The organism is Acinetobacter sp. YH12140, assembly GCF_013418475.1.
Classification (GTDB): domain Bacteria; phylum Pseudomonadota; class Gammaproteobacteria; order Pseudomonadales; family Moraxellaceae; genus Acinetobacter; species Acinetobacter amyesii.
The window spans coordinates 1-57671 of the sequence record NZ_VPBZ01000005.1; the positions used below are offsets into that span (position 1 = coordinate 1).

General features: G+C 39.3%; 58 protein-coding genes, 2 pseudogenes and 1 riboswitch (1 of these 61 running past the window's edge). Of the genes and pseudogenes, 28 read left to right on the plus strand and 32 right to left on the minus strand.

Features of this window, described 5'->3' with window-relative positions:
* Positions 1-332 precede the first annotated feature (332 nt).
* A complete protein-coding gene (locus tag FTU75_RS07040) occupies positions 333-773 on the plus strand; it encodes a hypothetical protein (RefSeq protein ID WP_180115529.1) in 441 nt (146 codons plus the stop codon).
* Between the two features lie 11 nt (positions 774-784).
* Here FTU75_RS07040 and FTU75_RS07045 read toward each other — a convergent pair whose 3' ends face one another.
* The 10 genes from FTU75_RS07045 to FTU75_RS07090 form a co-directional block, all read right to left on the minus strand.
* A complete protein-coding gene (locus tag FTU75_RS07045; protein ID WP_180115530.1) occupies positions 785-1216 on the minus strand; it encodes a roadblock/LC7 domain-containing protein in 432 nt (143 codons plus the stop codon).
* Between the two features lie 10 nt (positions 1217-1226).
* Positions 1227-1763 (minus strand): ATP/GTP-binding protein, encoded by a 537-nt coding sequence (locus FTU75_RS07050; protein ID WP_078193879.1) that lies wholly within the window; start codon positions 1761-1763, stop codon positions 1227-1229.
* A 9-nt stretch (positions 1764-1772) separates the two neighbouring features.
* Entirely contained in the window at positions 1773-2732 is a 960-nt protein-coding gene (locus FTU75_RS07055; RefSeq protein ID WP_180115531.1) for a hypothetical protein, read from the minus strand.
* A 52-nt stretch (positions 2733-2784) separates the two neighbouring features.
* On the minus strand, positions 2785-3144 hold the full coding sequence (locus tag FTU75_RS07060; RefSeq protein ID WP_078193877.1) for a hypothetical protein: 360 nt from the start codon (positions 3142-3144) through the stop codon (positions 2785-2787).
* A gap of 481 nt (positions 3145-3625) precedes the next feature.
* Positions 3626-4210: a lytic transglycosylase domain-containing protein gene (locus FTU75_RS07065; protein ID WP_180023574.1), complete on the minus strand. Its 585-nt coding sequence runs from the start codon at positions 4208-4210 to the stop codon at positions 3626-3628.
* Positions 4211-4553: 343 nt separating this feature from the next.
* Positions 4554-5039 (minus strand): GNAT family N-acetyltransferase, encoded by a 486-nt coding sequence (locus tag FTU75_RS07070; RefSeq protein ID WP_180107229.1) that lies wholly within the window; start codon positions 5037-5039, stop codon positions 4554-4556.
* Positions 5040-5127: 88 nt separating this feature from the next.
* On the minus strand, positions 5128-6327 hold the full coding sequence (locus tag FTU75_RS07075) for an acyl-CoA dehydrogenase family protein (RefSeq protein WP_180115532.1): 1200 nt from the start codon (positions 6325-6327) through the stop codon (positions 5128-5130).
* A 30-nt stretch (positions 6328-6357) separates the two neighbouring features.
* Positions 6358-7644: an acyl-CoA dehydrogenase family protein gene (locus FTU75_RS07080; protein ID WP_180115807.1), complete on the minus strand. Its 1287-nt coding sequence runs from the start codon at positions 7642-7644 to the stop codon at positions 6358-6360.
* 241 nt (positions 7645-7885) lie between these two features.
* On the minus strand, positions 7886-9259 hold the full coding sequence (locus tag FTU75_RS07085) for an AarF/ABC1/UbiB kinase family protein (RefSeq protein WP_180115533.1): 1374 nt from the start codon (positions 9257-9259) through the stop codon (positions 7886-7888).
* Positions 9260-9416: 157 nt separating this feature from the next.
* Positions 9417-9722 (minus strand): hypothetical protein, encoded by a 306-nt coding sequence (locus FTU75_RS07090; RefSeq protein WP_078191029.1) that lies wholly within the window; start codon positions 9720-9722, stop codon positions 9417-9419.
* A 311-nt stretch (positions 9723-10033) separates the two neighbouring features.
* On the opposite strand from FTU75_RS07090, the gene prmB reads away from it, so the two are divergent.
* The 3 genes from prmB to FTU75_RS07105 all read left to right on the plus strand — a co-directional run bounded on the left by prmB (position 10034) and on the right by FTU75_RS07105 (position 12949).
* Entirely contained in the window at positions 10034-11044 is a 1011-nt protein-coding gene (prmB, locus tag FTU75_RS07095; protein ID WP_180023576.1) for a 50S ribosomal protein L3 N(5)-glutamine methyltransferase, read from the plus strand.
* Between the two features lie 13 nt (positions 11045-11057).
* Positions 11058-12152 carry a chorismate synthase gene (gene aroC, locus FTU75_RS07100; RefSeq protein ID WP_180041467.1) on the plus strand — a complete coding sequence of 365 codons (1095 nt, stop codon included), beginning with the start codon at positions 11058-11060 and terminating at the stop codon, positions 12150-12152.
* A gap of 281 nt (positions 12153-12433) precedes the next feature.
* Positions 12434-12949, plus strand: a complete 516-nt coding sequence (locus tag FTU75_RS07105) for an N-acetyltransferase (RefSeq protein ID WP_180115534.1) — start codon at positions 12434-12436, stop codon at positions 12947-12949.
* Positions 12950-13053: 104 nt separating this feature from the next.
* Here FTU75_RS07105 and FTU75_RS07110 read toward each other — a convergent pair whose 3' ends face one another.
* Entirely contained in the window at positions 13054-13581 is a 528-nt protein-coding gene (locus FTU75_RS07110) for a hypothetical protein (protein ID WP_180115535.1), read from the minus strand.
* Between the two features lie 174 nt (positions 13582-13755).
* Entirely contained in the window at positions 13756-14529 is a 774-nt protein-coding gene (locus tag FTU75_RS07115; RefSeq protein ID WP_180115536.1) for a hypothetical protein, read from the minus strand.
* A 230-nt stretch (positions 14530-14759) separates the two neighbouring features.
* Positions 14760-14850: riboswitch (glycine riboswitch) on the plus strand.
* 134 nt (positions 14851-14984) lie between these two features.
* Between FTU75_RS07115 and FTU75_RS07120 the strand changes: the two genes are divergently transcribed.
* Complete coding sequence (locus tag FTU75_RS07120) at positions 14985-16226, plus strand: D-amino acid dehydrogenase (RefSeq protein WP_180023581.1); 1242 nt, start codon at positions 14985-14987, stop codon at positions 16224-16226.
* A gap of 76 nt (positions 16227-16302) precedes the next feature.
* On the opposite strand, the gene FTU75_RS07125 is transcribed toward FTU75_RS07120, so the two are convergent.
* Positions 16303-16953, minus strand: a complete 651-nt coding sequence (locus FTU75_RS07125) for a hypothetical protein (protein ID WP_180101997.1) — start codon at positions 16951-16953, stop codon at positions 16303-16305.
* 100 nt (positions 16954-17053) lie between these two features.
* Here FTU75_RS07125 and ispF point away from each other — a divergent pair, with 100 nt between their 5' ends.
* Entirely contained in the window at positions 17054-17542 is a 489-nt protein-coding gene (ispF, locus tag FTU75_RS07130) for a 2-C-methyl-D-erythritol 2,4-cyclodiphosphate synthase (RefSeq protein ID WP_078193864.1), read from the plus strand.
* Here the strand turns inward: ispF and FTU75_RS07135 are convergent.
* The 4 genes and pseudogenes from FTU75_RS07135 to FTU75_RS07150 all read right to left on the minus strand — a co-directional run.
* A complete protein-coding gene (locus tag FTU75_RS07135; RefSeq protein ID WP_180115537.1) occupies positions 17530-18054 on the minus strand; it encodes a protein tyrosine phosphatase family protein in 525 nt (174 codons plus the stop codon). The genes ispF and FTU75_RS07135 overlap by 13 nt on opposite strands.
* A gap of 57 nt (positions 18055-18111) precedes the next feature.
* On the minus strand, positions 18112-19203 hold the full coding sequence (locus FTU75_RS07140; protein ID WP_143221612.1) for a 3-deoxy-7-phosphoheptulonate synthase: 1092 nt from the start codon (positions 19201-19203) through the stop codon (positions 18112-18114).
* A gap of 127 nt (positions 19204-19330) precedes the next feature.
* Entirely contained in the window at positions 19331-20227 is an 897-nt protein-coding gene (locus FTU75_RS07145; protein ID WP_078193863.1) for a sulfite exporter TauE/SafE family protein, read from the minus strand.
* Between the two features lie 374 nt (positions 20228-20601).
* Positions 20602-21062 (minus strand): annotated as a pseudogene (locus FTU75_RS07150) (MBL fold metallo-hydrolase); the annotation flags it as partial.
* An 8-nt stretch (positions 21063-21070) separates the two neighbouring features.
* Between FTU75_RS07150 and FTU75_RS07155 the strand changes: the two are divergent.
* Both FTU75_RS07155 and lpxB read left to right on the plus strand, forming a co-directional pair.
* Positions 21071-21754, plus strand: a pseudogene (locus FTU75_RS07155) (GlxA family transcriptional regulator); the annotation flags it as partial.
* Between the two features lie 106 nt (positions 21755-21860).
* Positions 21861-23033, plus strand: coding sequence for a lipid-A-disaccharide synthase (gene lpxB, locus FTU75_RS07160; RefSeq protein ID WP_180115539.1), 1173 nt, complete (start codon positions 21861-21863; stop codon positions 23031-23033).
* 370 nt (positions 23034-23403) lie between these two features.
* On the opposite strand, the gene FTU75_RS07165 is transcribed toward lpxB, so the two are convergent.
* Positions 23404-24354 (minus strand): AraC family transcriptional regulator, encoded by a 951-nt coding sequence (locus FTU75_RS07165; RefSeq protein WP_180115540.1) that lies wholly within the window; start codon positions 24352-24354, stop codon positions 23404-23406.
* Between the two features lie 181 nt (positions 24355-24535).
* Between FTU75_RS07165 and FTU75_RS07170 the strand changes: the two genes are divergently transcribed.
* On the plus strand, positions 24536-25741 hold the full coding sequence (locus FTU75_RS07170) for an alkane 1-monooxygenase (RefSeq protein ID WP_180115541.1): 1206 nt from the start codon (positions 24536-24538) through the stop codon (positions 25739-25741).
* A 461-nt stretch (positions 25742-26202) separates the two neighbouring features.
* Here the strand turns inward: FTU75_RS07170 and FTU75_RS07175 are convergent, their stop codons facing one another.
* From FTU75_RS07175 to FTU75_RS07205, 7 genes are all read right to left on the minus strand, one after another.
* Complete coding sequence (locus FTU75_RS07175) at positions 26203-27147, minus strand: phosphatidate cytidylyltransferase (RefSeq protein WP_180115542.1); 945 nt, start codon at positions 27145-27147, stop codon at positions 26203-26205.
* Positions 27147-27797 (minus strand): 1-acyl-sn-glycerol-3-phosphate acyltransferase, encoded by a 651-nt coding sequence (locus FTU75_RS07180; RefSeq protein WP_180115808.1) that lies wholly within the window; start codon positions 27795-27797, stop codon positions 27147-27149. Before FTU75_RS07180 ends, FTU75_RS07175 begins: the two co-directional genes overlap by 1 nt.
* A gap of 61 nt (positions 27798-27858) precedes the next feature.
* A complete protein-coding gene (locus FTU75_RS07185) occupies positions 27859-28287 on the minus strand; it encodes a hypothetical protein (RefSeq protein WP_180115543.1) in 429 nt (142 codons plus the stop codon).
* Positions 28284-29636, minus strand: coding sequence for a phosphatase PAP2/dual specificity phosphatase family protein (locus FTU75_RS07190; protein WP_373685850.1), 1353 nt, complete (start codon positions 29634-29636; stop codon positions 28284-28286). The genes FTU75_RS07185 and FTU75_RS07190 overlap by 4 nt, the downstream gene beginning before the upstream one ends.
* Before the next feature lie 18 nt (positions 29637-29654).
* Positions 29655-31409, minus strand: a complete 1755-nt coding sequence (locus FTU75_RS07195) for a bifunctional alpha/beta hydrolase/class I SAM-dependent methyltransferase (protein WP_180115545.1) — start codon at positions 31407-31409, stop codon at positions 29655-29657.
* A 47-nt stretch (positions 31410-31456) separates the two neighbouring features.
* On the minus strand, positions 31457-32092 hold the full coding sequence (locus FTU75_RS07200; RefSeq protein WP_180089935.1) for a CDP-alcohol phosphatidyltransferase family protein: 636 nt from the start codon (positions 32090-32092) through the stop codon (positions 31457-31459).
* Between the two features lie 90 nt (positions 32093-32182).
* Positions 32183-33076, minus strand: a complete 894-nt coding sequence (locus FTU75_RS07205) for an acyl-CoA thioesterase II (RefSeq protein WP_180115546.1) — start codon at positions 33074-33076, stop codon at positions 32183-32185.
* A 154-nt stretch (positions 33077-33230) separates the two neighbouring features.
* Between FTU75_RS07205 and ybaK the strand changes: the two genes are divergently transcribed.
* Positions 33231-33698: a Cys-tRNA(Pro) deacylase gene (ybaK, locus tag FTU75_RS07210; protein ID WP_180023982.1), complete on the plus strand. Its 468-nt coding sequence runs from the start codon at positions 33231-33233 to the stop codon at positions 33696-33698.
* A gap of 380 nt (positions 33699-34078) precedes the next feature.
* On the opposite strand, the gene FTU75_RS07215 is transcribed toward ybaK, so the two are convergent.
* Positions 34079-34315 carry a hypothetical protein gene (locus FTU75_RS07215; RefSeq protein WP_180115547.1) on the minus strand — a complete coding sequence of 79 codons (237 nt, stop codon included), beginning with the start codon at positions 34313-34315 and terminating at the stop codon, positions 34079-34081.
* Between the two features lie 356 nt (positions 34316-34671).
* Between FTU75_RS07215 and FTU75_RS07220 the strand changes: the two genes are divergently transcribed.
* From FTU75_RS07220 to FTU75_RS07290, 15 genes are all read left to right on the plus strand, one after another.
* Entirely contained in the window at positions 34672-34941 is a 270-nt protein-coding gene (locus FTU75_RS07220; protein WP_180115548.1) for a hypothetical protein, read from the plus strand.
* 591 nt (positions 34942-35532) lie between these two features.
* On the plus strand, positions 35533-37317 hold the full coding sequence (locus FTU75_RS07225; RefSeq protein WP_180115549.1) for an IucA/IucC family siderophore biosynthesis protein: 1785 nt from the start codon (positions 35533-35535) through the stop codon (positions 37315-37317).
* Positions 37310-38767: a lysine N(6)-hydroxylase/L-ornithine N(5)-oxygenase family protein gene (locus FTU75_RS07230; protein ID WP_180115550.1), complete on the plus strand. Its 1458-nt coding sequence runs from the start codon at positions 37310-37312 to the stop codon at positions 38765-38767. Before FTU75_RS07225 ends, FTU75_RS07230 begins: the two co-directional genes overlap by 8 nt.
* Complete coding sequence (locus tag FTU75_RS07235; protein WP_180115551.1) at positions 38767-40602, plus strand: IucA/IucC family siderophore biosynthesis protein; 1836 nt, start codon at positions 38767-38769, stop codon at positions 40600-40602. Before FTU75_RS07230 ends, FTU75_RS07235 begins: the two co-directional genes overlap by 1 nt.
* A gap of 54 nt (positions 40603-40656) precedes the next feature.
* Positions 40657-41289, plus strand: a complete 633-nt coding sequence (locus tag FTU75_RS07240) for a GNAT family N-acetyltransferase (protein WP_180115552.1) — start codon at positions 40657-40659, stop codon at positions 41287-41289.
* On the plus strand, positions 41286-41678 hold the full coding sequence (locus FTU75_RS07245) for a hypothetical protein (protein ID WP_078190999.1): 393 nt from the start codon (positions 41286-41288) through the stop codon (positions 41676-41678). Before FTU75_RS07240 ends, FTU75_RS07245 begins: the two co-directional genes overlap by 4 nt.
* Entirely contained in the window at positions 41654-42925 is a 1272-nt protein-coding gene (locus FTU75_RS07250) for an MFS transporter (protein ID WP_257223750.1), read from the plus strand. Before FTU75_RS07245 ends, FTU75_RS07250 begins: the two co-directional genes overlap by 25 nt.
* A 15-nt stretch (positions 42926-42940) precedes the next feature.
* Positions 42941-45208: a TonB-dependent receptor gene (locus tag FTU75_RS07255; protein WP_180115554.1), complete on the plus strand. Its 2268-nt coding sequence runs from the start codon at positions 42941-42943 to the stop codon at positions 45206-45208.
* A 111-nt stretch (positions 45209-45319) separates the two neighbouring features.
* Positions 45320-46540: an MFS transporter gene (locus FTU75_RS07260; RefSeq protein WP_180115555.1), complete on the plus strand. Its 1221-nt coding sequence runs from the start codon at positions 45320-45322 to the stop codon at positions 46538-46540.
* Positions 46541-46775: 235 nt separating this feature from the next.
* Entirely contained in the window at positions 46776-48938 is a 2163-nt protein-coding gene (gene mtlD, locus FTU75_RS07265; RefSeq protein ID WP_180115556.1) for a bifunctional mannitol-1-phosphate dehydrogenase/phosphatase, read from the plus strand.
* 190 nt (positions 48939-49128) lie between these two features.
* On the plus strand, positions 49129-49803 hold the full coding sequence (locus tag FTU75_RS07270) for a 2'-5' RNA ligase family protein (protein WP_373685851.1): 675 nt from the start codon (positions 49129-49131) through the stop codon (positions 49801-49803).
* Positions 49800-50321: a bifunctional adenosylcobinamide kinase/adenosylcobinamide-phosphate guanylyltransferase gene (cobU, locus tag FTU75_RS07275; protein ID WP_180115557.1), complete on the plus strand. Its 522-nt coding sequence runs from the start codon at positions 49800-49802 to the stop codon at positions 50319-50321. Before FTU75_RS07270 ends, cobU begins: the two co-directional genes overlap by 4 nt.
* A complete protein-coding gene (gene cobT / locus FTU75_RS07280) occupies positions 50318-51370 on the plus strand; it encodes a nicotinate-nucleotide--dimethylbenzimidazole phosphoribosyltransferase (RefSeq protein ID WP_180115558.1) in 1053 nt (350 codons plus the stop codon). Before cobU ends, cobT begins: the two co-directional genes overlap by 4 nt.
* Complete coding sequence (locus FTU75_RS07285) at positions 51371-51994, plus strand: histidine phosphatase family protein (protein ID WP_180115559.1); 624 nt, start codon at positions 51371-51373, stop codon at positions 51992-51994.
* Entirely contained in the window at positions 51991-52737 is a 747-nt protein-coding gene (locus FTU75_RS07290; protein WP_180115560.1) for an adenosylcobinamide-GDP ribazoletransferase, read from the plus strand. The genes FTU75_RS07285 and FTU75_RS07290 overlap by 4 nt, the downstream gene beginning before the upstream one ends.
* Before the next feature lie 64 nt (positions 52738-52801).
* Here the strand turns inward: FTU75_RS07290 and FTU75_RS07295 are convergent, their stop codons facing one another.
* Together FTU75_RS07295 and FTU75_RS07300 are read right to left on the minus strand one after the other, a co-directional pair.
* Positions 52802-53512 (minus strand): LrgB family protein, encoded by a 711-nt coding sequence (locus tag FTU75_RS07295; RefSeq protein WP_180115561.1) that lies wholly within the window; start codon positions 53510-53512, stop codon positions 52802-52804.
* Positions 53509-53961 (minus strand): CidA/LrgA family protein, encoded by a 453-nt coding sequence (locus FTU75_RS07300; RefSeq protein ID WP_180115562.1) that lies wholly within the window; start codon positions 53959-53961, stop codon positions 53509-53511. The genes FTU75_RS07295 and FTU75_RS07300 overlap by 4 nt, the downstream gene beginning before the upstream one ends.
* Before the next feature lie 97 nt (positions 53962-54058).
* Between FTU75_RS07300 and FTU75_RS07305 the strand changes: the two genes are divergently transcribed.
* Positions 54059-54958: a LysR family transcriptional regulator gene (locus FTU75_RS07305; protein WP_078193835.1), complete on the plus strand. Its 900-nt coding sequence runs from the start codon at positions 54059-54061 to the stop codon at positions 54956-54958.
* 149 nt (positions 54959-55107) lie between these two features.
* On the plus strand, positions 55108-55587 hold the full coding sequence (locus FTU75_RS07310) for a helix-turn-helix domain-containing protein (protein WP_078191046.1): 480 nt from the start codon (positions 55108-55110) through the stop codon (positions 55585-55587).
* Positions 55588-55669: 82 nt separating this feature from the next.
* On the opposite strand, the gene FTU75_RS07315 is transcribed toward FTU75_RS07310, so the two are convergent.
* Genes FTU75_RS07315 through tusD form a run of 4 tightly spaced genes read right to left on the minus strand, consistent with a single transcriptional unit; the run spans position 55670 to position 57094 of the window.
* Positions 55670-55981 carry a TusE/DsrC/DsvC family sulfur relay protein gene (locus tag FTU75_RS07315; protein WP_180115563.1) on the minus strand — a complete coding sequence of 104 codons (312 nt, stop codon included), beginning with the start codon at positions 55979-55981 and terminating at the stop codon, positions 55670-55672.
* Positions 55982-56029: 48 nt separating this feature from the next.
* Positions 56030-56317: a DsrH/TusB family sulfur metabolism protein gene (locus FTU75_RS07320; RefSeq protein WP_180115564.1), complete on the minus strand. Its 288-nt coding sequence runs from the start codon at positions 56315-56317 to the stop codon at positions 56030-56032.
* A 13-nt stretch (positions 56318-56330) separates the two neighbouring features.
* Positions 56331-56681 (minus strand): hypothetical protein, encoded by a 351-nt coding sequence (locus tag FTU75_RS07325; protein ID WP_111884337.1) that lies wholly within the window; start codon positions 56679-56681, stop codon positions 56331-56333.
* A gap of 44 nt (positions 56682-56725) precedes the next feature.
* Positions 56726-57094 (minus strand): sulfurtransferase complex subunit TusD, encoded by a 369-nt coding sequence (gene tusD / locus FTU75_RS07330; protein WP_180115565.1) that lies wholly within the window; start codon positions 57092-57094, stop codon positions 56726-56728.
* Positions 57095-57408: 314 nt separating this feature from the next.
* Between tusD and FTU75_RS07335 the strand changes: the two genes are divergently transcribed.
* Positions 57409-57671, plus strand: partial view of a phosphatase PAP2 family protein gene (locus tag FTU75_RS07335; RefSeq protein WP_111884339.1) — the beginning only. Its footprint extends 334 nt past the window's final position; 263 of the gene's 597 nt are visible here — the first part of the coding sequence; it begins with the start codon at positions 57409-57411; its stop codon lies beyond the right edge, outside the window.

Genomic DNA, 57671 nt, shown 5'->3' on the forward strand with positions numbered 1-57671 from the left:
TTCCCGAACTCAGAAGTGAAACCTCTTAGCGCTGATGGTAGTGTGGGGTTACCCATGTGAGAGTAAGTCATCGCCAGCTCATTATTCGAAACACCCCCTGATATCTCAGGGGGTGTTTTTTTATGTGTTCGGAAAAAGATAAAAGGAAACGAACGTTATAAAAGTAGAAAAAGCTAAAGCACAAAAATAGGAAAACGAGAGATATTTAAAGAAAATAAAACTAAAATGCTCAATCCATCTATATCATTTTAAAATCTTTTGCTAATGAAAATGTGTAATAAATCAATATAATAAAATCGTTTGTTTCATTAATAATATATAGGGTATTTAAGATGTTTTTAAAAAAATTATTAACTATAGTTTTATTTGCATTTGTTTCTTTAAATACTACAGCTGGTGTGTATCAGGATAAACTAAGTGAATGTTTGGTAAATAAAATTTCAGCAGAAGAGAGTCAGAACTTAACGGTTTGGATTTATTTGGCATTTTCAGCACATCCAGAAATTTCTAAGTATAGTAAAGTGACGTCCGCTGAGATGCAAAAGATTGATAAAAATATGGCAAATTTATTTCAAGATTTATTTACTAAACGTTGTAATGCTGAAATCAAAGCTGTTACAGAAAATGAAGGAACAAATGCTTTGGGTAAAGCATTTGAACTATTGGGGAATCGTGCAGCTGAGAACCTGATGAAAAATCCAGTTGTTGAAAAACGTATTGCATCATTTGCACAATATTTTGATGAAGATAAAATGCGTGAATCGATGAAATAAATTGAATTGGACTAGGTGAATGTATTTGACAGTTGATATTCGCTTAGTTCATTACTCACTCTTTTTAAAGAATATAATAATTGCCCTAATAATACATTTTTTGATGTTAAGACAACTAATATCATGGGGTGTAGAGGATGAGAGATCGCTGTGAGTAATGCTTTACCATTTTCTGCATCTAATGTAATGGTTTGACAGCCGACTAAATTAATTTCATTAGTAAAAGCTTGAACCATTGCTAAGATTGAACTGCTTACAGCTGCAAGTTTTCCAGAATTTTCAATATTTTTCTTTTCTATAGATTTTAATTCAAAACCATCAGTTGAACATAACATCATATATTCAACACCGGACACATCAGAAATTAACTCCTTCATGAGTTTATGTGCTTGTTCAATAAGCTGTAGTGGTGCTGAACGTGTTGTACGAATTGCTGTATTCATAATATCTTCATCAGATTGAAAGTTGAACTTCGGCTTTTGCAATAAGTGCTTCTAGAATAAAAAGAATGTCTTTTTTATTTCTAGCATCGATATAAAAAATGGGGTGATGTATCTGTTGTGAATCTTGCCATTCTTTATAAAGTTTGGTGGATTTATACTGCGTACTGTCTAAATGTGTAATCGCGATGATGATGTTTTCATTATTTTCAGAAAAATAATTTAAATAATCATTCAGCTGCTGAATTGGATGGTCATGTGTATGATCAATCAAAATAATTGTACCAATCGCGCCGTTACAAATGGTATTCCATATAAAGTTAAATCTTTCTTGGCCCGGTGTACCATATAAACCAAGTTTAGTACCATCGGCGAGAGTAAGTTCACCGTAATCGATTCCAACAGTAGTCAACATTTTTTGATGCGCATTTTGATCAGTATTAAGCGCTTCTGTACTCAGTACAGGAATATCAGAAATACTTTGAATAGCAGTGGTTTTTCCGGCACCCATCGTTCCGGCAAATACGATCTTGTATTGCTGTAAAATCATAATGAAATTTTAGATTCCTAATTTTTTTCGAAGACTACGGAAAAAACTCTGTAGTGGATTTGAAGATTCTTGAGCTGTTTTTTGGCTATGATATACACTCGCCATGGCTGGTATCTCTTCTATGATTTGAGCTATGTGGCATGCAAATAAATAACGATTAATAAAGTTTTGGCTTAAATGTATTTGTTCAGCAATATATTGAGTAGAACTACCTTCCATAAAAAAAGCGGATATTTTCAATAGTGATTGTCGCTCAGCACAATGTATAGGCTGTGGCCAATGCAAAAGTTTATAGTGGCTTGTGTAATTGGGGGGAGTATCATCTACGTAATCCCAAACAAATTGCCATAATCCATGCTGTAAATTTATTGATTCCAACCCATATTTAAAAGTGACAACTGTATTTGTATCTGCTGAAATGAGTGTGATTTCAGAATTTTGTGTGATTTGTATATTTTGTTCTATCCAAAACTCATTGCTTAAGTTATCAATGAGTGCGATTGGTTTTTGATCTAAAAGCAATAGTTGACGTTGATGTTTATTTAAATCTTTAAAAGCCTGTGAGATCTGGAGTGCATTTAATTTAGGTTTTGTGTCTTGAACAACAATAGGATTGGACACATTTACAGGATTAATGTCTCGGAACCTTAACGCAACTGAATGCTCTAACCAATGCTCAAATTGATTGGTATTTGTTAGGGGTAAAAACAGGGTATCGTGTTCGATTTGATTTGCTTTCAATTCATTTTTTTTAAGTTTAAGTATGATTAAAGCTTCGTGCCTGATTTTATTTATATTCGGCAGGTCGATAAAGTCATCATTGATTAATAGGACTTGGAGTTTTGAATCTGCAATGTTTGTCCAATGAATAGTAAAAGTTTCAGATAGCTTATTTGAAATAATAGATTTAATGTCATTGATAACATTTAGATTTAAGCCAAAGACAGAAATATATAATGTGCTATTCACGAAATGGTCCAGAAAAACTGGGTTATTTCTGGTGAAATAACCCAACTTTAAATTAAGAAAAATCTAATTCTTTTTCGAAATGTTTAAGTTCATGGCGAGCCATAGCAAGGTTTGATTTACTACGGTCTAATACAAGGTAAAGAAATAATGCTTCATTTGAGTCGAGTGGGCGGATTAAGTGATATTGTTTACCCAGAGTAATTAGAATGTCTTCAATAGAGTCATTTAAATTCAACGCTTTGGCAACTTTACGCTTTGAGCGTACAACTTCAGTATTACCAGCAGCAGCTAATTCTAAATCGATGTCGTTATTGCCTTGTGTCGCCATAGCAAGGCCACTTTCGCTGTCAACCAAAGCTGCAGCAATAAAACCGTCAATGTCTGTTAAAGCGTTTAAAGATAATTTGGCCATTATTAACCCCAATAAATTATATGTTAATCAGTAATATAGTTTTACTGACCTATATGATATTAGCTAAAAATAATGAATAAACAATGCTAAAAAAATCAGCTGGTTGATTATTGTTAATAATAAATAAAGTAAAAATGGTCTTTAAACGATTCTTGGCTGCTAATAGTTGTAGGATTGTGTAGAATATTTAAACCTTTTATAGAATTGTTGTATATGAAATTCAATTAAGGTTGTTGTTTTATAAGAGTTTTTTTATTAATAGATTTAATGTATTATTTCATTAATTTAATATACAAAAACGATTGTATAAGATGAAATAAGTATTAAATATCTGTGCTGTTTGTTTGTTTATTGCTCATTAAAATACATTATATAATATTATTCCAAAATCTATATTTGTGATATAAGTCTATTAAATTCAAATATTTGTGATGTATGTTAAAAGTTCAATCCTAGGTCAATAGGATTGAACTGTACTTTATTACAATGCACTTTTTAAATTATTTCGATGTTGTTTCACTTGTTTTGCATAACGTTTGCCTTGTTTTTTCATTTTTCGATTGGTGTTATAAGCGGTAGGTCCGACATTATAGTAGGCTAAAGCTTTTGGCATGCTGCCAGCGGCATTTTTATATTTAGTTAAAATAAATGACCCACAATTAATATTGGTGAATTCGTCATATAAATCCCCAGGGCATGTTGCTTGCCAATAACGTGGCATCACCTGAGTTAAACCGACAGCACCTGCAGGTGAACTGACATAAGGGCGGAAAGTTGATTCTTGGCGAATAACAGCAGCCAGTAGTAAAGGATCTAAGTTATATTGATCAGCAGTTTGCACAATGTAGGGGGACACTCGATTTGCAGTTTCAGGATTGACTGAATAGGCCTTTTGTATCCCTGATGAAAGTTTAATGGCACGTTTTTCTACAGAGCCACCACCGAGTGATGAGCATCCAGAAATCAGGGTTACAGATATAATAACAGTTGAAAACTTTAAGCTGTGTGCGCTTAGGAGCGACGAAAGACGAGTTGAAAGGCGAGTTTTATTCAGTACATTCTGCATTTATGTTCACTTTAAAATAATCATGGCTAAGTGTAATTTCTTTAAGCGATAGTATGAATTGGAGACTTAGAGGTCAATATTTTCTTAAGTTGCTCTATACAGTGTAATTGTAAAAATTGATGGGAATGTACTCAAATTACATGATTGTCTAAGTGAAGAGAGAAAAACAGATAGCATTACTTGTGTCGGTATTTCTCTCTTGACATGGTACTTATTAAGATTGTGGGGACATTCAAATCCCGAGAACTTTAGTTATAAAAAACTAGAATATCCACTCATGAAATATCCCTATTTGAAAAAGCTATAACTTTTTTCAGAGGTATGAATGGAATCTAAGAATAATTTAAAGTGTTTTAAGCATCCAAATTTCGCATGCTTGGCTATGACCTGTATTGCCCTTGGGAGCTTGTAAGTGTTGAAATCCTACTTTTTCATAGAGTTTTACCGCTTGTCCAAGTGTATGTGTAGTTTCTAAATAACACGCTTTAAAATTATGATCTTTGGCGAATTGAAAACAAAGTTCTAAAATATCTTTGGCTAAGCCATGACCACGTAATTCAGGCATAAAATACATTTTTTGGATTTCTAAAATGCTTGAATCTCCAGCTAAAGGAGAAAGGCCGCCACCACCTAAAATTGTACCGTGTTGATTTTCAATAACCCAATATTGTGCATTTGCTTGCGCATAGACGTGATATAAATCATCTAAAATTGGATCTGCAACGGCAAATCCTGATTCAGGTGCTAATCCAAATTCTTTGGAAACTGTGCGAATGACATTGGCAATGCTTGCATTGTCTTCAAGTTGAAGTGGTCGGATCTGAAACATAATCATCGAAAAACAAAAAGATGGATTGTTTATAGACTGATCCTATAAAAAAATCCATCTCTAAGTTTAAAATTACTCAAGCAAAAAATTACTTTAATTCGCTTGAACTTTTACCCAGTTCACGTCGTGCAACGATTAATTGTTGAATTTGCTGTGTGCCTTCAAATATATCAAGGATTTTTGAATCACGTGCCCATTTTTCCAATAATTCATTTTCGTTATAACCGACAGCCGCTGCGAGCTCTACACACTTTAACGTGATTTCATTACCTACACGGCCTGCTTTTGCTTTAGCGATGGATGCTTCACGTGAGTTAGGTTTTTTGTTGTCGGCCATCCATGCGGCTTTGAGCATGAGTAGACGTGCTGCTTCCCAGTCTGCTTCCATTCGGTAGATTTGTGCAGCAATATTCGAGCTTTGTAAGATCGGTGTTGAATACTGCTCATCTAATTTATCTTTAAAGATTTCTTTAATTCGCTCTAAAGATGCCTTTGCACAGCCTATAGCCATCGCAGCAACGAGTGGGCGAGTATTATCAAAAGTTTCCATAACCCCAGCAAAACCCTTTGCTACATCAATTTCAGCATTGCCTAATAAGTTTGCAGCAGGGACACGACAATCTACAAAGCTAATGGCAGCCGTATCAGAGGCTTTAATACCCAATTTATGTTCTAGGCGTTCTACAGTCATGCCCGGCGTACCTTTTTCAACAACAAAGGATTTAATCGCTGCACGACCTAAATTTTTATCTAGTGTTGCCCAAACAACTACTGAATCAGCACGTTCGCCCGAGGTGACAAAGATTTTTTCACCATTCAGGATGTATTCATCGCCATCTTTCGTCGCTGTTGTCCGAATTGCTGCTGAATCAGAGCCGCAATTGGGTTCTGTAATGGCCATAGCGGCCCAAGTACCTTTTAAGCGTTCTAGTTGTTCATCATTGGCTACTGCTGCAATAGCTGAGTTGCCAAGCCCATGGCGAGGCATACTGAGCAACAGGCCTGTATCTCCATAGCACATCTCGATGATACTGAGAGCAGTCGACATATTGACACCGTTTTTATTTCCCGTGTCTGTGTCGCCACGTTTATTGACGGCAGCACCTGCATTCATGCCATCACCGCCATCATTCATACCGTCGACGAGGGAAGACAACATGTCTAATTCTTTAGGATAGGCATGTTCGGCTTTGTCATATTTACGTGAAATAGGACGTAGAACATTTAAAGCGACTTCATGGGCTTGGTCGATCAGCAATTTAAATTTTTTCGGATTTTGTAAGTTCATGGACATTTCCTTGTTTTTTATTTTGCTGAATTACGCATGTAAGCCAGATTGAAGAATCGCTGTGGCACGTAAGTCTCGATACCAACGTTCTACGGGATGTTCTTTGGTAAAGCCATGACCACCTAATATTTGCACGCCATCAGTCCCAATTTTCATCGATTTTTCAGCACATAGCACGCGAGCTAAATAGGCTTCACGATGAAAGGGCTTGCCAGCTTCGGCTAGACTTGCTGCGTTTAGGATGAGCATATGCATGGCATCAATTTCGATTGCCATATCTGCAATCATAAATGCCACACTTTGACGATGTGAAATTGGCTCTCCAAAAGCTGTACGTTCGTTTGCATATTGAATGCAATATTTTTTGACTGCAGTTGCGGTACCAACAGCCATGGCACACCACATTAAATTGCCAAGATCGATAAATGAGGTGTAATTGAAATCTTGATCGCCTAAGCGTTGGGCAGGGGTCTGATCAAATTTTAAAGTTACCGTTTCAGTGGCTTTTAAGCCCATAGCTGGTGTTTTTTTAGCGCTAATGCTCTGGTCACGTTGCACAATAAAAACTTCAGGCTGCCCATTGAGCATGGCACTCACCAAGAGCACATCTGCCTGTTCACCTAAAAGGACTAAGGTTTTCTCCCCACTGATTTTATACTGCTGGCCATCAGCAATCGCCTGAGTTTTAAGTTGATAGGGATTAAATGCCGCCGTTGCCTCTTGAACTGCAAAGCTTGCACGGAGGGTTGAATCATCTGCAAATGTCGCTAAATAGGTTGCTTGAACAGATTCTGAACCCCATTGGGTGATGGCATTGATACAGCTAAACGTCGACAGTAAACCTGCTGTTAAACTAAAATCACCTTCAGCTAGTTGTTCAGCAATTAAGATATTGCTAATGATGTTTTTTTCTGCTGCAACGCCACCCAAATCTTCAGGTAAGGCATAATAATTTAGACCTAGATCTTGGATATGTTGCCATAACGCTTCAGGAAATTTTTCCTCTTGATCGGCTTGATGAGCAAGTGGATACAAAACTTCTGTGGCAAACTGCTGCATCGCATCAGCAGTCATTTGCTGTTCTTCAGTCAGGTTTAAATCAAATAATGATTTTTGTTGATTTGGCAAACGTTGCTTATGCACACCTTTGTTGGTTTGAAATGCTTTTTGTGTCTGGCTCAAGGTTTTAAAACCAGCTTTTGAGCTTTGATACAAAGATTTTTCAACAAATTTGCGCAGTTTAAACTGATCGAGTACATCACTTCCGGCAATTTTCGTTAAAAGTGAGAGTCCAAATCCTTGTGCCTTGTTTACCATGTTGGTCATTGTTGTTTTCCATTTGCGTTGTTCTTATTTAATGCTGACATGCCAAAGATAGAAAAACCATGTCATAAATGACATGCATGATTGTCAAAGATAAACGGCGAGATTAGGTGGGATTTGATAGCTAAATGATTAATTAAGAATAGAAAAGTAAAAAGGCTTAAAAGTATTGTTATTTTAAAATTGACTTAGCTGACATTTGAGTCAGCCAAGTCTTGAAGTGTGCATTGAGTGATTATTGATATTTTTGAATCATACGACGAACATTGGTTTTCGCTTCAATGACGGTCATAAAGGTATATGCACCGATAAATTTACGGCTGATAAACATAAACTCTTTAGGTGGAACTGAGAAGTAGCGAGATGCCATCGATTTTGAAGCTTGTTGCATTACACGGCTATGTAATTGGCTTTTTTTCCAGTCATAGCGTTGTTGTTCGTCCATAACACCAGCAGGGATGTCTGGGTTATTTTCAGTGCTACTAAATGCCTCTGTTGCTAACAGAAAGACTTTGGCCATATCGGGTTTAATACTTTGTGGAATACCATCAAAGAACTCATAACCTGTCATCGCTTTGACCATTTGCTCAGCGCTATGGTGATAACCCGCGGTAATCAAATTACGCGCAACGCTTAACAGATGCTCATCGAACTGACGGATCGCACCAAAGTCGAGGAGAACAATTTTATCTGGCACATCCGCACCATTGCCTAAACGGACCAAATAGTTTCCGAAGTTAGGGTCGGTTTGCATTTCACCCCATTCAAAAATTTCGCGTACGGCAATTTCAAGTGATGCTTCACCTAAGGCATTACGGCGCTCTTGAGGAAGTGATAGCATTACAGGGCTATTAATCGGCACACCACGTTCAAAGGTCATACACAGCACTTGAGGTGTTGAATAACCTTCAATGATTTGCGGCACGATATAGCGTGGGTCTTCTTTTAAGCGTGCAGCAAAACGGCGAGTGGTATCTGCTTCGATTTTATAATTTACTTCACGATGCATCATTTCACGAACTTCATCAAACCACTGATCAAATTCACGGGTTTGAGGAACCATTCGTGTCAGTTTGAGCATGTTTTTGAATAGATTCATATCCGAATCGATTGCATCTGCCACACCCGGATACTGGATTTTTAAAACCAGTTCTAAACCATCAGATTTACGTTTTGCACGGTGAACTTGTGCCAAAGAAGCTGTACCAAGTGGCTCATGATCAATCACGAGATCATCAAGTTTTGAGCCAAGTTGATTTTGTAATTGGACTTTAATGGCTGGCCATGCCAATGCAACTGTTTGATTGTTCAAGGTGTTGAGGGCTTGGGTGATTTCTTCAGGCAGAAAATGTTCACCATACAACGCCATCATTTGGCCAATTTTTACAATCGAACCTTTTAATTTACCAATTTCTGCGACGAGATATTCAGCCTGATCTTTCATGGCTTTTTTACGCTTTTTCTCTTTTTCTTCTTCACTCGAAAAAATAGAAGTAGCGTTTGATGCTGCCCAACGAGTTCCCGCAAGTAGCGATGCCTTTGCGATAGATAAGCGTCGATCCATAGAAGACGTTTTCAAGTGTTTGAGCTTATCGTTCTGATCTGACATGTAAATTAAATCCTTTAATCAGCAATTCGCAGAAAAATACATTGTAGCTAATTTTAACGTTTCTTAACGTATTAAAATAGTTCAACTTACTGAATATGCAGTAAGCATTTGCAAACTTAAGCAAGATGCCGCGTAGACAGGTACATTGGAAAGAAAACTATAAACGATATTTGATTTTTACCGTATCGTTTTGCATCAATGCGGCTTTATGTTCTTCAATATGTTGATGAATGAGATGTTGGACAGATTCGTCTTTAAATCCGGCAGCATAACCTTTGACAATAATAATGCTCGGTAAGCTAAAAAATAGGGTACGTGCGTTTTCTAGACTCGCATCAGGGAAAACTTGATGTTCGATCAGTAGTTGCTGAAAAAATGCCTTTTCAGTTTGCACATTTAAAGACTGAGTGTCTTCCCAATAGCTCTGACGCATAGCCATGAGGTTATTGTGCTTATAGCTCATTGGAGCTCCGCATTTAAAATTTAACTGTTTGTATGGGGATGATTTTATAAAATTAAAGCTTGGGATCAAGTACAAATTGCTAAACATTTGAGCTTGAATTGGTTTTTATTCGTAATTTTTATCTATTAGGTTTTATAGAATGCTGAAGAAAGGCATAAAGTACACATTTCATTTCAGCGAATGTATCAGACCTCATATATACGGTTATGAAATGCTTTCAAGCGGTGAATAATGCCGTATTTTTATTATAAATAGCATTAAAACAAGGTATCATAGGGCGTTTAAAAAATTATGAACTGGAGACGCCTTAAGTGGATCGACCGACTATTAGCCCTGAACATTTACAGGAAGCAGCTGAAAACCTATCTACAATTCGTGATTATATCCGCTTTGGGGTAACAGCTTTACGTCAATATGATGCCCACTTAGGACAAGGTACAGAAGACTATTTTGCTGAAAGCTCAGCATTGGTTTTACAAACGTTATCTCTAGATTGGAATGCAGATGCGGAAATCTTAGATGCGAAATTATTGCCAAGTGAAGTTGCAGAATTTTTAACATTATTAGAACGTCGTATTAATGAAAAAGTTCCGACGTCTTATTTACTTAACTTGTCGTATTTCTTTGGTAAGCCATTTTATGTCGATGAACGTGTACTGATTCCACGTTCTCCAATTGCAGAGTTAATTGAAAACCGTTTTGCGCCATATTGCTTAGGTGAAAATGGCGAAATGGGTGCTGCAGTTAATAATCTACCTGAAAATGCCAATCCAAAAACTCCTCAGCGCATTTTAGATATGTGTACGGGTTCGGGTTGTATCGCGATTGCTTTAGCATATGCATTCCCAGACGCTGAAGTTGATGCAACAGATTTATCTAAAGATGCGCTTGAAGTGGCACAAATTAACTGTGAACACCACAATAAACAATATCAAGTGGCTTTACTTGAGTCTGATTTATTCGCCAAAATTCCAGCAGAGAATCAATATGATTTAATCGTGTCGAATCCACCGTATGTGGATGCTGAAGACATGGCAGATTTACCAGAAGAATTCCACCATGAACCTGAAATGGCGCTTGCTGCGGGTCAAGATGGTTTGGATCTTGTCCGTAAAATGTTGGCACAAGCTGCAGATTACCTGACTGAAGATGGCTTAATTGTGATCGAAGTGGGTAACTCAGAATGGGCAATGCGTCAAAACTTCAATACCGTTGATTTTTATTGGTTACAGTTCCAAAAAGGCGGTACAGGTATCTTTGCATTGACTGCTGCTCAATGCCGCGAATACCGAGATTTATTCATTCAATCTGTTCAAGCATAAGGAGTCGTTTGACATGGCAGGTAATAGTATAGGGCAACTCTTCCGTGTAACGACTTGTGGTGAATCTCATGGCGTTGGTCTGATGGCCATTGTGGATGGGGTTCCACCGGGTATTGAACTGACTGAAGCCGATTTGCAAAAGGATCTGGATCGTCGTAAGCCGGGCACATCTAAGTTTGCGACTCAGCGTAAAGAACCCGATGAAGTTGAAATTATTTCAGGCGTATTTGAAGGCAAAACAACCGGTACATCGATTGGTCTTTTGATCCGTAACACAGATCAAAAATCAAAAGATTATGGCAACATTGCGCAAACCTTCCGTCCGGGTCATGCAGACTATACGTATACACATAAGTATGGTTTCCGTGATTATCGTGGTGGTGGCCGTTCGAGTGCTCGTGAAACTGCGATGCGTGTTGCTGCGGGTGCGATTGCTAAAAAATTCTTGTTTGAGAAATTCGGCATAGAAATTCGTGGTCATGTAACCCAAATTGGTACCGAAAAAGCACAGAAATTGGACTGGAATGAAGTTCCGAATAACCCATTTTTCTGTGGTGATGCAGATGCTGTCCCACGTTTTGAAGCTCTTGTAACGTCACTTCGTGAACAAGGAACGAGCTGTGGCGCCAAACTGGAAATTATTGCGACGCAAGTGCCAGTTGGTTGGGGCGAGCCTGTATTTGATCGTTTAGATGCAGATATTGCACATGCTATGATGTCCATCAATGCCGTAAAAGGTGTGGAAATTGGTGATGGCTTTGGTGTTGCCGAGCAGTTTGGTCATGAAACCCGTGATGAGTTAACTACGGATGGTTTCTTGGCAAACCATGCTGGCGGCATTTTGGGTGGTATTTCGAGTGGTCAAGACATTCGTGTTGCGATCGCCTTGAAACCTACAGCATCCATTACTACGCCGGGTAAAACCATTACGATTAATCGTGAAGATACTGATGTGTTGACCAAAGGTCGTCATGATCCTTGTGTCGGTGTTCGTGCAACACCAATTGCAGAGGCGATGTTGGCAATTGTGCTCATGGATCACTTCATGCGTAACCGTGCACAAAATGCGGATGTTGTCGCTCCATTTGCTCCAATTGAACCCAAGTGAGGAAACAAAGCGCTGCTTTGTTTCGAACGCGGTTGGTGAGTAGCGTTAGCGAGTCACAGTGGATAAATAACAAAGCGCTGCTTTGTTCCGAACGCGATTTGGTGAGTAACGTTAGCGAGTCACAGAGGATAAATAACAAAGCACTGCTTTTTGTTCCGATGCTGTTGGTGAATAGCGTTAGCAAGTCACACTGATGAGCACATTGCTTTAAAAAAACCAGACAATTGTCTGGTTTTTTTATTTCAGTAAAATAGGCCTATGAAAATAAATAGCTAAAAAATATGAATATAAGACATGCTTTACTTGGTGATATTCAGCAGCTCGAAAGCTTAATGAATATAGCCTATCGGGAGAATCATCCCAAGAGTTGGACCACGGAACATCATATTGTTCGAGGAAATCGAATAAATGTGTCTCAACTCAGTCAACTCTTACAAAAAAGGGATTTTCATTTATATGTGATTGAGTCGGTACATGCGCAGATCAAGGGGTGTATTGGTATTCAAATGCAGGGGATGAGCTGTGAAATTGGTCATTTTGCAATTCATCCAAATGAGCAAGCTCAGGGCTTAGGAAAAAAATTATTACAATTTGCAGAACAACAAGCGATGTTGATGGAACCCAATGTTGAAGAATTTGTGATGTATGTGATTGATTGGAGTTTAGAATTAATAAAATATTATCAACGACGTGGCTATAACATAACAGATGAAAATCAAGCCTATCCTCTTCATCTAGAAGTAGGTCAACCGATATGTGAACTGACATTTAAACAAATAATTAAACGAATAAAATAAAGATCATGTGATGCATTTGATTAATTTATAAGATGAGATGAATAAAAAATCCCAAAAGAAAACATACACTAACTTCTGGGATTTTTATTTTAGACTATTTGGTCTTAAGAATAAGCACGTAAAAATAGACGATAGGCATCTGAAGATTTTTGGTTTTTTAACATATAGTGTGCGATTTCACCTTGGTTGGTATTCATAATCACAGCAATATTTTTTGCGTCCCGAAATTTTTTAAGCACAGCATCTGGGATCATCACGGTATTAGAAGAATCAATCACATTTGAATTATCTAAGCGACGATAATTTGTTCGACCAATTGCAGGATAAGACAAAACTTTGCCGTCAATCACAAAAGATATTTCACTCATATCAAGCTGCTGTTGATCATAAGAATGCAGTGAAAGTGCATACTCACCTTTGTTTTTTTGCCAATCAATTGCAAGTTCAGGACATTTTTGCCCAGCTTCACATAGTAACTGACCTCGAGTAATGGTTCGTTGTATCACTTTGCTGTTTTCAACGGTATTCACACCTTTTAGCTTCAAGGTTCTTGTTTCAGGTTTATTTTTAGGTACGGTAATACAACCCGTGAGTAGTAGGAGTGTAAATCCTAGAACTAAATAATTTTTCATGCGTATTTCCATGTTAGCGTTATTTTTATGAGCAATATTTATTTTGGCGCATATTCACACAGAAAAACAAAAAAGTAAAATACATCACACTTTTCTAGTTTTGTTCGAGCACTGCTTTGATATAAGTAGTGGATATTCAAATAAATAATATTTTTCAGTGATGTTAAGCGAACTTCATAGAAGATTGGATAATTTAAGCAGGATCTGTGATTTTGCGCTATCTATCTGCTCGGGATTGGTTTGTCGAGATAATTGTTCACGTGGTTTTTCACCTAAAAAATATTTGATCCGTTCAGCATTTGCACCTGATGGATGGGGAAGTCCAGCTAGAATCTGTTGATCATTTAAATAGCCTAAGCTACATACATAATTTAAAACCGCATCTACACCTTTGCCTAGCGGGATATAAATTGCGTTAGGAAGCTGTTGGACCATAGGAATAAAATAATCATCAATATGTTGTTTTAATAATTCATTTTTTAGCATTGCAGGTGTTGAGCCAGCATAATTTTTTCCATTGACCAAAATGCATTGCTGTAAAACCGAGCACATTTGCACCTTATCTTGATGAATGCTAAATAGCTCAGCAGTGGTCTGTATGCCTAATTGATTGTGTAATCCAATATGATCTAGCAGTTGAGTTAAATTTTTACGAATAGGGCCGCTAAAAGCGCCACTATTCTTGGCAAGTTTAAGAATGTTTTCCTCAGATACTTGCTGTTCTAAGCCGACCTTTGCTGCGATTAATGCATTACGCCATTGTTGTTGGCCTGGGCAGATGCCGACGATAACCACTTTTGCATCATGATTTATGGCCTCAAATGGTGCATAAAAGCTTTGAATAGTTCCCAGAGTCTTAAGTAGGAGTAAATCACTTTGAGTTAATTCTTCAATAGCATGTGTTTTGATCACAGATGCGTAGCGAGAGAAAAGTGTTGAATCCGACATAAAACTTCAATTTTTCTAGGTATAAATTTCATTCAGTATTTTAAACCTTTATTTTAAAGATGAAGTATTTAGGTGTAGAAAAAATGATTTTAAATTTATAGACTAACAACTTAAATTGATAAAAAAATAATATTTAACAATATTGACCCAAATAGGACTTGAGATTTGGTACAAATATTGCTCATATCTAACTAAGGCAATATCAATAAGAATGCGAAATAAAAAACGAAAGGATGATTGCAGGAGAGAAGCACAGATCGTGCTCGCCGAAGGAGCAAGTTCCCCCAGGAAACTCTCAGGCAAAAGGACTGTAATCATATAAAAAATCTGGAGAGAAGTAGGCCGGATCTACTCACCGAAGGGGAAGGTTCACATTGCTTCGCAAGGAACCAAAGCTCTCAGGTACCAATGACAGATGGGGCGAACATAGGAAATATAATTTCCAAGGAGCCTATATGTGTCATATTGTTGTGATTGGTGCAGGTATTACTGGGGTAACGACAGCTTACGAACTCGGATTACTCGGTTATCGTGTCACCGTGGTCGATAAACATCTTTATCCTGCTATGGAAACGTCGTTTGCCAATGGTGGACAATTATCAGCATGTAATGCTGAAGTCTGGAACCAAAAAGCAACGGTGGTGAAAGGCATCAAATGGATGTCACAAAAAACCGCGCCATTACTATTAAATCCAAGTTTTAATCTTCATAAATATTCATGGCTTTTTGAGTTTATGGGACATATTAAAGATTATCGTGAAAATACTCACGAAACCGTCCGTCTCGCATTGATGGCACGTCAGCGTTTATTTGAAATAGCTGAGCATGAAAACTTACAGTTTGATTTAGAAAAACGCGGCATTTTACATTTCTTTCATAATCAACATGATTATGAGGTGGCGACTCAAGTTAATAATATGCTCTGTGAGGGTGGCTTAGAGCGTCATCCTGTGACATTAGCTGAAATCCGTGATATCGAGCCTAGTCTGACAGGTGAATACTATGGTGGTTTTTATTGTCCGGGGGATGCCACGGGCGACATCCACAAATTTACGACGCAGCTTGCTAAAGCAACAGAACGCTTTGAAGTGAAATATATGTGGGGTTTTGAGGTGACTGACTTTGAACATCATGCAAAAGGTGTCAATGTTCAGTTAAAAGCCAGTGATGAAAATATGGAACATCCTGATGCTGATACCATACTTGAAGCAGATGCTGTGGTGGTCTGTGGTGGCGTAGGTAGTTATGAACTTGCACATAAACTCGGTGATCGCGTAAATGTGTATCCAGTCAAAGGATATTCAATCACCATTAATTTAAATGATGAACAAAGTCAGGCCAATGCGCCTTGGGTAAGTCTGTTGGATGAAAGTGCCAAAATTGTGACTTCACGCTTAGGTGCAAATCGACTCCGTGTTGCAGGCACGGCAGAGTTTAATGGCTATAACCGAGATATTCGTGCCGATCGCATTCAGCCTTTAATTGATTGGTCGAATCGTAATTTTAATCTATCAACAGAACATGTGGTGCCGTGGGCGGGTTTACGACCAATGATGCCCAATATGATGCCAGTAGTGCATGCAGGTAAGCGAGATCATATTTTCTATAATACAGGGCATGGTCACCTTGGATGGACTTTATCTGCGGCAACAGCTGCAATGATCAGCCAGCAAGTGCAGCAAACACATCCGATTTAACTGACATATTGTAGACATCCAAAAAGCCTCAATGTTGAGGCTTTTTTGTATTTTTCTAAGTCATTCGAATTTGATCTTAATCATATAAACGATAAATCCCTGCAAAACGTTCACAGCCTTTTTGTTCGGTTTTTACTGAGAGTAAGGCTTTACTGTAATTGAACTGATATTTGCAGTCGTGTTCATTATCGGTGATTTGATTTTTTTGTTCGGGTGTTGTGTAAGCTAAAAATGGAATGGTTTGTGTTTCAACTCGATTGTTCGGATTACGATAGGCAATGCCTTCTATTTTGATGCTGTCTTTGCCCAGTTGATGTACCTTTAAATGTACAGGTGATGTCGCAAAATGACCATTTTCAAATTTAAGATAATGCTGCGTTAAGCTTTGGTTCATTGAGGTATAAATATTCAAATCTTCATGGCGAAGCTCAAATTGTTGTTTAAAACACTCCAAGTTTTTGCATTGCTGAACTCGGCTATACCATAATTTTTGCGTATCTATCAGTAAGCGTATTGGGGCATCGGTAATCAACTGCGCTGTTAAAAAAAGCCCATTTAGCTTTTCACGCTGTTCTTTAAAACGGTCAGAACAATAATTTTTTTTTGCCTGAGTATTGGCATGATCGCAGTTAATTTTTTCTGCATGCGTAAACGTCGCTAGGCCAGAACCTATTAGCAGAACCAGTCCGAATTTTTTGATGATATTTATTTCAGTTTTCAACAGCATGATCGCTTATACTTTCACTATGTTGCGCTTGCCCACACTATAGCGAAATAGAAAGCGTGAATACAAGATTTCAATCATTATTTTCTCAAGGAACTCAAGCATGATAGCTCAAATTCGTATCGGTCAGGGCATGGATGTACATGCATTTGAAGAAGGTGACTTTGTAACGCTTGCTGGTGTTCAAATTCCACATACACATGGACTCAAAGCACATTCAGATGGTGATGTGGTACTGCACGCGCTTTGTGATGCATTATTAGGAGCTTTGGCACTTGGAGATATTGGTCAGCATTTTCCAGATACAGATCCAAAATTTAAAGGTGCCGATAGTCGAGTACTTTTAAAACACGTCTACCAAATGATTTTAGATCGTGGATATGTACTTAATAATGCTGATATTACCGTGGCTTGTGAGCGCCCTAAACTAGCAAAACATAATTTAGAAATGCGTCAAAGTATCGCAAATGTTATGGATGTTGAAGTTACACAAATTAGCATCAAAGCGACCACCACCGAAAAATTAGGGTTTACTGGTCGCCAAGAAGGTATTCTTTCTACTGCAACAGTACTGATTTCTCACGCAAAATGATCTGGATGGATCAGTGCATGTTGTAAATCTTGAGTTGCTTTACGGCCTTGAAGTTGTAAGGCAACCGCATGGATTAAACCTGTCCATGTTTCATTGGGTTCCCAAATTTGATGCATCAAATCTTGAGCCTTTGGCATATCAACATCCATATAGTATTGACGATATAAATACATCAAACTGCTGACACGGAAGTTTTTCGCACAGTGTAGCCAAACCGTTTGACCTTGAACCAAATGGTCAATCATATCGAGTACTAAAAGGCATTGATCATCTGAAGGGGTATCCCAAGAGATCGGAACTTGGATATAGTTCAGGCCTAGATCTAGGCAAATGCGGTCTTCATGCTCGATATGATTGGGTGCATCGGTCAGTGCTAAATTGATAACCGTTGAAACACCATATTCTTTGATCGTTTGAAGCTCAGAAGGAGATGGTTGACCGGACGTTAATAAGTGTTCATGTATATATTGGAAGTTTTCAATGTGACTTAACGCATTTTCGATTTCATTCATCTGACAAATAATCCTTCAAAGTAAAACGCCATCTCGAAGATGGCGTTTTTCATTCACTTAGCGTGTCGGTAACACGTCTTTAAGTGCTTCATGCATCTCTAACAAGACTTTTTCAGTCGTATCCCAATCGATACAGCCATCAGTCACTGATTTACCATATTCGAGGTCACAGAGGTTGGCAGGAATATCCTGACGACCACCTTTTAAGTGACTTTCAACCATAATACCCACGATTGACTTGTTTCCGTCAAGGATTTGTTCAGTAATATTTTTCAGAACAAGGGGTTGTAGGTACGGGTCTTTGTTTGAGTTTGCATGACTGGTATCAATCATGATTTTGCCACTAACTTTTGCTTTGGCTAATGCCGCTTCAGCATCTGCAACTGAACCTGCGTCGTAGTTTGGTTTACCGTTACCGCCACGAAGTACAACGTGTGCATATGGGTTACCACTAGTACGAATAACAGAAACTTGACCTTGGTCACTTAAGCCCAAGAAGCTATGACCATGTTTAACAGATTGCATGGCATTGGTCGCAACGGTTAAACCGCCATCTGTACCATTTTTAAAGCCAACTGGTGAAGAAAGGCCAGAAGACATTTCACGATGTGTTTGGCTTTCAGTGGTACGCGCACCAATCGCTGACCAAGAGATAAGATCTTGGTAGTACTGTGGTGAGTTTGGATCGAGTGCTTCAGTTGCACAAGGCAAACCTTTTTCATTCAATTCAAGTAAAAGTTTACGACCAATACGTAAGCCTTTTTCGATGTTGAAAGAATCGTTCATGTCTGGGTCATTAATTAGACCTTTCCAACCCACAGTGGTACGTGGTTTTTCAAAATACACACGCATCACGACATAAATTGTATCTTGGATTTTGTCACTTAAAACTTTTAAACGGTCAGCATAATCATGTGCAGCGACTGTGTCGTGAATTGAACATGGACCAATGACAACAAAAAGACGTTTGTCATTTCCATCTAAAATATTACGTACAGTTTCACGGCCCTTAAGGACTGTTTGATAGGCAGTTTCAGTCAGAGGTAGCTCTTTTTTTAGTTCTGCAGGAGTAACAAGTGGCTGAATGCTTTTTACATTCACGTCATCAATGTCGTTTTGGGTAATAGAATTTGACTGTAAAGTATTCATTGCCGTCACTGGTTTGATTATACAAAAGGTTGTTTCGTGAGCCGAATATAACATGAATTTAGCATTCAAATGTTATAAAAAAGATCAATAAGTCTCTGAAAAAAAAGTGATGAATCGGGCAGTTAATTTAAACCTGCTGACTATTCACCGTCGGTGCGATCAACATTGCAGTTGTTGGTTTTTCGACAGGTTTTGATTTTACTGGATTAATGATGAAATTCATGCCTAAAACAAACAAGGTAATGCCTAAGACTTTACGAATAACTTTTTCAGGTAAACGTGAGCTGATCAAAGTTCCGACAACAATCGCTGGAATAGAACCCACCAATAACCAACCCAATAAATGAAAATCGACATTACCTGAGCTCATATGACCCAAGCCTGCAACCAGTGTAAGAAGCACGGCATGTACGACGTCAGAGCCGATAATACGAATCATTGGTAAATTAGGGAACATAAGTACCAAAGCCATAATACCGAAGGCACCTGCACCAACAGACGATAGGGTAACGAATACGCCTAAAATAATGCCCATGATGATGATATATGCACGCTTATTTTTAGCTTGGAAATTGATACGCTCCAGATCAGCACTCATATCATCCAACTGATCAGTTTTTCGAAATTTATTAAAGAATTTTTCGATATGACCACGGAAAATAATTGAGATCCCTGTAATCGTCAGCATAAAACCCAAAAACATGGTTAACACGGTTTTGTAATGTGTCGATTGGCTTAAATAGTTTTCAAGTACCCAATGGGTCGCAAATGACGCAGGGATACTGCCGACTGCAAGCCAAATGACAATGGTCCAAACGATATTCATTTTACGGGCATGGACTAAAGAACCACAAAATTTTGAAATTGCGGCATACAGTAGGTCTGTACCGATCGCAATGTGGGGTTCAATTTTATATAGGCTAATCAGGATCGGGGTCATCAATGAACCACCGCCAACACCGGTAATACCTACGCAGAAACCTACAATTACACCTGCCAGAATGAACTCTAAAGGACCGACCATCGCTGAATGCCAAATATCAAAAAACGTGCATATCTTATGACTAATTGATATAAGTCGTTGTCTCGATTAGTGATTTGCTTGTGAAAAAAATAGATAAAGAATGATTTTAATTTTGAAATAAATGAATTTTTACTAAGCTAAGTTATTGATTACGGTTTTCTCAAGTAGTTAATAGTTAAAATGGAGATTATGCTGCAGTGAAATCGTATATTTTGAATATAAGGCTTTGAAGATCTGAAGTGGATATCCAATACCTAAATGCACTGTAGGTTTTCAATTCTAAGCTTTTGATTTGTTATTTATCGATATATGCAACAGTGTACATAAAGTCCACTGCTGCAAAGTCTCATACGCTTTAAAAAGACTAATATGCCTTAAAAAGATAAAGTTTCGCCATCTAAAGGAATCAACACTTTATCCTGAATATTTTGAGCTTTAACATATGCTGCCAGTTGTTCACGCGTTAACGACATGTGGTTAATGGTGTTCATATGTACTGCGCAATTTTAGCCTTCGGCGCTTGCTGTACAGCTCGTAAGGTGTCTTCTTTGCCCATAATAATCGACTCTTTAAACCCATCGACTAAGGCATTGCCTGTATTCAAAATAATCACATCAGGTTGGAAGCTTTGAATAGCTTGATCCACTTCAGGGCGCCAAATCGTGTCACCCGCCAAATAAATGGTTTCATGTTCTGCGGCTTCAAAAATGATCCCCATGGCTTCACCCAATCTTTTTTTCAGTTCTGGGACACGATACATTGCATCTGTACCGTGCTGTCCACCAGTTTTGGTTAACTTCACGCCTTCAAATGTGGTTTGCGTTAATACGCGTACATGAAAAAGGAATCAAGATCGCAGGCCTGTGCTACGGCGCATATCCATTGGCGTATGCTGGGTTACTTGACCACAAACAGGTCACGACACATTGGGCTGGCAGTGCCGATTTTAAGCAAAAATTTCCATGTGTGAACTTAGATAAAGATGCTTTATATATTGAAGATGCAGGCATCATTACTTCCGCAGGTACGGGGGCAGCGATAGATTGTTGTTTATACATTGTCGGGGAAATCTACGGGGCAAAAATTGCCAATAAAATATCGAGATTGATGGTGATTCCAACCCATAGAGAGGGCGGACAGGCGCAATTTATTGAACAGCCGATTTCTACGATGACTTACGATACGGAGATCAATAGTTTACTCGAATATTTACGGCATAATTTGTCGAAACCGCACACTATCGAAGAACTTGCCGTTTATTCCAATATGAGTAGAAGGACACTGACCAGACATTTTAAACATGCAACAGGGCTGCCTATTGTCACATGGTTAAATAATGAAAGACTGCGATGTGGGGCTGAATTGCTCGAAGTGACGGATTACTCAATTGATAAAATTGCGGAAGCCTCTGGTTTTAATACCGCAGTGCTATTTCGTAAAATGTTTAAGAATAAATACGGCACAAATCCGAACCATTGGCGGAAAAATTTTAATCAGCAGCTAAGTAGCAGTGATGAATATTTCTAAAATGGTGAATTAAAGACGTGCAGCTTTTTTTGGGAAATCTATTAACTTTGCGAAGGACTCGTATAGAATCTATAGCTAAAGAAAATTGAGTTAAAAGGACAGACTTTTGCAAAATCGGAAACTTAAAATTGGCATCGTGGTTGGGGAAGTATCGGGGGATACATTAGGCGCCAAGCTTATCCGTAGTTTTCGAGAGCAAGGGATTGATGCGGAATTTGAAGGCATTGGTGGTCCGCAAATGATTGCAGAAGGCTTTAACAGCTATTATCCGATGGATATTTTATCGGTGATGGGGATTGTTGAAGTCTTAAAAGATATTAAAAAACTCTTTGCTGTACGTGATGGTCTGGTTGAAAAATGGACTGAAAACCCTGTCGATGTTTTTGTAGGGATAGATGCACCGGATTTTAATTTGCGTTTATCTAAGAGCTTAAAGCAAAAACAGCTACCAATTAAAACAGTGCAATATGTCAGCCCTTCTGTGTGGGCATGGCGACAAGGCCGTGTACATGGCATCAAGGCGAGTATCGATTTAGTCCTTTGTTTATTTCCTTTCGAAAAAGCGTTTTTCCAAAAATGGCAAGTTCCGGCTGCATTTGTCGGACACCCATTGGCAAGTCAGTTGCCTTTAGATAATCCACTTGTTGCGGCTAAACACGAGTTAGGCTTAGATGAGCATCAAAAACATATTGCATTACTTCCGGGCAGCCGTCGCGGTGAAATTGAGCGTTTGGGGCCTTTGGTACTGTCTGCCGCACAGATTTTGACGGAGCAGCATCCAGACTATGTGTTCCTGATTCCTGCAATTAATGATGCACGTAAACAGCAAATCGAATTGTTGCTCAAGCAGTACCCTGAAGCATTACAAGCCAAAGTTCGCTTGATGGAAAACACCGATACCGAATCTAAAATTGGCCGTCAGGTTATGAACGCATCGAATATTGTCGCTTTGGCTTCGGGTACAGCGACTTTAGAAGCGATGCTTTTACACCGCCCAATGGTAACCTTTTATAAGTTAAATTGGCTGACCTATCATGTGGTGAAATTGCTGATCAAAATTCCGTATTATTCATTGCCAAATATTATTGCGGGCAAAAAGGTGATTCAGGAACTCATCCAACATGATGCAACGCCTGAAAAATTAGCAGCAGAAATTGAAAGCTTGATGGATGTTGAAAAATCGCAAATTCAAGTGATGCAGCACATCACCATGCATAAACAACTGCTTTCAGGCAACAGTGAATACCCTGTGGAAGCGATTTTAAAGCTTTTAAATTAAATAACTGATGTTACGCAGTAACATCAGGAGCGTAATTTAATTTAAATAAAAGTATGATACACGGTAACGTCATCCGCAACTGTTCGACGCAGGACTACTTCTAATCAAAAAAGTTTTTGCGATACTTTGAGTAATTTGACGCTAGTGAACGAGTTTTGTCGGTGAGGTGCATTGCACCGTAAGATGGTTTCCTTGCGAAGCTTCGCTTCTCATTTTGCCGAATGAGAAACAACGTTTCGTAAGAGTACCTCCAGCCGAAGGCTAATCCCTTTATTCAATCCCTAGATGTAAGACTCCGTCGAATAAAATTAAAAATCATTTTAAAAATGCAAAATTACTTTTATGTGCGTAACGTCAGTTAAATAAACCTCTAAGGTGACTCAGTTTTTGCGAGTTGATGCTGCTGTCGATACTGGCTCGGTGTTAGATCATAAAACTTTTTAAAAGTTTGGCTAAATGCCGTTTCAGATGAGTAACCGATACGATGGGCAATTTGCTGAATAGTCAGTTGCCCCATTTGTAAGTGCTGTGTTGCTAGTCGCAAACGATGTTGCTGCAAATAGGCGAGTGGAGATTCACCGAGCATTTGAGTGAATAAACTGGCAAATTTAGAACGTGACATGCAACATTGTTCTGCCAAACTTTCGACGGTCCAAGCATGCTGTGGTTGCTCATGAATCGCGGCTAAAGCGTTGGATAATTCAGGATGACTTAAGGCATGCAACCAACTGCTTGAATCTGACAAGGCTGCAATATAATCACGCACACATTCGATAAATAAAATACTCACCAAATGATCCAAAATTTTGTCGCGGCCTGGACGGATCTGATGTGCTTCAACGGCCAGAAAATGTAAGCCAATTTGCAACCATTCAGGTGCGGTACTGCTCATGATGTGTGGTGTATGCAATAGCGTGGGGAGTGCATTCACTAAGGGCTTTGCCATAATACTTTCGACATGCCCACGGATCGCGAGTACAAATAATTCCTCTGCTTTATGAGATTCGGCAGAATTTAATTCAATGGTTTTATTTCGTTGCTCTTGAAACAGTGGTGTGATGTTTATTGATTCGACCAAGACATCAGACTGTATAGATTTGCAGTAATGATTTTGCCCTGAGGGAATAAGGCAAAGATCGCCAGCTTCGAGTAAGACCTGCTCTTGATCTATATGTACAACACACTGACCTTGAATCACTACATACGCAACCATGGCATTGTGATCTTGAAAATGAAAAGCCCAAGGATGCTTTGATCTCAAATAAATATATTCAGATCGGTGGAGATGAATATCATCAAAAATTTTACTTAAAGCATCCATATTTCAAATATTTACTCATATTAATTTTCTATTTATAGATGGTCACTATGTGTTGAAAGGTCAACATTTATCCTTAAATGCCAAAGACGATCGCATAGTTTTTTTGGACGCTTAAAACTGTTCTGGCTGCCCATATTTTACGAATATAAACACAGAAGAAGTAATTAGGGAAGTCTAGCGCATGAATGCACCAGTAAAATTAAATGAACAGCAGCTCGCTCAGTTAGAAAGCAAAATCGGTAGTGTTTTAGATAAAAAACGTTATGGTTGGCTATTGAGTCCAGGTTTACCAGTCATTGGTATGGGGATTTTGGCGGGTTATCATTTTGGTCCCAAACCGACAAAAAAACTATTTGCCATGGGCGGGCCGCTTCTACTGCATGTCATTATTCCTGCACTGGATGCACTGATCGGTGATGATGCCAATAACCCGACAGATGATGACATCAGAGTTTTAGTGAATGATCCTTATTATGATCGGATCGTCAAACTATTTATTCCACTGCAAATGGCAGCGAATGCTTTTGCTGGCTATGTGGTTACCCGTAAAGATGTTTCAATATTAGATCAAGTTCTACTTGGGATTTCGATGGGTGCCATCAATGGTGTTGGCGTAAATACAGCTCATGAACTCTGCCATCGACCACATAAAAAAGACCATTATTGGGCACATGCGACTCTCGCACCATTAGGTTATAGCCATTTCCGCATTGAACATCCTTATGGGCACCATAAACGTGCGGCAACGCCTGAAGATCCTGCATCTTCAAAAATGGGCGAAACTTTTTATGAGTTTTGGCCACGCACTGTATTTGGTGGAATTAAATCGGCGGTGCAGATTGAGAAACAACGTTTAAAACGTAAAGGTTTAAGTTTCTTTTCGAAGGAAAATGAACTGTTTCATGGTTGGGCGATGAGTGCAGGTTTTCATGCCTCGATGCTGAAAATGTTTGGTAAAGGCGTGACACCGTATTTAGTTACACAGGCCTTTTATGGAATCAGCCTTTTTGAAATTATTAATTATATTGAACATTATGGCCTGAAGCGTGAGCAAAAATCGGATGGAAGTTATGCGCGAACCATGCCTGAACATAGTTGGAATAACAATAATATTGTGACCAATCTATTTTTGTATCAATTACAGCGACATTCAGACCATCATGCATATCCGACTCGCCCATTTCAGGCTTTAAGACATTTTGATGAGGCGCCAGAGTTGCCTAGCGGCTATGCCACTATGCTAATTCCTGCTTTAGTACCCTCTATTTGGTTTTATATGATGGATAAACGTGTCTATGATCACTACCAAGGCGATTTAACTAAAGCCAATATTCATCCTAAACGTCGTGCAAGTATTTTTAAAAAGTTTGCAATTTCAGTCGTTTAAATCGAATACCTGATGAGAAGAATCCCAAGCTTGTTTGTTTGGGATTTTTTTATTGTGTGTATTATTAACCGATGCTACGCAGTAACATCAGAAGCGCACGTTGATTCAAATAAAAGAATGATACACGGCAACATCATCCGCAATTGTTTGAGACAAGACTTATTGTAATCAAAAATGTTTCTGCGATTCATTGAATAATTAGACGTTAGTGAACGAGTTTTGTCGGTGAGGTGAATTGCACCGCAAGATGGTTTCCTTTCGAAGCTTCGCTTCTCATTTTGCCGAATGAGAAACAACGTTTCGTAAGAGTATCTCCAGCCGAAGGCTAATACCTTTATTCAATCCTTAGATGTAAGACACCGTCGCATTGACTTAAAAATCATTTTTAAAATGTGAAATTAATTCTACATGCGTAACATCATTTAAAATCCCAAATTTTCTATTTGAAACTTAGTCACTTCTTAAGACCACCAATAGCGCAAAATGTGGAAAAAAATCGGTGCAGAAAAGCAGATTGAATCAATTCGGTCGAGCATGCCACCATGGCCTTGGATGAGTTGTCCCCAATCTTTTACACCACGATCGCGTTTAATGGCTGACATGACAAGACCACCAAAGAAACCGAATATACAAACAATAAAACCAATACATGCAGCCTGTAGATAGCTAAAGGGTGTAAGCCATGACATAGCAACACCTAGTGCAGTGGCTAAAGCAATGCCTCCGATTAAACCCTCAACGGTCTTAGATGGTGAAAGTATCGGTGCGACTTTATGTTTTCCAAATAGCTTGCCACAGACATATTGTAAGACATCGGAGGCTTGTACCACCATGATCAGCCAGATCGCTAGCCAAATTTTTTCACCTTCAAATCCGGGAAGTTTAAGATTTAATAGCGCAGGCACATGCGAAATACAGAATACGCTGATCATCAGACCCCATTGAATTTTTGAACTGCGCTCTAAAAATCGCGTGGTATCTTCGGCTTTGAGTGTAGCGATAGGGATAAGAAGAAATACATACAGCGGAATAAAAATAGAATATAGCCCGTACCAGTCGATATACACCAAGTAATACTGGTAAGGGATGACAAAATAAAAAGCGATCAGCAACGGAAGATAATCACCGCGACGGGTTGGGAGTAAACTGATAAATTCACGTAAAGCAAAGAGTGAAATCAACGCAAACAGGATCACAAAGGCAATTTTGCCTAATGAAATTGCTACACCAAGTACCAACAACATGACCCACCATGCATTGATCCGCGCATTTAAATTGTCGATGACCGGTGCTGGTGCATAACCCGCTTTAAATTTTAGTATTGATCCAATGGTTGAGGCAATAATCAAAATAACTGCAAAGATACTGAACAATACATAGGTCATTTGCGCATTGGTGAATTCCATTATTGATACTCCAATGCTTTTAATTTGAGTAATTCTTCCTGAGCGTAGTTTAAAAACTCAGTTTTACTGTGTTCATTATGGGCTTCTAAAGGTTTGCCAAAAATAACGGTAGATAATAGGGGGAGTGGTATAAGCGCGCCTTTAGGCATGACACGTTTTAAATTTGAGATCCATACCGGTACGATTTCAACATCAGGAAATTGATTTTTGAGATGAAATAAGCCGCTTTTAAAGGCTAATAATTCAACGTCATCATTTAAATTTCGAGTACCCTCAGGAAAGAAAATAATTGAGTCACCTTGCGCTAAAACGGTTTTGATCGGTTCTAATGGATCTTGATTTTGCTCTCGATTTCGCTGAATAGTGACGCCAGTAAACGTGTCTTGAATGAGAAAACGTCGAAAGCCATCTTTTAACCAATAATCCGAAGCAGCTACAGGACGCGTCTTTCGTCTGAGATCTGTCGGCAGTGATGACCAAAGCAAAATAAAATCGATATGGCTATTATGATTTGCATAATAAATACGCTGTTTCATAACCGGTTTGCACCCGACCCAGAGACTCCGCGCACCCGTGAGCAGCCGCGCACCACGACGAGTGAGAAAGGCAATATAGCGAGCAATTGAACGGCTTAAAAAATTACCTTTCATTGGTGAGTGAGCATTCCCTGAAGTGTCTAATGGATTTGGCATAGCTTCAAATTATTGTGAATTATTTATACAGTAAAAATATGCAGATGAATGCGATGTATTGCAAGCAAAGCACAAAGATCTGCCATTTAAATAAAGCCAGACAACCTAACTCACGTAGTTCCCATGCGCGGCCACATTTATTTGCAGGCATTAATTTTAGGTTAATTAAACTTAAGTCCAGCTCTTTGGTGGTTTGTTCTAGGCTTTGGGTTTGGCTGCATTCAGCGACAGTGGCTAAAAGTGCCGAATCAAATTTGATTCTCAAGCTTAAATAATGTTGTATTCCGAGCAAAACTAGACAAATCAATACATATAGCAAATCGAATAGCATTACATTGCCAAACTGGATGATGAGCCAGAGCGTGAAAATGGCTGCCACATAAGCTGAGATGAGCAATCCAGTGGTGGATTGCAACAACTTTGACAGCACCACAAGTTGTAAATTCATGGTGCAAGTCCTTTAAGTTTTAAACGATAAGTATTTAAATGTTTTATTTGCGGTGCTTTAAGCACGACCCACGGACGGTTATGGCGAATAATCCGTAAAACATCTTCGACTGAATATTCAGGATGTTGTTTCAATAATAATGCGGCAACTACAGCACTACTTCGTGAATATCCCAAAGCACAGAAGACCAAGATGTTTTGTGCTTCATCACTTTTTTTAGAGTTCAATAATAGTTCTAAAGACTCTACAGCATGATGCAGCTGATTGGCCTGTAAAGGAATCAGGTCTAAACTCAAGGTTTGAGCATAGGAGCACTTTGGATAAGTGGGCAATTCTGCACAACAATCGAGTAAAGCATCATATTGTTGCAAGACCTGTTTGGACGGATAGCGACCTAAATAAATATAACTCTGATTGATTTTGATGATTTTAGAATCTTCAGGATGGCGATAGGTCCAGATTCGGCTATTGATCCAAGCAAATACAAAGTAAGGCGCAAACAATATTTTTGCAGCAATGGTCATATCACCATGACTGAGTTTTTGAAAAAAATGGGGTCGATTGAATAAATATGCAAACGAAACTAAAAGCAGACTGCTTGCAGGATAGAGCAGCCAAAGCCACCAGCCTTTTGCATGTGCGATTGCGCTACACAATAAGGCAGCAAACAGATAAAGGATGCCGATTTTAATGTGCTTTAAGCTTAGCCGACTTTGTTTATTTTGAACCCATGGCGCAGAGCCAGCCATCGGGAATAACCATAAACATAAGGCACCGACCAATAAACCCGTTGGGATATCTATAAAATGGTGCTGCCAAGTGGTTAGAACTGAGAGACCAATCAAAAAGGACCAACCATCTACCAGATATTTCAGCTTGCCTGTGCTATGCCGACGGTAAAAATCCCAAAGTATCACCAGTAGTACAATGTGCAGGGAAGGTGCTTGATTGAAGGGTTTATCAAAGCCCATCAAGACATCAAACCACAACCCGAAAAAACCTGTGAGTTCGGGGCGTTCAAAGCTAAAACGTAGCGGGAAAATTAAAAAGCAGCTGATTGAAAGGATTTGTGCCGAAAATAGTCGCAGGACATGTTGTTTTAATTCAAACTTATTCCAACAAAGTAATAAAGACAAACCATAGAACAGATCAATCGACCAATAAGGCACAATACTCCATGGCCAAAGTGGAATATATTTTTCCCATTCAAAGACGATAACAGGTACAGACGCTAAACCCGCAGCGTATTGGTTGGCAAAACCATAACTTAAGAAGAAAAAAGGTGCCAGAAATGCCAAACACAGTAGGCCGTATTTCCAAGTTCCTGTTTCCGGATCCAGTTTATGCATAAGATTGACCATCCAAGCTTAAATTTTTTGTGCAACGGAAACTGTGAAAATACCAAACTCATCAATGACTTGATCGACTTTCTTGAAACCGGCTTGCTCAACCAAGGCATCCATTTCTGCTTGTGAGCGCAAACGCATGACCCATGCATCTCCTTGGCGATGTGAGGTCAGGGCACGGGCGATAAACTCTTGTTGCGGATGCCAAATTTGACCTGTGTAGATAAGATAACCATCTTTCTCAATGGCCTGACTCAAGCCTGATAAGGACTGTCTAAGTAAATCATTATCACTAAATAATTCGTATAAACCTGAGACCACGGCTAGAGTAGGTTTAGGTTCAACACTGGCTAAAGAAGTGGTATCAAAGGCATCCGCTTCTACAAACTTGGCAATCTGGCTTAAACCTCTTTGCTCAATCATTGCTTGACCCGCTTGTACATTGATCGAGCTATAGTCTCTAAGCAGAATAGATTCAGGCTGCTCAGGCAGTTTTTGTACAGCATCTAAAATATATCGGCCATGGCCTGCTGCAATATCCATAATCCGTACCGCGTGTTGGGCATCATTTAACTTAGAAGCATATTTCGTTAATAGCGCTTCAATATTTTGTTTTCTAACGCGAATACCACGCCAACCAATTGCATTTAAATATTGTCGATCGATGATTTTACCCAGTGCGTTTTGGCTTTCTGATTGATCTCTGTAGACAAAATCTAAGGTGCTGCCAGAGTCATATCCTGTCTCTTCACCAATTTTTAAACCTTTAGAAAAGAGACTACCAATTTTAAGATTTTGTTTTGTTAAGCTCCAAAATGCATGTTTTAAAGAGTGTTTTGGAATCGTTGAACTTAATGTTTCTGCAACGGCACAGCTTGGGCCAATTTTATCTGCATCTAAAAGTTTAGGTGCGGAATAGGGTTGTTTAAAACATTGTTGAATAAAGCGATGGATTTTATCTGTGGCGATTTTTCGATGTTTTTCACCCAAAGTATCATGATAAAAACCGTCTAAGACGTGAAATTCCTTCATTGGATGTGGGAGTTTTTGATAAAACGCCAATTGTGGTTTTTGATGCACCACGAAGTCAGATCCTGAACATAAAATCTGTGTAGGAACAAAAATATTTTGTGCATCTTTAACGATTCGATCTGAGGCTGCATATAGACCCAGCAGCATCCGGACTGATATGGCCCGAGCGATCTGTGGGTCAGTGTTATAACTCTGTGCACGTGCAGTATCGTGGGTCAGCATTTTGGCTTTGACATAACTATTAATAAAAAAGTTGCCAGCGAATTTGTTGAGGAGTGTTAAGCCGGGTTTTGCAAAAGGCACATAGAGTTTGATGTTAAATGCAGGCGATGCAAGGCATAAAGCACGGATTTTAGGGGCATAATCATGCACCCATGTCGCGGCTAAAACAGCGCCAACGCTTTGAGCTACAATTGCTATATTCTCTGATCGAATTTGGTAATTTTGTTCTATATGCTGAACAAAATATTGAATGTCTTGAACGCATGCAGAAAAGCTCGGTGCATCTCCTCGTTCACCAGGAGTATTGCCATGGCCTCGCGCATCCCAAGCGAAAAAATCAAAATCAGGCAAATTCAATTCATTGACCAAATGCGCCATTCGTCCCGAATGTTCATGGCCACGATGAAATAAGATCACCGCTTTTTTCTTACGGTTGCTTTTTAAACTGCTATTTTCCCAATGTTGATAAAACAAGGATGTTCCATCATGGCTCGTAAAGGTATGCTGAGTATTGTTATACATTGTGTTGTTCTCAAAATAATAAATCGACTGACGATCTAAACTGAAATTTATTGTGGGTTGATAATGCTATTTTTAATGCGGTTATAAATCGTGATAAATAATAAAAAGATGATAATAATCAAAATACTATTGCAAATAAGAGACAATGTATTTAAACCGAAGTTAAATATAGAAGAAGTCACGATCACGATACAGATGATGCTAAATACAAAAGCACGGTCACTTTTTCCCATTGGACCATCGTAGCGACGTTCTTGACCCACTAATGGCGCCATCACACCTGTATATTCAGCAAGTATGGCGAGAAAACAGGTCAAAATTAGCAGTTCGGCTTGAATAAAAGCAAAACAAATTAAACTAAAATAGAGTGCTGAGTCAGAAATCACATCACATAATTCATTATAAAAAGCACCGAGTTTGGATTGTTGGTTGAACTCACGTGCCAGCATGCCATCTATGGCATTGAAGCCCATTCGAATAAGCATCCACACGGGGAAAATCAACAGTAAAATGCCAATACCGTTGTGAGAGAAATAGATATAAATAAAAAATGCCACAGCTAGCGAAATGAACATTGCTAGTAGTGTTACTTGATTTGCTGTAATACCAAGATGATGAAGTGATTTAACCAAAGGTCGAAGCAGGTTTTGAAATGCAGGTTTAAGTTGGTAGATCGAAGGCATATTATTGTTATAGCGGTATGATTTGCATGAATTTTATACGCTTGATGCTTAACTTAACAAGAATTTGAATGTTAAAGATTGTCACAGGCCTCACGATTCGCCTGTATAACGCATTAAATTTTCTTGTGTAGTACTTGCGACTAATTTTCCATCTTGCCACATTTGCCCATGAGTAAGCCCACGTGATTGAGAGGTTCGGGTAGTATTCATGTCATAGAATACCCAATTATCTACCCTAAAGGTATGATGAAAATACATCGAATGATCAAGACTAGTTGCGATGAGTTCAGGAGACAGATAATTTAAACCATGTGTTTTGAGCGCCGCAGAATATAAATTATAGTCTGAATAGTATGCTGCAATGGCCTGATGTATATGAAGTTGGTCAAATTGTGCATCCAAGGCATCATGGAGTTTTAAATATTCTGCATATTGATTTTGATTTAAGACAGAAGCTTGATTGGACGGTGGAAAATCTGTCAGCACGTATTCAATTGGTTTAGATATAAGCTGAAAAGGCTGTAAAAATGTGGCCAGATATTCAGGTGAAATAGATGATTGGATTTGCGATTTATAGAATTGCTCCTCTTTGAGCATACTTGGTGGAAACTGTGGGATCAGATCTGGTTCAGGTATTTGATACTCCATACCCATTTCGTTATTCATATAGGACAACATCACCATATATATTGGTTTGCCATGCTGTATTGCGGTCACTTGTCGTGTAGAAAAACTATGACTATCACGTAAATTTTCGACTTTAAATAATACAGGCTGATTTGCAAGACCCGCAGAAATAAAGTTGGCATGTAAAGAGTGGAGTGGGAGTGTACAGGTAAAGGATGCACTGATTATGCTCTGAGCAAGTAATTGCCCACCAAAAATATGGTCACCAAACAGAGGTTTGCTCTGTGCCAAAAAGTAGCCCTGATCTTTGGGCACTACAGATAATAATTGGATGAGGTCTTGAGTCAGCGTTGTCATATTTTTTTGAAATTTTTGCTTTATTTAAATGTATTCAACTCAAACTTATTGCACAAGTCATGTTCATGAAAAATATAAAAGTGTTCGCCGGTCTTTCTAGAATAGGCTTATAATCGAGTTTTCCTAGTTGTCCGAATGGAATGACGAAAAAGCAATGACACCTGCATGTAAACTCTTAAAATCTAATAAAATCGACTTTACAATTCATGAATATGACCATGACCCAGAAGCAAAAAGTTTTGGTTTAGAAGCTGCGGAAAAACTTGGTTTAACTGTCGAAGAAGTGTTTAAAACCTTGATGGTTACGGACGATAAAAATTACTTTGTTGCCGTATTGCCAGTGGAATATCAGCTGAATTTGAAAAAAGTGGCCACAGCATTTGGCTGTAAAAAACTAAAAATGGCAGACCCAAAGGATGCAGAGCGTTTAACCGGTTATTTGGTAGGTGGTATTAGTCCAGTTGGACAGAAAAAACGCTTAAAAACTGTGATCGATGCTTCTGCGCAGCACTTAGCTAAAATCTATGTGAGTGGTGGTAAGCGTGGTTTGGATATTGGTTTAAAACCCGAGGATTTAGCAAAAGTTTTGGGTGCAAACTTTGCTGATGTGATAGATGTCTAAACGGAGTTTATGATTCCCTAAAATCAATTGAATTTAGTGGTGTTACTCACAATATTATCCACTATTCCCAAACCACTAAAATAACAAAAGCCGCATTGAGCGGCTTTGTGGTTCGATGACGCATCTTAATTAGGGATATTTGAAGGAGAAATCACACATGAATACTCTAACTCTCCGGGTTTAGTCTCTTTAAGTAAGTTTTCCCAAGAATTATTCTTTGTTTTAATCCAACTATAAATATCTTCATAAAATTCAGGATTGAGATTAGCTTTTTGAATATATGATTTATTTAGAAGAAATTTAGTCATCAAACACATTGAATTCAGCTCAATTGGATTTCTATTTTTTTCTAAACTAAAATTATTTTTAGCTTCAACTTCTTATTTTCTCAGCATAGTTGCATTGAGTAGTGTTGATTTAAATAATTCCATAGTTAAATCATTAGGAGGTGTTTGATTAGCTAAGGCAAAGAGATTTCCATCAATTCTCAACATAGACGGGAAAAAATTTGCCTGTACATCTAATTCTTGCTGAGGAGACGGTGAAGATTTACATCCTGTTGTTAAAATACTGCTAAAAATGAGAAAACTTATAAACTTTAAAATTTTGTTATGCATCTAGGTGAATTCCTTGTTCAGCTAAAACTTTTAACATTTTAATCTTGGTTAATTCGTATTTTGTACATACTAATACGGCTCATTTCACTTCAACTGATTATTTATAATTTGGAAGTTCTAGCTAAGACTACACTTTTGTTGTTTCGGTTTTAGCTTTGAATAACGAAAATGTATGTAGTCGCAGAAGTAGAATTTAGTAAAACTTCATGTTTAGAGGTTGATTCATTAATAGCACTTAAAGGTGTTTAATTATAAAAATACTTATAAAAAATAGGTATTTAAAATCCGACCAAAATAGTTGTATTTTAATTTAAAAGCTGTAATTTGAAAGTGTGATCAAATTAAGAGACAACAAAATGCCTTATTCAAATACTAAAGCGATTATTGAGCAAATCTATAATTTTGTATTAGAAAAACACAGTTTAGCATCTAAAAGTCGATTTATGCAGTTATCGATCTTCTTTAGAGAATTGCATGAAGGGGATGACTCAAAATTTTCCGCAGATAGGTCTTTTTATTACAAAGGAATCTTTAACAACAGAGAAAAAAGTATATTTGCGAATGCTGCGCCAGACTTTTTTGATAAGCACAAGTTTTTGGATTGGGTTGTTAAATCAATTGATTGATTTCAACCCAATCGTTGGAGTACATAATTCATGCTGTATAACCAGTCTGAATAGAAATAGAAGATATTGATCAGAAATCAGTAGGTATATGTTATGAAATACATGCTAATTGGCAATAAGGATGTATGGCCAGTATGGTGTTAGTTAAAGTCTTCAATGATTAAAATTTAACTGCACATTTCGTTCCTTGATTTAAATAAAAGCTTGGTTAAAAGCAGAATATAAAAACCCATGTAAAAGACATGGGTTTTTAGTTTAAGTTGCACAATGTGATAATTCGGCTAAAAAATAATCAATATGATTTATTTGTTCAATGCTAAATGAGAAAATTATCATTTAGTTCCATTTCAGAAAATTGTATAAATAAAAACAGAAAAGTTCATATTAAAAAAATTAATTTTTAAATACATAGAGATAAGACTAAATTTGCAATCCTGTAGCAAATCTTCACAAAAATGCAATTATTAACAATAATGATTATCATTAACATGGTTTCACGCTGGCCAGCGTACTAAGCATTACTTGCACAGTTAAAGAAACATAATTACATGACAAAGCTTGGAAAAGCTTAAAAATAGAGGATATGGTCAGATGAAAGAGCTTGCAAATCGCTTGGCGATGCAGCATCTTGTCAATGCATACTCACAAGAAACCGGTAAAGGTATTTTACTGGAAAAGTATCAACAGAATTCATCACAATTGACGTTTAGCCAAGGCTTGACGTTGTTATGCATCCCCTTAGATTGCATACAATCACAGTTATTTGTACCACTATCTTATGTCAGCCTTGTTGGTAGACATCGTCTTGCAGATATCCCATACGTTTTTAATAAAGGACAGAAACAGTCATTTAGTATCACCGCGATCGCGAGTTTATTACTTGAACAGCTCGTACAAGAGTCAGGTCATACACTGGATGCTTCATCATTATTAGAACGTTGGATCGAAAGTCGTGAAGCGCTTATTCAATTTTTGACACTACGTGAACATGATTTTGAGGCTTTGGTCCAAGCGGAACAAAGTTTCATTGAATCGGAACAAGCTTTAATTTTAGGGCACAGCATGCATCCTGCACCGAAAAGTCGGGTCGGTTTTGTGCATGAAGATTGGGAAAGGTATTCGCCAGAAGCCAAAGGTCTCAGCCAACTGCATTATTGGTTGGTGGCTCCAGAATATATTCAAGAAGGTTCTGCCCTAGATCAAGCTATATCAGCGCAATTGAAAAGCGAATTGCAATGGCATTTATCAGAAACTGATCAAGCACTACTGAATGCCTATTCACATTATAAGTTATTGCCTTTGCATCCTTGGCAAGCACGTTATTTACAGTCAAAAACATGGTTTAAAAACTTAAAAACCAAATTAAAAATTATCGATTTTGGCGAGAAAGGTTGGGCATTTTCACCAACAACTTCGGTACGGACTATGGCAAGTTTTGCAGCGCCGTGGATGTTAAAACCATCACTATCTGTAATGATCACCAATTCAATTCGGGTTAACCTTGCCAAAGAATGTCACCGTGGTGAAATGACCCATCGACTTTGGCATTCAAGTCTTGGTGAACGTATTTTACAACAATGCCCAACGCTCAAAGCGGTGAATGATCCTGCGTGGATGGCATTGAGCATAGATGATGAAATCGTCGAAGAAACTATTTGCATCTTCCGTGATCAGCCTTTCAGTGAAAAGCAGCAGGTGAGTTGTATTGCATCATTATGCCAAGATCATCCTGCACAGCCGAAAAACCGTTTTAATGCATTATTTGAACAAATAGCAAAACAACAACCTGAACTTGATCAAAGTACCATTGCGATCAATTGGTTTAAACAATTTTTGGCAATTAGTCTAAAACCACTGATGTATTTGTACCATCAATACGGAATGGCTTTTGAATCACATCAGCAAAATGTCTTACTTGAGCTTGAAAATGCAATGCCTAAATATCTATGGCTGCGTGACAATCAAGGCTTTTACTATATTGAAGAACTAGCAGGTGAGGTCTTAAGCGCATTTCCAGAGTTGCAAGAAAAAGCGCATGCCGTGGGTTCCAAAGCTTTTGTCGATGAGCGCTTTAGCTATTATTTCTTTGGTAATACTTTATTCGGCATTATCAATGCAATTGGTGCAACTGGATATGTCACAGAGCAAGTGTTGATATCGATATTGCAAAATGAACTGTTGGACTTACATCGGGCATATCCAGAAAGTTCATTGATTCATTCATTACTTTATCAGCCGACCTTGCCGTATAAGGGTAATCTGTTGACGCGCTTGTATGAGCTGGATGAATTGATTGCCCCAGTCGATCAGCAATCGGTTTATGTACAGTTGCCAAATCCTTTATGTGTGGAACAGAAGGATGTGCAATATGCTTGATTTTATTGGGATAGGCTTAGGGCCATTTAACCTTAGTTTGGCGAGTTTGCTACATAAGCAAAATCATTTGCAATATCAATTTTTTGAAAAGAAACCACAGTTCGACTGGCATGCGGGTATGCAATTGCCCAATACAGTGCTGCAAGTGCCGTTTATGGCCGATCTGGTTTCCATGGTTGATCCAACCAGTCCTTTTAGTTTTTTAAATTACTTAAAGGCGCAGCAGCGTTTATACAAATTCTATTTTTTAGAACAAGCTCAGATTCCTAGACGTGAATATAACCATTATTGTCAGTGGGTTGCAGACCAACTAGAGCATATTCAATATCAATCAACCGTAAAAGCCATTTATGCCCAAGAGCAAGGCTTTGAAGTCATGGTTGAGCAAGATGGACGTTTTAGACGTTATCAATGCCGAAATTTGGTCATTGGTTCGGGTAATGTTCCGCATTTACCACAGTGTCTAAAAGACATACAACAGCAATATCCGGAGCGCTGCTTACATTCTGCAAATTATTGCAATGCAGCGTTAAATCACTTGAAAGGGAATGTGGTTGTACTGGGATCAGGCCAGTCTTCGGCCGAAGTTTTTATGGATCTGTTTGATCGTCAATATTTGCAGGATCAGACGACAACAGCGCAGTTTAAATTGCATTGGCTGACACGCTCAAATGGGTTTTTCCCAATGGAATATGCACCACTTGGATTGGAGCATTTTAGTCCAGATTATACCGCGCATTTTTATCAACTGAGCCCTGAAAATAAAGCCGAACTATTGAAGCAACAAAGTTTGTTATATAAGGGCATCAGTGCAAAAACCATCCGTGATATTTACCAAAAACTATATCACCGGAGTATTGGTCAAAATATTCAACAGACGCATTTACATGCTCAGGTGGGTTTGGTCGATGCCGAGCCTCATGGTGCGGGCGTCCGTTTGCAGTTTCAGCATAAAGTCACGGCAGAACAATTCTATCTAGATGCGGACTTTGTCGTGGCTTCAACGGGATATCACAGTCCAGAGTGGCAATATCTCAAATATCTAAAACCACTGATTCAATGTGATGAATTCGGTCGCTGGAAAATTAGTCAGGACTACCGCGTACAGCATGACGCTGTTGGGGAGATCTTTGTTCAAAATCAGGAAATGCACAGTCACGGTGTCGGGACTCCTGATTTAGGGTTGGGTGCTCACCGTGCAGCGATCATTGCCAATCAATTATTGGGTTTTAACTTATACGATTTAGGTGATCAAGCTCAAAGTTTCCAACATTTTTCACCCAGTGAAAATGCTGAAATGCACAGTATGGGCATTGTGAAGAAATCAGCGCCAACCAATATCCAAAGACCTTTATCCGTTAAAAAAACCATTGCCAACTATGCAATGAACCGCAATACGGCCATGCCGAATAAGCAAGAACAGAATACGGTTAAACTCGAGAAATTATAATGACATTTGCAAAATTAAAGATAAATCAAACGCAGTGGCGCCGTGCAGGGCAAAGACTGATTGAAATGGCAATTGCTGAGTTTTTATATGAAGAAATTATTCAGATTCAGCAAGTGGAAAATAACACATGGCAACTTAAACTAGATGACAAAACGTATCAATTTGAAGCGACTCAGTTTCTGCTTGGGCACTGGCGTATTGTTGAAGGGAGCGTTCGAGAGTTAAGTGAATCGACAACAGAGCCTGCATGGAATCTGCATGAATTTATTCGTACTTTTTCAAATCAAGCTGAGGTGAAACCATTTACCAAGGCATATTTGATTAAAGAAATGAACAATACATGGTTAGCAGAAGCCCATATTTTTGATGAACAGCGATTGCTGAGTCAGGCTGTGCTGTCAGCGCCACACTATCAAATTGAAGGCATGTTGCGTGGACACCCATGGCTCATTATGAGTAAAGGCCGTATGGGGTTTGGCTATGATGATTATTTAAGCTCCGCACCAGAGGTCTCTCCAACGGTTAAAGTTCTCTGGTTAGCTGTTCATCGTGATTTAGCTGAATTTCGTTCGACCAAGGCTTGGGATGCACAAAGCTTATATCGCCATGAGTTGAACTCTGCGCAATTACACGATTTTCAACAGCAATTGGCGGACAAAGCCTTAGATGCTGCTGAGTATTTCTTTATTCCTGTACATGCATGGCAGTGGCATCAGTGGTTAATCCCGACCTATGCCAATGAAATCGTCGATCAGCGCATTGTAGAGCTGGACATTGGACAAGATGATTATGTGCCAATGCAATCCATTCGTACCTTATGCAATACCAGTCATCCTGAACGTCATTATGTGAAGTTACCTGTCAGTATCTTTAATACGGCGGTCTATCGAGGTTTGCCTTCAAAACGAAATTTGGCTGCACCTGCGGTGACCGCTTGGCTGAAGGACATTCAATATCATGATGTAGACCTGCAAAAAACACAGGTAGTATTTTTGGGCGAAATTGCGAGTCTCACTTTACAACAGCCGTGTTTTGATCAGATAGAGGGTGCGCCTTACCAATTTAAAGAATTGTTTGGGTGCTTATGGCGTGAAAGTGTAGAGCCATGTATTGGTGAACATGAGATGGCACTTTCCCAAGCCGCATTGTTACATCGAGACATAAACGGTCAATCTATTTTATCCGTGTTGATTCAGGCTTCAGGTTTGACGCCTTTGCAATGGCTGAAACGATTTGCCGAAGTTTGTGTAACACCGCTACTAATTTGCTTATACAAATATGGTTTAGCTTTTTCTCCGCACGGTGAAAACACCATGTTGATCCATGAAAATGGCTTACCGAAAAAAATGGTGCTGAAGGACTTTATTGATGATGTCAATTTAGTTGATGAAGATTTTCCTGAACTCGAAAATTTACCACCTGAAGGGCAAATTTTACTGCGCCATCCTGCTGAAGAACTTAGCCACTTTATCTTTACAGGTTTGTTCATGGTGCATTACCGCTATATCTGTAATGTCTTCCTTGAAGATTATCCAGAGCATACAGAACTTGAGTTTTGGCAAACCATCTCCAGCGTGATCGACGAATTTCATCAAGCACATCCTGAATTGGCAGATCGTATTGAAAAATTCAGTATGTTCCGTCCACGTTTCGAGAAAATTTGTCTGAACCGCGTTCGACTGTTTACCACCAGTTATAACGACGAAGCAGAACGACCAGTACCTGTATTTTTAGATCCAATTGCAAATCCTGTGAGTCCAAACACTTTAAATCAGTGGGCGAAACAACTGCATATTGCTAAGCAGAAAATGACAACCAACCGTATTGCGTCATAAGCAGATTTTTGAGCTAAGAACAGAAAATATTAAACAAACTTAAAGGACGAGATCATGACAACGTTATCACGACAACTACCTGATTTTTATGAATACTATGAGAATGAGACGCAATACTACTTACGACAAATGCAATATCCAGAAGATATGGCTTTGGTTCATAAATGGATGCATGAACCGCATGTGATTCCACAATGGCAGCTCAATAAGTCAGAAACTGAACTAAAAGTGTATTACGAAAAAATGCTGGCAGATGATCATCACCGAATTTTGATCGTAGGAGTCAATGGTGAAGATGTGGGCTACACAGAGATTTACGAGGGAAAACGGGATCGATTAGGTTTGTACTACGACGGTGATGAGCTTGATCTAGGTTGGCATTTGTTATTTGGTGAAAAGTCCGTTTTTGGTAAAGGCTATTTACGTCCTGTCATGCGTTTATTGAGCTTTTATATCTTTGAAAATGCCGCATCAGCCAAGATTGTGGGAGAACCTGATCATAGTGTGAAGCCTTATGCCGTTGTGGTTGAAGACATGTGCTATGAAGCGCAGCGCCTAATCCCAATGCCTGAAAAGACTGCCATGTTGTATTACTGCTTTAGAGAAACTTTTTATGCAAAATTCGGTCATTACTTAAAAGACTCCAAGGCATTTCAGCATCAGCAACTAGCTAAGGCGGTGTCATGAGTTATCGCTGCACCCACATGCACATACTGGACATGCGCTTTTCAGCGCATGTTTCAGTGGAAGAGTTTGAACAATGGTTGACTCAAGTTGAGCGCTTTTTTCTGAAAAGTCAGCCCTTTGTTTTGGTTATGCAAACGGCTGAGGGAACGACATTTCCTGAAGAATATCGGCAAATACAAGCCGTCTGGTACAAGAAGTTTAAACATCTCTTTTTTCAATATTGTTTGGGGCTGGTGCGTATTGCGCAAGATCCAGACGACTTCAAACGTTTAAATACACCCGCGCTGCATGCAGCGTGGCGTGTGCCTTATTACGTTTCATTAGAACAGTCTGATGCGCTGCAATGGGCAGTGCAGAGGTGGATATGCAACAATACTCAAGAAAATTAAATCATGCAATTTCACCATCTCAAATTTCAGTCCTGAGTTTGAGCGTTGTGATTATTTTGTACTTAGCACATGCATTGCCTTTGTATTTTTACAATGTGGCTTTGCCTGCGATTTTACGACATCAAGGGGTAGATTTGCGCTGGATCGGCATGTTATCGCTGCTTTACATTCCATGGGCATTCAAGTTTTTTTGGGCGCCTTGGATTGATCAGCTCTATGTCAAAAAACTCGGTAAACGTAAAACATGGCTGTTGTTTACGCAAATCGCATTGGTAATGGGGGTACTGGTTTTAGCCTTTACGCAGTTTTCTTATGGGCTGACTTTATTTGTCATTGTTGGTTTATGGATTTCAACGTTTGCGGCAACGCAAGATATTGCGATTGATGGTTATACCGTAGAGAAATTTACCGAAGGCAATTATCGTCTGGGCAGTATGGCACAGAGTATTGGGGTGGCCGTCGGTAGCATGCTTGGTGGCGCTGCGACTTTATGGATTTACCAATATTGGGGTTGGCAGCCAGCGCTCACAACTTTAGCGCTGCTGACATTTTTAACCATGTTTGCTGTGTTTTTTATTCAAGAAGAACCACAAACTCAAATTGCCAAAGCCAAACCAAGCCTACGACAAGCTTTTAAACGACCAGAGATTCGTTGGGCCTTGCTGCTCATTGTTTGTTATCGCGTGGTGGAAGCACCCGCTATGGCAATGCTGAATCCCATGTTGATCGATCAAAAATGGTCACTGTCTCAGATCGGGGTGTTGATGTCTGTGGTCGGTGCTGGTGTCGGTCTGATTGCTGCCGTTAGTGCAGCTGTATTGCTGAAAAAAATCAAAGCAACGCAATTGTTGGTCTGGGCAGGATGGTTACGTACATTGCTATATGCCGTCATTGGGGCAGCCGTTGTATTGGGGTGGTTGAATCAATGGCATCTGCTTTTAGGTCTATTTGTCGTGCTGATGCTAGCTATTCGTTATATCGCCATGACATCACTTTATGCCTATTTCATGCAGACCAGTTCTAAAGAACAGGCGGGTACCGATTTCACTATATTAGTGTGCTTTGAATTGCTCGTTTACTTCATTGGCGGCGCATTTTCAGGCTTTCTCGCAAAATCATTAGGCTATGGACATTTTTACTTGGTATTGGCAATCGGCTCAGTAATCAGTGTCTTACTTAGTCAACGCATTGTTTTAAAAACACAAAATTTAAAAACTCAAACTCTTCCGACTCAATCGGAACTCTAAGAAATGGAAAAGAATATGAAACGTTTAGCTCTACCGATGCAACTGACTTGTCTCAGCTTAGCAATTTGCACTCAGCTTTATGCGCAAGACGTCACGACAGACACTGCACAAAATACAGCAGTTGAAACACAAACTACAGAAGCTACTAAAATGGCACCGATTGTTGTGACGGCTACTCGTTCTGCGAAAAGCATTGCCGATATTGCGGGTACGGTGTACAGCATTCCTAAAGAAGAAATTGAAAAACAAGCCAATGCAGGTAAAAGCACAGCCGATATTGTCGGTTTATTGGTGCCATCACTGACTCCATCGAGTGGTACAACGTCTAACTATGGGATGACCATGCGTGGACGAGTGGTGCAATACATGATCGATGGTGTGCCGCAAACGGGATATCGTGATGGATCTCGACAACTGGCAAGTATTAGCCCGTCGATGATTGAACGAATTGAAGTGGTCTCAGGTGCAAGTAGTATTTATGGTTCAGGTGCAACAGGCGGTATTATCAATATCATCACCAAACGAGGTGGATCTGAGCCGCTGAGTTTTGAAACAAAAGTCGGTGTCACTTCTGGTAATAACTTTAAGTCTGATGCGCTGGCTTATGAAGCTGCACAAACCATGAATTTTAATCAAGGCAATTTACGCGGAACTTTAGGTGCAAGCTATACCAAACGTGGTGAAATACAAGATAGTCATGGCAATCGTATTGGGCCTGAAATTGCGCAAACAGACCGTCAAGATACCGACACTTTAGATCTAAATGGTCGTGTCAGTTGGAAAATTGCCGATGGTCAAACGCTGAGTTTCGGTGCGCAATATTATAATGATGAGCAAGATAGTGACTATGGTCCAGACTATGGTCCAAATTTAAATGCGCTGCGCTCACAGCCCGTGGGTGGCAAGCTGCCGTTGTCATTAAATGCAGTAAAGGGCTTACAACTTGCTGAACAACCACAAACTGAACGTTATAGCGTCAACGCACAATATGAAAATCAGGATATTTTAGGGCATCGTCTAAACGCTGAAACGTATTATCGAAATGAAAAGGCACGTTGGTTCCCATCTGCACGTCAAATGGCACCTGAACTTTTCTTGGTGTATCAGTCAGAAACCGATATTGATGTGTTAGGCGCACGTGTTGCTCTACAAAAAGATCTTAACTTAAATGGTCGTGAACTGGGGCTAACCTATGGTGTGGATTATGAAAATGAAAAAGATCAACAAAATATCCAAATGTATGACAGTGCTACATTTATTCAAAGTAATGGTCTGAGTTATCAGCCGTTTAATTACTATGCCTTTGGCCCAGATGTTGAAACAGAAAAACTTGGCGTATTTGCCCAAGCGCAATATGAATTAACCGACCGACTTGGCTTACAAGCTGGCATTCGCCATGAACGTGTAGAAAGCGATGTTGATTCATCTGTGCCTTATATGGAAGCCATCACCGCAGATTTAACCCCAGGTTATGTGGCGAAAACACTGAATGGCGGCAAAGTAAAACATGATGCAACGCTGTTTAATGTTGGCGCGGTGTATCACTTAACTGATGCACAGCAAGTGTTTGCGAATTTCTCACAAGGTTCAAACTTGCCCGATGTGCAACGTATGCTGCGCGATGTGCCAGCAAATTCTGTGATTAATAGCCAAACCATTGACCCGATTAAAGTCAATAACTATGAACTCGGTTGGCGTGTACAAAATGCCGGTGGTTTAAATGCAGGAGTCACGGCTTTTTATAATGACTCAGATAAAAGCCTGAAATTTGGTGCACCGAATTACACCATTGATGTTATTGATACCGATGAACGTATCTATGGTGTCGAAGCCAATGCCAGTTATGAAGTTCAACCAAATTGGACGGTTGGGGGCACAGTTGCATATACCACGGGCCAATTTAAAAATACCCAAGGTGACTGGCAAGAATTGGATGCCATTCGTGTGGCACCTTTAAAAGGAACAGCATTTTCAGAATGGCAATTTGATAATGACATGAGCCTACGTGTTCAAGCTTTAGCGATTGGCGGTACTGACAAAGCCCAAAAAGACGCTGTGAAATATGGATCTGCTCCAGCAGCGGCAATTAAAGGCTTTGCAACGATGGACGTGATTGCCAATGCAAAAGTAGGACCGGGTAATGTGGGCTTTGGTGTCTACAACGTGTGGAATACGGATTATAAGTCGGTATACAGTCAGTCGGTTGAAACTGTCTATGGCCCAATTTCTAGCCTAGCGGCTCAAGGTCGCACCTACGGTTTAAGTTATACGGTGAAATACTGATTTAAAGCCTGAATCAGGTTTAAAGCACGGTATCGTGACTTACAAAATAGAGGTGGCTTAAGTCACCTCTATTGTTTATATCGTAGCCATTAAAAATGGATAACAAAAATAATGGATCGAAATAACAAACTGTTTATTGCTGCCAGTCTTGCCAATGGTGCAAGTTTCTCGATGATATTGCCGCTGTTGGCGCCATTGGTTCGAGAGTTAAAGCTTTCTGAACTACAAGGCGGTGCGATGGTTTCCGTCGGTGCGCTGCTGATGGCTGTTGGTGCCATTTACATTTCAAAAAATCAATCTAAGTTTTCGATTTATCAACTCTTGAGTATCGGTTTTGTGGGCATGGCTGTGACATGGGGGCTATTTACAGCCGTGTTGATGTATGGCCTTACTGTTCATATAGGGATGTTGCTGCTATTTAGTTTATTAATGTTGTCACGCGCAGCGACTGGGGTATTTATGGCGATGCCACAGATTGCCTTGCAAACTTATGTGATGACCCGTTTTAGCAATGAGCAGCAGCGTTCACAAGCAATGTCAAAATTCGGTGCATTAAATAGTGCAGGCGTAATCATAGGGCCATTTCTAACCACCTTGCTGCTGGGCTTTGGTGGAATCATGACGCCGCTTTGGGCAGCAATCATTATTTTAGCGTTGATTTCTGTGGTCTTGGTGTTCAGCTTTGACCGACATACCGAACAGCATAGCGTTGAAAAGCCAGTGACAGAAAAGCATGAGTCACCATCTACAGATTTGAGCATTCAGCAATGCTATCCATGGTTAATGTTGGGATTCAGTCTCTATCTTGCCATCGTGACCGTTAATTTAACGGCCGGGTTTTATATTCAAGACCGCTTTAATATGACTGCTGCAGAAGGCGCAGTGCATTTTGCAGAATGTTCTCTCGTCGTAGGTATTGCTTTGGTGATTATGCAAACGCTGATTTCTAAGTATTTAAATTGGTCCGTATATCGCTTACTGTGGGTTGGGCTGTTTAGCATGGCAGCAGCCTTGCTGATTTCGGTTTTCACCACTGAATTACGGATATTTCAAGCTACATATCTTTTATATGGTATATCGGTTGCATGTTTAATCCCTGCATTTACAACGGGTGCAGCGCAAACGGCGCCCAGTGCGTTACAGACTAAGGTGGCAAGTTGGTGTACAGCCACTCAGGCTTTGAGCTTTGTTGTTGGGCCATTGATTAGTACGGGTTTATACCAGTGGCACAAAGAATTTCCGTATTATTTTTTATTTTTAGTGATGCTTGGTTTAATCGTATTCTTTTTATTTCAAATCAAAACTCAAACCGTGAAGCGAGTAACTGAGTGAAATATGCAGAGACTTGTATACTTACTTCAATAGGTCGGTGTGAAGATAGGACTATCCTGACAATAGTGGGTTTTGATTACATGATGTTACTTGATCGGTGATTGATCTTACAAAATAGATGTTTAAAGCAAGCACTTTGATTAAAAAATAATCACAATTGTTTCATTAATTCTCAAAGTACTGAATCAATAGTTTTCTCCGTTATTCTTTTCACATAAAAAATAACGGAGGTTAAATGCTTAAATTTAATAATGATTTGGTTCTGGGCGCCATTTTTGATATGGATGGAACAATGTTTGATACTGAACGTTTACGGTTTCAAACATTGAAACAGGCATCTCTTGAATTGACCGGTGTTGAGTTTTCCGAATCATATCTGATGAATTGTTTGGGGCTAAGTGCACAAAGCGCGCATCGATTGGCCCAAGCCGAATATGATGAAAACATTCCATACGCAGATATTCGCAAACGCGCAGATGAATTAGAACTGGAGCGTGTTCGTCAGTTTGGTGTACCGATCAAAAAAGGCTTGGTTCAAGTATTAGAACGCTTACGCAAGTCAGGACTGAGGATGGCCGTGGCAACATCGAGTCGCCGTGCAATCGCAGAAGAATATCTCATCAATGCCAATGTGTATAAGTTCTTTGATGTCTTAGTCTGTGGCGATGAAGTTGAAAATGGTAAGCCACATCCTGAAATATTTATGCGTGCTGCCGCAAAGCTGAATTTAAATCCTGCTGATTGTTTGATGTTTGAAGACTCGGAAAATGGTGTGACTTCGGCCTTTGACGCTGGCGGTATTACCGTACTGTTTAAAGATATTAAATCGCCCAATCAAAACATGCTGTCCAAAGCCAAATATTATTATGAATGTATGTATGACTGTTTGACGGAACTTGACCCGTTCACTGCGCATTTAGAGATGCCGCATGTGCAAGAGGCTTTTCCACAAACCCTTAATCAACTCACTGTTGGTATTCATGGTTTTGGGGCGATTGGTGGTGGTTATTTAGCACAAATTTTGTCGCATTGGGATGGTTATACACGCCCGAAAAAAATCTATGCATCGACTCGTAACCCTTTATATCGTTCTGCGGTCAATGCATTTGGTACCTATTGTATTCGCTATGGTCAATTGTCTTATGACGAACGCATTGAAAACATGGCAGTCATTGATGCTGAAAATATTCAGCAGATGCAAGAGATGTACACAGAGTCGAGTTTGGTTGCCATCTGTTTGCCTGAAAAAGCGATTGCAGAAGAAGCCAAAACTATTGCGCAAGGCTTGTATGCACGACATATTGCACATGATGAAAAAGCCATAGAACCCCTAACGATGCTCATTATTTTGAATAAAGTTGGGGCAAAACAATTATTAATGACACATTTAAAACAGGCTTTAACTGAGCTTGCAGGGGCGGTCGTTGCAGAGAAAATCATACAACAACACTATTTTTGCGATACCGTGGTCAACCGCATGGTATCTAAGTTAAGTGACCAAAACTTATATCGTCAGCTCCGTATAAAATATAATATCTTCAAACAATTTCAATTAGATGAAGTTGAGGTGGATGCTCAATTAGACTTAGAAGATGCGACGAAATTAAATCCTGATCAGGAGCGTCAAGCTACTTTATATGTTGAGGATATGCGACGCAATTTTCACCCAAGTCATATATTGCAAAGCATGGATTTAATTTTATTCAATGCTGAAGCTGACATGCCGATCTATGTTGAAAATAACAGTCCTTTGTTAGAAAAAATGCGTCAAATAATTTTGGTCGATCATATTGAAGATATCCAGTTAATTAAAAATCGCTTATGGAATGGCGTGCATGCCATGTTGGCTTGGCAATCTGCACTGTTAAATCATCAAACCATAGGTGTGGCACTTGCAGATAATCGCGTTGATCAATTTATGCATGAACTCATTGACGAGGTGCAGGCTGGTTTAGCACTGCGCTTACCAAATCGTGCTTTTGATTTAACACGACTGGCAGAGAGTTTTATAAACTCCTGTGAACATGCGTACAAAGACCCCTGTGCGCGCGTGGCACGAGATCCTTTACGCAAACTTGCATTTAATGAACGAGTGTTGGGCTCGTTGGCAACCAACTTAAAATGTGAACTGGATACAACACATCTACAGCAAGGGATTGTCTATGGTTTGATGTATGCCGTGAGTGTTAATCAATGTTCGATGGATCAGGTCATCAAGTTTATCCAGTTGCAATTTTCCGAGCTGAAAAAGGCCAACGAGCTTAAACAACTGCAACGGATTGAACAGATTGAGGCCAATGTAATGACGCAATTGCAGCAGTTTGCTGAACAGTTAAACGATCCACGGGTCAACCATACTGAAATGCAAGATCAGAAAGATACTGCGAAATTTGCCTAAAATATAATGCTTATCTGTGCGCAATATATATTGAATCAAAATGCTGAGTATGACTCGGCATTTTTTTCTTACAAAGATGCTTTAGATGAATGAATTTCAGTTCTAACTGAATATTACTAAATCAAAATTGGGCAAAGTCTGTTTTGATTCATGCTTTAATAAAGCAGATTGGATTTAAAGTGATTTATCTGTGTTTTTAAAACCCTCAATGCAAGTCGTACCGACGCTCAATCAGGATTATCCCGATTGGCATCAAGGTCGTCAGCACTATGCTTTGTGGTATATAGAAATACAGGATCCTGAATTATTGGCGTATCTCACAGCACTTCGAGCGCAGTTTTCAGATCTTTTATACACACCGAATACGCGCCAATTTCATATCACTGTGTTTATTTGTGGCTTTTTTGAAGAGTTAAATAAAACCCAATTAATCGATCATGTTGAACAACGATGGAATGATAATTTCTCAGCAGATGAATTGGCACTGCACCAACAACAACTTCGACAGTTATCGCTATCTAATATTCGGTTATGTACAGGTCAGATCAATAGCTTTCAAAGCGCGCTGTTTATTGAAATTGTGGATGTAGATCGTAAGTTAGACCATCTACGTCAAGCTTTGAATTTAAGTTCGAATGAAATTGCACCAATCGAATATTGTCCGCATATCACATTGGGCTTGTATAAACAGTCATGGAATAGCGATGATATTTTTGAAAGAATCCAACAAATTGAACAGCACAGCTTTGATTTTGAAAGTGAGCAGCTGACTTTTGGTCATTATCAGGCTCAAGTACTACAAGGGGCATTAAGTCCTTATTATCAACATCAGTTCAGACAAAATATAGAGATGGCACAGTCATGATTCATTTCATTTTGGGTGGGGCACGTTCAGGTAAAAGCCGACTTGCAGAACGAAAAGCCAAAGAAAGTGCTCAAGCCGTCATCTATGTGGCTACAGCACAAGCATATGATGAGGAAATGCAGGAGCGAATTCAGCATCATCAAGCGGACCGACCTGAACATTGGGGGTTGATTGAAGAGCCTTTGTATTTAGCCGATCGCTTAGTTGAAATAGACCAAGCTCGTCAAACCATTCTTATCGATTGTTTAACGCTGTGGATGAGTAATGTATTGCTGCATGAACAAGCAGACTTTCAACAGCATCAATGCCAAAAATTACTTACGGTGCTGCCAACATTAAAGTCAGACATTATTTTAGTCAGTAACGAAACTGGACTAGGCGTTGTTCCCATGGGACAAATCAGTCGAAAATTCGTCGATGAATCTGGGCGCTTACATCAACAAATTGGTCAAATTGCTGACCATGTGGTGTTTTGTGTTGCAGGTTTTCCAATAATCTTAAAAGGAGATAAAGCATGAACTGGTGGCAAGAACCCTGTCAAAATCCGAGTATCGAAGCTAAGCAACAGGCGGTAAATCACCAGTTACAGCTAACTAAACCTACGGGCTCGCTTTCAGAACTTGAAAATGTAGCGGTGCAACTTGCATCATTACAAAACACAGATCAGCCCAATATCGATTTCCCATGGATTACCATCTTTGCAGGTGATCATGGCGTGATGGAAGAAAATATTTCGGCCTACCCACAAGTTGTCACACGCCAAATGTTACAAAACTTCACGACCGGTGGTGCATGTATTAGTGTCATTGCACGTGAGTATCAAGCCAAACTACAAGTGATTGACTGTGGTTCGGTAGGTGACGCTTATGAATATGCAGGGGTAGAGCGTTACTGTATTGCAGCGGGTACAGCAAATTTTGCTAAAACTGTTGCGATGACCGAATCACAATGTATTGAAGCGATGAATCTCGGCCGTAAAAGTGTTGAAGATGCTATCGCTGCAGGTGCGTCAATTTATGTCGCAGGGGAAATGGGCATTGGCAATACCTGTTCTGCTTCTGCTGTTGCATGTTTTTTATTTAATGAGCCGGCCGAAAAACTGACAGGTGTTGGTACAGGTATTCGTGCTGAACAATTGGCACATAAGAAACAAGTGATTGATCAGGCCTTGGCTTTACATCAGGACTATGTCGGCCAAGATGTCTTTAAAGCCCTATGTGCTGTTGGTGGCTTAGAAATTGCCGCGATGGTTGGAGCATACATTCGCTGTGCGCAATTGGGGCTAGCAATGGTCGTGGATGGATTTATTAGTACGGTTTCTGCCTTGGTCGCTGTTCGTTTAAATCCTGCTGTACGTGAATGGATGCTTTTTGGTCATCAATCGGCTGAATATGGGCACCAACGTTTACTTCAAGCCCTTGAAGCTGATCCACTTTTGAAGTTGAATTTACGTTTAGGTGAAGGCAGCGGTGCCGGTGCGGCCTTGGGTTTAATTCGTTTGGCATGTCGTTTACATAACAACATGGCGACTTTTGCACAAGCTGCTGTGATTGGTGAAAAAGTTTAAATGGAACATTTCCGTTTAGATATATTGCGTCATGGTGAGACTGAACTAAGCCATACCTTACGTGGCTCTACAGATGATGCTTTGACGCAAAAAGGTTGGCAGCAGATGCAGCAGACCATAGATGATGTATTGAACGTCATACATACACACGGTTTAGCGAGCTGGGATGTCATCATCACTTCTGACTTACAGCGCTGCCGTTTATTTGCTTTAGATTTGTCTCAACAACTTAAATGTCCAATGTTTGAAAATGCGAAGTTTCAAGAAATGCATTTTGGCGATTGGGAAGCGGTATCAACCAAGCATATCTATGAAAACACTCCAGAGTTACTCGCACAGTTTTGGCAAAGTCCCAGCACATTTACGCCACCGAATGCAGAAAGTCTTCAGCAATTTCAACATCGGATATTAAGCGGTCTAGATGAGCTAGTTTTGCAGGCTCAACAGTATCATTGGCACCGCGTTTTATTGGTTTCCCATGGCGGCGTGATTAAATTATTAAAATGTATGGCACAGCAAAGTCACTTAGATGATTTATTAAAAATGACTGCCGAATTGGGACAATTAAATTCATTCATTGTGCAAAATCGTGCAAATATTCGTCTTTTGGAGCAAAGTGAATGACACCTTTTTGGATTGCTCTACAGTTTCTCACGACTTTTCCGATTCAACTTAAAGCGATGCCATCGAAACAGCAAAATGGACAGTCTTTATTGTTTTATCCAGCGGTGGGATTGTTGATCGGTTGCATTCTTGCCTTGCTTGCTTTTATATTTCACAGCCTGCCGATTATCTTACTCAGCAGTATTTTGCTGGTAGTTTGGATTTGGCTCACAGGTGGATTACATCTAGATGGTTTAGCTGATACGGCAGATGCGTGGGTCGGTGGCTTTGGTGATGCCGAGCGTACACTTAACATCATGAAAGACCCTGCATGTGGGCCGATTGGTGTGTTGAGCCTCCTCGTGATTTGCTTACTGAAATGGTCGGCACTTTATGTTTTGCTACAACAGCAAATGTATTTGGCATTAATAGTATTTCCAGTCTTGGGTCGTTTAGCCCCTTTATTTTTGTTTTTAACAACTCAGTATGTTCGCGAAAAAGGCTTAGGCTCATCGATAGCAGCAACTATTCCACGAAAGTCGGCATACCTAGTCTTTATACTCTGCCTAAGTGCATGTTTGTATTTTAGCTGGACTGGAGTGGTCAGTATTCTTACATTTATTTGTACTTTATTGTATTTACGATGGAAATTTATTCAGCGTATAGGTGGTGTGACAGGAGATACAATTGGTGCCGCGATTGAAATCACAGAAGTGTCGAGTCTTTTAGCGTTTGTCATAGCAATACATTATTTAGCTGTATAGTTTTACAGATGAAACAGTTTAAATCATCATTTAAAAAGCCCAGAGACTGCACTGGGCTTTTTATTTATCCCAATAAATAAATGACTAAATGAATAAGCGATGGCCCAAGCAATACCATAAATACTCCAGCAAGTACCATGCTCAAGCAGGCTGCAACACCTTCTTCTTTATGACGTGATAATGCTTTACTTGTACCAAATCCGTGTGCAGCATTGCCAAGAGCCGCACCTTGTGCAAAGCGTGAATGCAATTTAAGCCCAGCCAAAACTAGGTCAGCCATAGCCACGCCGGCAATCCCAGTAATCATGGTAAATAGAATCACCAATTCTACTGAACCTCCAATATTCGAGGTAAGTTCCATGGCAAAGGGCGTAGAAATGGAACGTGCCATTAAGCTATAAGACGTTTCTTGGTCAAACTGAAACAACTGTGCCAAATAAAAAGCACTAATAATCCCAGCTAACATGCCAATCACGATGCCCAAACTAATGCTCAGCGCATGCTGACGGATAATTTGCCGATATTCATAGATGGGAATAGCAAAGGCCACAGTGGCAGGGCCGAGCATCCATACAATCCATTGGCTTTCTTGCATATAGGTGTCATATGAAATATGAAAGCAAAGCATGAGTATAATCAGCACAAACGGGACGAATAGTGCAGGGGAAAGAACCATATACGGTAACTTACGATGTAGTTTTTTCGCCAAAACATAACCGATAAGGGTCAGGACGAAAAACAATACAGAGATGCTGTTCAACCCAAAATCGTTCATAAGGTTTTTCCTGCTGTGTTGACATCATGATCTGTCGCAGTTTGGTGTTTCGCTTTAATTTTTGCCTCGAGTTTAAAGCCCCAATAAACCGTAAATGCTGTAAACACCATGACACAGACAGTACCCAGTACCACGGCTAAAATTAACTGCCAGCCAGAGCTGAGTAATAAATCTTGATATTTAATTAATCCAACTACACAGGGGATAAAGAATAGAACCAGTTCAGCCAAAATAAAATCTGAGCCTTGTTTGACCCACTGCATTTTAAATAAACCACTCAACAATGCAGCTAATAGCAGCAATAAACCAATCACGCCAGCAGAGATCGGCAAGTTAAACCATGATTGAATGCAAGAGCCGATCCACCAGATCAATATCAATAAACTTAGCTGGGCTAAGGTCTTGAGAAACTGTGTAAATTTGGAAGTAGATTGTGGAAGCGTATCCATGAGACGACAGCAGAATAGGAGATGACGCTATTTTAAAAGTGCATACCCTGTATAATTATGAATAATTAATTATTAATTATGCTTAAATGGAATAATAATGGACATTAAAAGCTTAAAAGTCTTTGTGACCATCGTGCAAAAACAGAGTTTCAGTCATGCAGCAGAAGCGCTTTTTGTCACTCAGCCGACCATTAGTAAATTAATTCGTCAGTTAGAAGACGAGATCGGAGTGCCTTTATTTCATAAAGGTGAAGCAGGGCGTAAAAGGGAAGCGCAGCTCACCTATATGGGAGAGCAGATTTATCAGCATGCTTTAGTGATATTGAATGAACAACAACGGATGCTTGATACAGTCACCCAAGTTCGTGCCTTAAAACAAGGTAAATTGACTCTAGGTTTACCGCCATTGGCATCGGTGATGTTTAGTCAGTTAATCGCGCTGTTTCATAAAAAATACCCGAATATTGAATTGAGCTTTTTTGAGGTAGGGGCAACAGGTATTGAAAATGCCATTTTAAAAAAACAGGTCGATGTCGGGATCATTTTGGGTCACTTGAAACCGGTGTTAAGTGGTATTCCAGTGATGGAGTCACCATTATGTTTATTATCTAAAAAAAACTCACAGTGGCGTAAGCGAAAAACCGTTTCGTTGATTGAATTAAAAGAAGAATCTTTTTTATTGTATGACGATACCTTCACACTCAATGACATCATTATACAGGCGGCAAATTACGTCGGATTTGAGCCAAATGTGGTGTGTAAAAGTAGCCAGTGGGACTTTATCGCCAAAATGGTAGATTCAAATGTCGGGATTGCACTACTGCCTAAAATTTATTGTGAACAACTTGATGCGGCAAAATACCATATGGCTGAATTAGAAAATCCAAACCTAGACTGGAAACTCAGTATGGCCTGGAATACCACTGTTGCCATGAGTCCCGCAACGCGTGCATGGCTAGAAATAATTGAGGACAATAAAGACAAAATACATTTTTAGTTCATTTACAGATCAAGCAGATAAAATGAATACGTTGAAACAATGGTGGATTTATGATTTGTACATCAAAGATTATTGAAAAGGATTTTGCAAAATCAACAGGCATGAATTAAATTGGGTGTTGGTCGTTATTTTTGATGGTTCATAAAATGAAATGGGATGATATTGGTCAACAACCGTGTTCAATCGCTCGTGCACTTTCAGTGCTAGGGGATCGTTGGACCATGTTGATTATCCGTAATGCATTTATGGGCATTCGACGTTTTGATGACTTTCAACAAAATCTCGGTGTGACGCGTCATGTGTTATCTGACCGATTAAAGCGTTTGGTTGAAGAAGGTATTTTAACCAAAGTTGCTTATGTCGAGCGTCAGGAACGTTTTGAATATCGACTGACTCAAAAAGGCTTAGACTTGTATCCAATCCTTTTAGCTATGACCCATTGGGCCGATCAATATATGGATCAGGGCTTAGGATCACCTGTTGAATATGTCCATCAGGCATGTGGGCAAAAATTTAAACCGGTTTTAGTGTGCTCATGTTGTGCTGAACCGATCCAAGCCAAACAGGTCAAACCGATATTTACCCAAGCCTATTACATCGCTCTAAATCAATTAAAACCTGCCTAAGCTGTTTTATGGCTTTCTTCAAGATGCTGATTTGCATCTATTTAGCCAAATTAGCCTAAGCGGTATTTGGGTTGCTTTAAAATCACAAACAATTTGCAGGTTTAGGGATGCCCGCTAAACGACTTAAATGTCGAGCGACCAAACCGGTGTTAAATTTGTCTTGTAACACCGCATTATTAATATCAGCGCTCACCGTTTTCATTAAAAATTTAATGAGTGGGCGAGTTGCCGGCGAGTGACCAAACTGTTGATAAAACTGTCGCAGAGCTTGTAAAACTTCAAAATGCCATGGGCTTAACTCAAGATCTAAACTTTTAGCCAATTCTTGGGCAACAGTTTCATTCCAAATAGTGTAATCCACCAAATGGCCATCTTGGTCTAATTCAAGATTCATATTCATTCCAAAAGAGAAGATAGTAGTAATGGATCGCTTTTACTCAAATTATTTGAGTGAAATACATCTTTTAAATCTCAGGCATAGATCAGCAAAAGCGGCATAGTCGATTACTTTCATATGACTATAATTCATACTTTTACTTAAAATCTCAGCATCATTTTCGAGTACATAACATGTGCCAAATTGCTGAATTTGTTCATCTGCAATATGTAAGACTGCTTCACCCATTAGTATGATTGAATCTTCAGGGTTGATTAAACTGGCTAACTGCTGGATGTGCTGTAGGGTATTGGCATAGCTGGCTTGGACTAAATACAGCGTAGAATTTGACATCATCATTCCTCTTTTACCAATACAACACATGATCAAATTGTTGAATTAATTCAGTATTGAATTGAACAAACTCAAGCTCTTGCTCACTGTTGATCACAAATGGATGCTGTGAATTTTTTTGTTCAATATAAATCGGGGTGAGATCATAAAACTCAAAGCTATCAACCATGTTGGATGCGAGTTTAAATGCATGCTTGAGTTGACTAAACTCTTGTTCGGCTTGAAGTAAGCTTAGCGCAGCATCTTTGAGCAACACTTTTACGTTACAACCGAAGGTTGCAAGCACCATGGTCGCAGAAAGACTTTCATGTACTTGTAAGCTTGCAAGATTTGCATGGGTTAAAACAACCAGTACAGATTTCACGTAATTTTCCTTTTCAATGCTACAAATGCGCGGCAATAAAATTTTTAGAATTGCAATAAACGGTCAGCAGCTTGTACGGCATCGGCAAGTTCGCCTAGGCCCACAAGTTCAAATTGCTCAGCTAGATTATGTTGCTGAATATTGTGACGGTGTGCATTTTCCTGATCTGTGATCCCACGTGCGAGAGCTGCACTTACGCAAACAGGTAAACGAATGCCGAGTTTTTGCCATTCACTACTGAGTTTGCGCTGATCATCTGGCACCCATTGCAGAGCATTTGCCACATTTACACCATCTTGATAGAAAAAAACCCGAAAGTTTTCGCCTTTCTGCTTCAGCGCTTGGGCAAGACCCAAAGCATGCCAAGCCAATATCGAAGTGGGTGAGGAGGTAATTAGTAATAGAGTACTCATCGAAATTCACTAAATGAATAAACGGTCTAGATCGACAGTTTGTTCTGAGTTCAGAAGAAAAAGCTAGTATACAATGATTTACTCAATGATCTGAATATTTGCAAAGTTTTGCTTATTTAGGCAGCACTGCCATTGCAAATTTTTCTTCAAATAGAACGATTGGTATAACATTGGGTTTAATTTGGATTCAGCCCCAAGCCGTCAGTTTTTCATAAATAAACTGTGCAGTTACATACTGAATAATCTTTATATGAATAAAATGCAATTTTTGATTTTGCTGAGTGCTATGATCTTTTCATTTTTTAAACCATCTCATGAATATAGAGAAATTTAATTTAAGTTTATTTAATTCAATCAATGCTTCGGACAATGCTTTAGATTTCACCATTTCTTTCGCCATATTTATAGCCAATGATCTATTTTATATCGTGATTCTCTTGATGTTTTTGGCTTGGTTTAAAGGCAATTTTGACACCAAAAAACAAATTGTTAAAGCCACTGTTTTTACAATTGTCGCATTTCTAATCAGCCAAGTGATTTCAAGTTTCTTTTACTATCCAAGGCCTTTTGTCTTGGA

Coding starts and splice junctions, on each gene's coding strand:
- FTU75_RS07145 (WP_078193863.1), bottom strand. CDS start 20,227: ATGGTCGGTCCTTTAGAGTTCATTCTGGCAGGTGTAATTGTAGGTTTC.
- cobU (WP_180115557.1), top strand. CDS start 49,800: ATGATTCATTTCATTTTGGGTGGGGCACGTTCAGGTAAAAGCCGACTT.
- FTU75_RS07245 (WP_078190999.1), top strand. CDS start 41,286: ATGAGTTATCGCTGCACCCACATGCACATACTGGACATGCGCTTTTCA.
- FTU75_RS07305 (WP_078193835.1), top strand. CDS start 54,059: ATGGACATTAAAAGCTTAAAAGTCTTTGTGACCATCGTGCAAAAACAG.
- FTU75_RS07240 (WP_180115552.1), top strand. CDS start 40,657: ATGACAACGTTATCACGACAACTACCTGATTTTTATGAATACTATGAG.
- FTU75_RS07180 (WP_180115808.1), bottom strand. CDS start 27,797: ATGAAAGGTAATTTTTTAAGCCGTTCAATTGCTCGCTATATTGCCTTT.
- FTU75_RS07060 (WP_078193877.1), bottom strand. CDS start 3,144: ATGGCCAAATTATCTTTAAACGCTTTAACAGACATTGACGGTTTTATT.
- FTU75_RS07125 (WP_180101997.1), bottom strand. CDS start 16,953: ATGCTGTTGAAAACTGAAATAAATATCATCAAAAAATTCGGACTGGTT.
- tusD (WP_180115565.1), bottom strand. CDS start 57,094: ATGAGTACTCTATTACTAATTACCTCCTCACCCACTTCGATATTGGCT.
- FTU75_RS07250 (WP_257223750.1), top strand. CDS start 41,654: ATGCAACAATACTCAAGAAAATTAAATCATGCAATTTCACCATCTCAA.
- FTU75_RS07225 (WP_180115549.1), top strand. CDS start 35,533: ATGAAAGAGCTTGCAAATCGCTTGGCGATGCAGCATCTTGTCAATGCA.
- FTU75_RS07080 (WP_180115807.1), bottom strand. CDS start 7,644: ATGGTAAACAAGGCACAAGGATTTGGACTCTCACTTTTAACGAAAATT.
- FTU75_RS07315 (WP_180115563.1), bottom strand. CDS start 55,981: ATGAATCTTGAATTAGACCAAGATGGCCATTTGGTGGATTACACTATT.
- FTU75_RS07185 (WP_180115543.1), bottom strand. CDS start 28,287: ATGAATTTACAACTTGTGGTGCTGTCAAAGTTGTTGCAATCCACCACT.
- FTU75_RS07310 (WP_078191046.1), top strand. CDS start 55,108: ATGAAATGGGATGATATTGGTCAACAACCGTGTTCAATCGCTCGTGCA.
- mtlD (WP_180115556.1), top strand. CDS start 46,776: ATGCTTAAATTTAATAATGATTTGGTTCTGGGCGCCATTTTTGATATG.
- FTU75_RS07230 (WP_180115550.1), top strand. CDS start 37,310: ATGCTTGATTTTATTGGGATAGGCTTAGGGCCATTTAACCTTAGTTTG.
- FTU75_RS07165 (WP_180115540.1), bottom strand. CDS start 24,354: ATGGATGCTTTAAGTAAAATTTTTGATGATATTCATCTCCACCGATCT.
- FTU75_RS07085 (WP_180115533.1), bottom strand. CDS start 9,259: ATGTCAGATCAGAACGATAAGCTCAAACACTTGAAAACGTCTTCTATG.
- FTU75_RS07290 (WP_180115560.1), top strand. CDS start 51,991: ATGACACCTTTTTGGATTGCTCTACAGTTTCTCACGACTTTTCCGATT.
- FTU75_RS07115 (WP_180115536.1), bottom strand. CDS start 14,529: ATGTCGGATTCAACACTTTTCTCTCGCTACGCATCTGTGATCAAAACA.
- FTU75_RS07070 (WP_180107229.1), bottom strand. CDS start 5,039: ATGTTTCAGATCCGACCACTTCAACTTGAAGACAATGCAAGCATTGCC.
- FTU75_RS07195 (WP_180115545.1), bottom strand. CDS start 31,409: ATGTATAACAATACTCAGCATACCTTTACGAGCCATGATGGAACATCC.
- FTU75_RS07075 (WP_180115532.1), bottom strand. CDS start 6,327: ATGAACTTACAAAATCCGAAAAAATTTAAATTGCTGATCGACCAAGCC.
- FTU75_RS07260 (WP_180115555.1), top strand. CDS start 45,320: ATGGATCGAAATAACAAACTGTTTATTGCTGCCAGTCTTGCCAATGGT.
- FTU75_RS07050 (WP_078193879.1), bottom strand. CDS start 1,763: ATGATTTTACAGCAATACAAGATCGTATTTGCCGGAACGATGGGTGCC.
- FTU75_RS07200 (WP_180089935.1), bottom strand. CDS start 32,092: ATGCCTTCGATCTACCAACTTAAACCTGCATTTCAAAACCTGCTTCGA.
- FTU75_RS07090 (WP_078191029.1), bottom strand. CDS start 9,722: ATGAGCTATAAGCACAATAACCTCATGGCTATGCGTCAGAGCTATTGG.
- FTU75_RS07175 (WP_180115542.1), bottom strand. CDS start 27,147: ATGGAATTCACCAATGCGCAAATGACCTATGTATTGTTCAGTATCTTT.
- FTU75_RS07170 (WP_180115541.1), top strand. CDS start 24,536: ATGAATGCACCAGTAAAATTAAATGAACAGCAGCTCGCTCAGTTAGAA.
- FTU75_RS07045 (WP_180115530.1), bottom strand. CDS start 1,216: ATGAATACAGCAATTCGTACAACACGTTCAGCACCACTACAGCTTATT.
- FTU75_RS07300 (WP_180115562.1), bottom strand. CDS start 53,961: ATGGATACGCTTCCACAATCTACTTCCAAATTTACACAGTTTCTCAAG.
- FTU75_RS07295 (WP_180115561.1), bottom strand. CDS start 53,512: ATGAACGATTTTGGGTTGAACAGCATCTCTGTATTGTTTTTCGTCCTG.
- FTU75_RS07320 (WP_180115564.1), bottom strand. CDS start 56,317: ATGTCAAATTCTACGCTGTATTTAGTCCAAGCCAGCTATGCCAATACC.
- FTU75_RS07110 (WP_180115535.1), bottom strand. CDS start 13,581: ATGAAAAATTATTTAGTTCTAGGATTTACACTCCTACTACTCACGGGT.
- FTU75_RS07105 (WP_180115534.1), top strand. CDS start 12,434: ATGAATATAAGACATGCTTTACTTGGTGATATTCAGCAGCTCGAAAGC.
- ispF (WP_078193864.1), top strand. CDS start 17,054: ATGATAGCTCAAATTCGTATCGGTCAGGGCATGGATGTACATGCATTT.
- FTU75_RS07235 (WP_180115551.1), top strand. CDS start 38,767: ATGACATTTGCAAAATTAAAGATAAATCAAACGCAGTGGCGCCGTGCA.
- FTU75_RS07065 (WP_180023574.1), bottom strand. CDS start 4,210: ATGCAGAATGTACTGAATAAAACTCGCCTTTCAACTCGTCTTTCGTCG.
- FTU75_RS07120 (WP_180023581.1), top strand. CDS start 14,985: ATGTGTCATATTGTTGTGATTGGTGCAGGTATTACTGGGGTAACGACA.
- FTU75_RS07135 (WP_180115537.1), bottom strand. CDS start 18,054: ATGAATGAAATCGAAAATGCGTTAAGTCACATTGAAAACTTCCAATAT.
- ybaK (WP_180023982.1), top strand. CDS start 33,231: ATGACACCTGCATGTAAACTCTTAAAATCTAATAAAATCGACTTTACA.
- cobT (WP_180115558.1), top strand. CDS start 50,318: ATGAACTGGTGGCAAGAACCCTGTCAAAATCCGAGTATCGAAGCTAAG.
- FTU75_RS07205 (WP_180115546.1), bottom strand. CDS start 33,076: ATGACAACGCTGACTCAAGACCTCATCCAATTATTATCTGTAGTGCCC.
- FTU75_RS07220 (WP_180115548.1), top strand. CDS start 34,672: ATGCCTTATTCAAATACTAAAGCGATTATTGAGCAAATCTATAATTTT.
- FTU75_RS07285 (WP_180115559.1), top strand. CDS start 51,371: ATGGAACATTTCCGTTTAGATATATTGCGTCATGGTGAGACTGAACTA.
- FTU75_RS07190 (WP_373685850.1), bottom strand. CDS start 29,636: ATGCATAAACTGGATCCGGAAACAGGAACTTGGAAATACGGCCTACTG.
- FTU75_RS07040 (WP_180115529.1), top strand. CDS start 333: ATGTTTTTAAAAAAATTATTAACTATAGTTTTATTTGCATTTGTTTCT.
- FTU75_RS07140 (WP_143221612.1), bottom strand. CDS start 19,203: ATGAATACTTTACAGTCAAATTCTATTACCCAAAACGACATTGATGAC.
- aroC (WP_180041467.1), top strand. CDS start 11,058: ATGGCAGGTAATAGTATAGGGCAACTCTTCCGTGTAACGACTTGTGGT.
- FTU75_RS07215 (WP_180115547.1), bottom strand. CDS start 34,315: ATGCATAACAAAATTTTAAAGTTTATAAGTTTTCTCATTTTTAGCAGT.
- FTU75_RS07255 (WP_180115554.1), top strand. CDS start 42,941: ATGAAACGTTTAGCTCTACCGATGCAACTGACTTGTCTCAGCTTAGCA.